The organism is Gordonia alkanivorans NBRC 16433, assembly GCF_000225505.1.
GTDB classification, from domain to species: Bacteria; Actinomycetota; Actinomycetes; order Mycobacteriales; family Mycobacteriaceae; genus Gordonia; species Gordonia alkanivorans.
On record NZ_BACI01000046.1, the window covers coordinates 1 to 55,655 of the forward strand.

Annotated in this window: 59 protein-coding genes and 3 tRNA genes (1 of these 62 running past the window's edge); 40 read left to right on the plus strand and 22 right to left on the minus strand. The window is 67.7% G+C overall.

Annotation, left to right across the window (positions count from 1 at the left end; translation table 11 throughout):
• Positions 1–314 (plus strand): transcriptional regulator (locus GOALK_RS06755; protein ID WP_040004051.1); only part of this gene is annotated, 314 nt, incomplete at its 5' end.
• A gap of 23 nt (positions 315–337) precedes the next feature.
• Here GOALK_RS06755 and paaK read toward each other — a convergent pair.
• From paaK to GOALK_RS06800, 9 genes are all read right to left on the minus strand, one after another.
• The gene (gene paaK / locus GOALK_RS06760) at positions 338–1,654 is read right to left on the minus strand and encodes a phenylacetate--CoA ligase PaaK (RefSeq protein WP_006358059.1); all 1,317 of its coding nucleotides are present in this window, start codon (positions 1,652–1,654) and stop codon (positions 338–340) included.
• Positions 1,655–1,674: 20 nt separating this feature from the next.
• Positions 1,675–2,769, minus strand: a complete 1,095-nt coding sequence (gene paaE, locus GOALK_RS06765; protein ID WP_006358060.1) for a 1,2-phenylacetyl-CoA epoxidase subunit PaaE — start codon at positions 2,767–2,769, stop codon at positions 1,675–1,677.
• A 1-nt stretch (position 2,770) separates the two neighbouring features.
• Positions 2,771–3,292, minus strand: a complete 522-nt coding sequence (paaD, locus tag GOALK_RS06770) for a 1,2-phenylacetyl-CoA epoxidase subunit PaaD (protein ID WP_006358061.1) — start codon at positions 3,290–3,292, stop codon at positions 2,771–2,773.
• Positions 3,293–3,294: 2 nt separating this feature from the next.
• Positions 3,295–4,212 carry a 1,2-phenylacetyl-CoA epoxidase subunit PaaC gene (paaC, locus tag GOALK_RS06775; protein WP_006358062.1) on the minus strand — a complete coding sequence of 306 codons (918 nt, stop codon included), beginning with the start codon at positions 4,210–4,212 and terminating at the stop codon, positions 3,295–3,297.
• Between the two features lie 13 nt (positions 4,213–4,225).
• Positions 4,226–4,513, minus strand: a complete 288-nt coding sequence (gene paaB / locus GOALK_RS06780) for a 1,2-phenylacetyl-CoA epoxidase subunit PaaB (protein ID WP_035754913.1) — start codon at positions 4,511–4,513, stop codon at positions 4,226–4,228.
• Between the two features lie 38 nt (positions 4,514–4,551).
• On the minus strand, positions 4,552–5,511 hold the full coding sequence (gene paaA / locus GOALK_RS06785) for a 1,2-phenylacetyl-CoA epoxidase subunit PaaA (protein ID WP_006358064.1): 960 nt from the start codon (positions 5,509–5,511) through the stop codon (positions 4,552–4,554).
• A gap of 76 nt (positions 5,512–5,587) precedes the next feature.
• Positions 5,588–6,367, minus strand: a complete 780-nt coding sequence (locus tag GOALK_RS06790) for an enoyl-CoA hydratase-related protein (protein WP_006358065.1) — start codon at positions 6,365–6,367, stop codon at positions 5,588–5,590.
• Complete coding sequence (locus tag GOALK_RS06795) at positions 6,364–7,227, minus strand: 3-hydroxyacyl-CoA dehydrogenase family protein (protein ID WP_006358066.1); 864 nt, start codon at positions 7,225–7,227, stop codon at positions 6,364–6,366. Before GOALK_RS06795 ends, GOALK_RS06790 begins: the two co-directional genes overlap by 4 nt.
• The gene (locus tag GOALK_RS06800) at positions 7,224–7,955 is read right to left on the minus strand and encodes an enoyl-CoA hydratase/isomerase family protein (protein ID WP_006358067.1); all 732 of its coding nucleotides are present in this window, start codon (positions 7,953–7,955) and stop codon (positions 7,224–7,226) included. Before GOALK_RS06800 ends, GOALK_RS06795 begins: the two co-directional genes overlap by 4 nt.
• 113 nt (positions 7,956–8,068) lie before the next feature.
• Between GOALK_RS06800 and GOALK_RS06805 the strand changes: the two genes are divergently transcribed.
• The 8 genes from GOALK_RS06805 to GOALK_RS06840 all read left to right on the plus strand — a co-directional run bounded on the left by GOALK_RS06805 (position 8,069) and on the right by GOALK_RS06840 (position 16,133).
• Positions 8,069–8,680 (plus strand): TetR/AcrR family transcriptional regulator, encoded by a 612-nt coding sequence (locus GOALK_RS06805; RefSeq protein WP_035754951.1) that lies wholly within the window; start codon positions 8,069–8,071, stop codon positions 8,678–8,680.
• 80 nt (positions 8,681–8,760) lie between these two features.
• Positions 8,761–10,800 carry a phenylacetic acid degradation bifunctional protein PaaZ gene (paaZ, locus tag GOALK_RS06810; protein ID WP_040004052.1) on the plus strand — a complete coding sequence of 680 codons (2,040 nt, stop codon included), beginning with the start codon at positions 8,761–8,763 and terminating at the stop codon, positions 10,798–10,800.
• 174 nt (positions 10,801–10,974) lie between these two features.
• Positions 10,975–11,610, plus strand: coding sequence for a DUF4178 domain-containing protein (locus GOALK_RS06815; protein ID WP_006358070.1), 636 nt, complete (start codon positions 10,975–10,977; stop codon positions 11,608–11,610).
• 22 nt (positions 11,611–11,632) lie between these two features.
• Positions 11,633–12,178, plus strand: coding sequence for a DUF2617 family protein (locus GOALK_RS06820; RefSeq protein WP_006358071.1), 546 nt, complete (start codon positions 11,633–11,635; stop codon positions 12,176–12,178).
• The gene (locus GOALK_RS06825) at positions 12,175–12,735 is read left to right on the plus strand and encodes a DUF4247 domain-containing protein (RefSeq protein ID WP_006358072.1); all 561 of its coding nucleotides are present in this window, start codon (positions 12,175–12,177) and stop codon (positions 12,733–12,735) included. Before GOALK_RS06820 ends, GOALK_RS06825 begins: the two co-directional genes overlap by 4 nt.
• Positions 12,736–12,804: 69 nt before the next feature.
• Positions 12,805–13,230 carry a DUF350 domain-containing protein gene (locus tag GOALK_RS06830; protein ID WP_006358073.1) on the plus strand — a complete coding sequence of 142 codons (426 nt, stop codon included), beginning with the start codon at positions 12,805–12,807 and terminating at the stop codon, positions 13,228–13,230.
• Between the two features lie 13 nt (positions 13,231–13,243).
• Positions 13,244–14,809 (plus strand): polyamine aminopropyltransferase, encoded by a 1,566-nt coding sequence (locus GOALK_RS06835; protein ID WP_006358074.1) that lies wholly within the window; start codon positions 13,244–13,246, stop codon positions 14,807–14,809.
• 133 nt (positions 14,810–14,942) lie between these two features.
• A complete protein-coding gene (locus GOALK_RS06840; protein ID WP_006358075.1) occupies positions 14,943–16,133 on the plus strand; it encodes a sensor histidine kinase in 1,191 nt (396 codons plus the stop codon).
• A gap of 3 nt (positions 16,134–16,136) precedes the next feature.
• On the opposite strand, the gene GOALK_RS06845 is transcribed toward GOALK_RS06840, so the two are convergent.
• Both GOALK_RS06845 and GOALK_RS06850 read right to left on the minus strand, forming a co-directional pair.
• Positions 16,137–17,123, minus strand: a complete 987-nt coding sequence (locus tag GOALK_RS06845; RefSeq protein WP_006358076.1) for an inorganic phosphate transporter — start codon at positions 17,121–17,123, stop codon at positions 16,137–16,139.
• Between the two features lie 7 nt (positions 17,124–17,130).
• Entirely contained in the window at positions 17,131–17,748 is a 618-nt protein-coding gene (locus GOALK_RS06850; protein ID WP_006358077.1) for a DUF47 domain-containing protein, read from the minus strand.
• A 260-nt stretch (positions 17,749–18,008) separates the two neighbouring features.
• Here GOALK_RS06850 and GOALK_RS06855 point away from each other — a divergent pair, with 260 nt between their 5' ends.
• The 5 genes from GOALK_RS06855 to GOALK_RS06875 all read left to right on the plus strand — a co-directional run bounded on the left by GOALK_RS06855 (position 18,009) and on the right by GOALK_RS06875 (position 23,115).
• On the plus strand, positions 18,009–18,827 hold the full coding sequence (locus tag GOALK_RS06855) for a LytR/AlgR family response regulator transcription factor (protein ID WP_006358078.1): 819 nt from the start codon (positions 18,009–18,011) through the stop codon (positions 18,825–18,827).
• Positions 18,820–19,209 (plus strand): hypothetical protein, encoded by a 390-nt coding sequence (locus tag GOALK_RS06860; protein WP_006358079.1) that lies wholly within the window; start codon positions 18,820–18,822, stop codon positions 19,207–19,209. The genes GOALK_RS06855 and GOALK_RS06860 overlap by 8 nt, the downstream gene beginning before the upstream one ends.
• Complete coding sequence (locus tag GOALK_RS06865) at positions 19,206–20,945, plus strand: sodium/solute symporter (protein ID WP_006358080.1); 1,740 nt, start codon at positions 19,206–19,208, stop codon at positions 20,943–20,945. Before GOALK_RS06860 ends, GOALK_RS06865 begins: the two co-directional genes overlap by 4 nt.
• A 170-nt stretch (positions 20,946–21,115) precedes the next feature.
• Positions 21,116–21,475 carry a DUF485 domain-containing protein gene (locus GOALK_RS06870; protein WP_035754919.1) on the plus strand — a complete coding sequence of 120 codons (360 nt, stop codon included), beginning with the start codon at positions 21,116–21,118 and terminating at the stop codon, positions 21,473–21,475.
• A complete protein-coding gene (locus GOALK_RS06875; protein WP_006358082.1) occupies positions 21,472–23,115 on the plus strand; it encodes a monocarboxylic acid transporter in 1,644 nt (547 codons plus the stop codon). Before GOALK_RS06870 ends, GOALK_RS06875 begins: the two co-directional genes overlap by 4 nt.
• 97 nt (positions 23,116–23,212) lie before the next feature.
• On the opposite strand, the gene GOALK_RS06880 is transcribed toward GOALK_RS06875, so the two are convergent.
• Complete coding sequence (locus tag GOALK_RS06880) at positions 23,213–24,625, minus strand: amidase (protein ID WP_006358083.1); 1,413 nt, start codon at positions 24,623–24,625, stop codon at positions 23,213–23,215.
• Between the two features lie 9 nt (positions 24,626–24,634).
• Positions 24,635–25,258 carry a TetR/AcrR family transcriptional regulator gene (locus tag GOALK_RS06885; protein ID WP_035754924.1) on the minus strand — a complete coding sequence of 208 codons (624 nt, stop codon included), beginning with the start codon at positions 25,256–25,258 and terminating at the stop codon, positions 24,635–24,637.
• A 90-nt stretch (positions 25,259–25,348) separates the two neighbouring features.
• Between GOALK_RS06885 and GOALK_RS06890 the strand changes: the two genes are divergently transcribed.
• Positions 25,349–26,605 (plus strand): MFS transporter, encoded by a 1,257-nt coding sequence (locus tag GOALK_RS06890; protein ID WP_006358085.1) that lies wholly within the window; start codon positions 25,349–25,351, stop codon positions 26,603–26,605.
• Between the two features lie 13 nt (positions 26,606–26,618).
• Here the strand turns inward: GOALK_RS06890 and GOALK_RS06895 are convergent, their stop codons facing one another.
• Entirely contained in the window at positions 26,619–27,305 is a 687-nt protein-coding gene (locus tag GOALK_RS06895; RefSeq protein WP_006358086.1) for a TetR/AcrR family transcriptional regulator, read from the minus strand.
• Between the two features lie 124 nt (positions 27,306–27,429).
• On the opposite strand from GOALK_RS06895, the gene GOALK_RS06900 reads away from it, so the two are divergent.
• From GOALK_RS06900 to GOALK_RS06915, 4 genes are all read left to right on the plus strand, one after another.
• Complete coding sequence (locus GOALK_RS06900) at positions 27,430–28,623, plus strand: acyl-CoA dehydrogenase family protein (protein WP_006358087.1); 1,194 nt, start codon at positions 27,430–27,432, stop codon at positions 28,621–28,623.
• Between the two features lie 48 nt (positions 28,624–28,671).
• Positions 28,672–29,784: an acyl-CoA dehydrogenase family protein gene (locus GOALK_RS06905; protein WP_006358088.1), complete on the plus strand. Its 1,113-nt coding sequence runs from the start codon at positions 28,672–28,674 to the stop codon at positions 29,782–29,784.
• 147 nt (positions 29,785–29,931) lie between these two features.
• Positions 29,932–30,360, plus strand: a complete 429-nt coding sequence (locus GOALK_RS06910) for a DUF350 domain-containing protein (RefSeq protein WP_006358089.1) — start codon at positions 29,932–29,934, stop codon at positions 30,358–30,360.
• Positions 30,361–30,447: 87 nt separating this feature from the next.
• On the plus strand, positions 30,448–30,918 hold the full coding sequence (locus GOALK_RS06915; protein ID WP_005199097.1) for an SRPBCC family protein: 471 nt from the start codon (positions 30,448–30,450) through the stop codon (positions 30,916–30,918).
• Positions 30,919–30,934: 16 nt separating this feature from the next.
• On the opposite strand, the gene GOALK_RS06920 is transcribed toward GOALK_RS06915, so the two are convergent.
• Positions 30,935–31,735, minus strand: coding sequence for an HAD-IIA family hydrolase (locus tag GOALK_RS06920; RefSeq protein WP_005199098.1), 801 nt, complete (start codon positions 31,733–31,735; stop codon positions 30,935–30,937).
• A 101-nt stretch (positions 31,736–31,836) separates the two neighbouring features.
• Here GOALK_RS06920 and moeA point away from each other — a divergent pair, with 101 nt between their 5' ends.
• The 5 genes from moeA to GOALK_RS06945 all read left to right on the plus strand — a co-directional run bounded on the left by moeA (position 31,837) and on the right by GOALK_RS06945 (position 38,010).
• Positions 31,837–33,096: a molybdopterin molybdotransferase MoeA gene (moeA, locus tag GOALK_RS06925; protein WP_006358090.1), complete on the plus strand. Its 1,260-nt coding sequence runs from the start codon at positions 31,837–31,839 to the stop codon at positions 33,094–33,096.
• 87 nt (positions 33,097–33,183) lie between these two features.
• Entirely contained in the window at positions 33,184–33,927 is a 744-nt protein-coding gene (locus GOALK_RS06930) for a phosphatidylserine decarboxylase (protein WP_006358091.1), read from the plus strand.
• 8 nt (positions 33,928–33,935) lie between these two features.
• Positions 33,936–35,036: a CDP-alcohol phosphatidyltransferase family protein gene (locus GOALK_RS06935; RefSeq protein ID WP_006358092.1), complete on the plus strand. Its 1,101-nt coding sequence runs from the start codon at positions 33,936–33,938 to the stop codon at positions 35,034–35,036.
• Positions 35,033–37,303: an AAA family ATPase gene (locus GOALK_RS06940; RefSeq protein WP_035754930.1), complete on the plus strand. Its 2,271-nt coding sequence runs from the start codon at positions 35,033–35,035 to the stop codon at positions 37,301–37,303. The genes GOALK_RS06935 and GOALK_RS06940 overlap by 4 nt, the downstream gene beginning before the upstream one ends.
• A gap of 59 nt (positions 37,304–37,362) precedes the next feature.
• Positions 37,363–38,010: a TetR family transcriptional regulator gene (locus GOALK_RS06945; RefSeq protein ID WP_035754935.1), complete on the plus strand. Its 648-nt coding sequence runs from the start codon at positions 37,363–37,365 to the stop codon at positions 38,008–38,010.
• Here the strand turns inward: GOALK_RS06945 and GOALK_RS06950 are convergent.
• Positions 37,997–38,425 (minus strand): hypothetical protein, encoded by a 429-nt coding sequence (locus tag GOALK_RS06950; RefSeq protein WP_035754937.1) that lies wholly within the window; start codon positions 38,423–38,425, stop codon positions 37,997–37,999. The genes GOALK_RS06945 and GOALK_RS06950 overlap by 14 nt on opposite strands.
• Positions 38,426–38,498: 73 nt before the next feature.
• On the opposite strand from GOALK_RS06950, the gene GOALK_RS06955 reads away from it, so the two are divergent.
• From GOALK_RS06955 to GOALK_RS07000, 11 genes are all read left to right on the plus strand, one after another.
• Positions 38,499–41,474 (plus strand): Na+/H+ antiporter subunit A, encoded by a 2,976-nt coding sequence (locus GOALK_RS06955; protein WP_035754938.1) that lies wholly within the window; start codon positions 38,499–38,501, stop codon positions 41,472–41,474.
• Entirely contained in the window at positions 41,471–42,160 is a 690-nt protein-coding gene (locus tag GOALK_RS06960) for a Na(+)/H(+) antiporter subunit C (protein WP_006358097.1), read from the plus strand. Before GOALK_RS06955 ends, GOALK_RS06960 begins: the two co-directional genes overlap by 4 nt.
• On the plus strand, positions 42,157–43,770 hold the full coding sequence (locus GOALK_RS06965; RefSeq protein ID WP_006358098.1) for a Na+/H+ antiporter subunit D: 1,614 nt from the start codon (positions 42,157–42,159) through the stop codon (positions 43,768–43,770). Before GOALK_RS06960 ends, GOALK_RS06965 begins: the two co-directional genes overlap by 4 nt.
• Complete coding sequence (locus GOALK_RS06970) at positions 43,767–44,618, plus strand: Na+/H+ antiporter subunit E (RefSeq protein WP_006358099.1); 852 nt, start codon at positions 43,767–43,769, stop codon at positions 44,616–44,618. The genes GOALK_RS06965 and GOALK_RS06970 overlap by 4 nt, the downstream gene beginning before the upstream one ends.
• Entirely contained in the window at positions 44,615–44,878 is a 264-nt protein-coding gene (locus tag GOALK_RS06975) for a monovalent cation/H+ antiporter complex subunit F (protein WP_006358100.1), read from the plus strand. The genes GOALK_RS06970 and GOALK_RS06975 overlap by 4 nt, the downstream gene beginning before the upstream one ends.
• On the plus strand, positions 44,875–45,207 hold the full coding sequence (gene mnhG / locus GOALK_RS06980; RefSeq protein ID WP_006358101.1) for a monovalent cation/H(+) antiporter subunit G: 333 nt from the start codon (positions 44,875–44,877) through the stop codon (positions 45,205–45,207). The genes GOALK_RS06975 and mnhG overlap by 4 nt, the downstream gene beginning before the upstream one ends.
• Positions 45,208–45,460: 253 nt before the next feature.
• Complete coding sequence (locus GOALK_RS06985) at positions 45,461–46,228, plus strand: type II restriction endonuclease (RefSeq protein WP_006358102.1); 768 nt, start codon at positions 45,461–45,463, stop codon at positions 46,226–46,228.
• 61 nt (positions 46,229–46,289) lie between these two features.
• The gene (locus tag GOALK_RS23380; protein WP_075863630.1) at positions 46,290–47,357 is read left to right on the plus strand and encodes a DNA cytosine methyltransferase; all 1,068 of its coding nucleotides are present in this window, start codon (positions 46,290–46,292) and stop codon (positions 47,355–47,357) included.
• 150 nt (positions 47,358–47,507) lie between these two features.
• A tRNA-Glu gene (locus GOALK_RS06990) sits at positions 47,508–47,580 on the plus strand.
• A 28-nt stretch (positions 47,581–47,608) separates the two neighbouring features.
• Positions 47,609–47,682 (plus strand) — tRNA-Asp (locus GOALK_RS06995).
• 56 nt (positions 47,683–47,738) lie between these two features.
• Positions 47,739–47,812 (plus strand) — tRNA-Phe (locus GOALK_RS07000).
• A 210-nt stretch (positions 47,813–48,022) separates the two neighbouring features.
• Here GOALK_RS07000 and GOALK_RS07005 read toward each other — a convergent pair.
• The 4 genes from GOALK_RS07005 to napA form a co-directional block, all read right to left on the minus strand.
• Complete coding sequence (locus GOALK_RS07005; RefSeq protein ID WP_006358104.1) at positions 48,023–49,144, minus strand: glutamate--cysteine ligase; 1,122 nt, start codon at positions 49,142–49,144, stop codon at positions 48,023–48,025.
• A gap of 33 nt (positions 49,145–49,177) precedes the next feature.
• Positions 49,178–49,858: a superoxide dismutase family protein gene (locus tag GOALK_RS07010; protein WP_006358105.1), complete on the minus strand. Its 681-nt coding sequence runs from the start codon at positions 49,856–49,858 to the stop codon at positions 49,178–49,180.
• A 138-nt stretch (positions 49,859–49,996) separates the two neighbouring features.
• Positions 49,997–50,482, minus strand: a complete 486-nt coding sequence (locus GOALK_RS07015; protein ID WP_006358106.1) for a LytR C-terminal domain-containing protein — start codon at positions 50,480–50,482, stop codon at positions 49,997–49,999.
• 47 nt (positions 50,483–50,529) lie between these two features.
• A complete protein-coding gene (gene napA / locus GOALK_RS07020) occupies positions 50,530–50,874 on the minus strand; it encodes a nucleoid-associated protein NapA (protein ID WP_006358107.1) in 345 nt (114 codons plus the stop codon).
• A gap of 249 nt (positions 50,875–51,123) precedes the next feature.
• Between napA and GOALK_RS07025 the strand changes: the two genes are divergently transcribed.
• Genes GOALK_RS07025 through GOALK_RS07045 form a run of 5 tightly spaced genes read left to right on the plus strand, consistent with a single transcriptional unit; the run spans position 51,124 to position 54,700 of the window.
• Positions 51,124–51,738, plus strand: a complete 615-nt coding sequence (locus tag GOALK_RS07025; RefSeq protein ID WP_006358108.1) for a peptide deformylase — start codon at positions 51,124–51,126, stop codon at positions 51,736–51,738.
• Between the two features lie 30 nt (positions 51,739–51,768).
• A complete protein-coding gene (locus GOALK_RS07030) occupies positions 51,769–52,794 on the plus strand; it encodes an N-acetylglutamate synthase, CG3035 family (protein ID WP_006358109.1) in 1,026 nt (341 codons plus the stop codon).
• The gene (locus GOALK_RS07035) at positions 52,794–53,405 is read left to right on the plus strand and encodes a guanyl-specific ribonuclease (RefSeq protein ID WP_035755228.1); all 612 of its coding nucleotides are present in this window, start codon (positions 52,794–52,796) and stop codon (positions 53,403–53,405) included. Before GOALK_RS07030 ends, GOALK_RS07035 begins: the two co-directional genes overlap by 1 nt.
• Positions 53,402–53,914 carry a barstar family protein gene (locus GOALK_RS07040; RefSeq protein WP_006358111.1) on the plus strand — a complete coding sequence of 171 codons (513 nt, stop codon included), beginning with the start codon at positions 53,402–53,404 and terminating at the stop codon, positions 53,912–53,914. Before GOALK_RS07035 ends, GOALK_RS07040 begins: the two co-directional genes overlap by 4 nt.
• Positions 53,915–54,700, plus strand: coding sequence for an exodeoxyribonuclease III (locus GOALK_RS07045; protein ID WP_006358112.1), 786 nt, complete (start codon positions 53,915–53,917; stop codon positions 54,698–54,700).
• A gap of 40 nt (positions 54,701–54,740) precedes the next feature.
• Here the strand turns inward: GOALK_RS07045 and GOALK_RS07050 are convergent, their stop codons facing one another.
• Positions 54,741–55,496: a siderophore-interacting protein gene (locus GOALK_RS07050; protein ID WP_006358113.1), complete on the minus strand. Its 756-nt coding sequence runs from the start codon at positions 55,494–55,496 to the stop codon at positions 54,741–54,743.
• Positions 55,493–55,655, minus strand: partial view of a long-chain-fatty acid--ACP ligase MbtM gene (gene mbtM, locus GOALK_RS07055; protein WP_006358114.1) — the final stretch only. The gene runs 1,502 nt beyond the window's last position; the window shows 163 of its 1,665 coding nt (coding positions 1,503–1,665); its start codon lies off the right edge, out of view; it ends in the stop codon at positions 55,493–55,495. Before mbtM ends, GOALK_RS07050 begins: the two co-directional genes overlap by 4 nt.

The following is a 55,655-nucleotide window of genomic DNA, read 5'->3' on the forward strand; positions in this document are numbered from 1 at the left end:
TTTGGGTGCGCTGGTGGGCCTGCGATCCACGGCCGAGTGGCGCAGTCGTGCGATACGGGCCGTCGGTCCGCACCATGGACGAACTGCTGGAGGTGGTGGCGGCCGGCCAGGCCGTTTCCATCACCGGGCAGTTCGTGGCGCAGAGCTACCGGAACCCCGGCGTGGCCTTCGTCCCGGTCGACGACGTGCCCTCGTGCCCGTTGTCCCTCTGCACCCGGAACTCCGACACGTCGTCCGTCATCACCGAGTTGCGCAGAGCTGTCGCGGCATCGACCCGGACCGAGGAGTCACGCACGCCTGCACGGCATTCGTGACTCCTCGCCCGGGAGCTGGTTACTCAGCCCTGGGGACGGTTGTCCACGAGTCGCTTGGCCTTGCCCGTCGAGCGGAACAGGGCACCGGATTCGACGACGTCCACCGCCACTGTGACGCCGATCCGGTCCTTGATCAGCGACTGCAGCTCGACGGCTGCCGTTCCGCGGTGGTCGCCGGAAACGTCATGGCGGCACTCGACTTTCACCGTCAACTGATCCATGCGTCCGGGCCGTTCCAGCACGCACTGGAACTGTGGGGCCAGCATCGGGACATTCAGGATGAGTTCCTCGATCTGGGTGGGGAACAGATTCACCCCGCGCAGGATGATCATGTCGTCGGTCCGGCCGGTGACCTTCTGCATACGGCGCATGGAACGCGCGGTTCCGGGGAGCAACCTGGTCAGATCTCGGGTACGGTACCGGATGATCGGCATCGCCTCCTTGGTGAGAGAGGTGAACACCAGCTCGCCCTCCTCCCCGTCGGGAAGCACCTCACCGGTCATCGGATCGATGATCTCGGGATAGAAGTGATCTTCCCAGATATGCAGTCCGTCTTTGGTTTCCACACATTCCTGCGCAACCCCGGGCCCCATCACCTCCGAGAGACCGTAGATGTCGACCGCGTCCATCCCGAGCTGCTGCTCGAGTTCGCTACGCATCTGTTCGGTCCACGGCTCGGCACCGAAGACTCCGGTGCGCAGCGAGGTCGTGGCCGGGTCGATTCCCCTGGCGAGCATCGCGTCGACGATCGTCAGCATGTACGACGGCGTCACCATGATCGCGTCCGGCCGGAAGTCCTCGATCAATTGGATCTGTCGTTCGGTCATCCCTCCCGACATGGGGATCACCGTGCAACCCAGACGTTCTGCGCCGTAGTGGGCGCCGAGACCGCCGGTGAACAGTCCATACCCGTATGCGACATGCACCTTGTCCCCCGGCCGCACGCCGCCTGCACGCAGGCTGCGGGCCACCAGGTCCGCCCAGGTGTCCAGGTCGCCGGCGGTGTACCCGACCACCGTCGGCCGGCCGGTGGTACCCGATGACGCGTGGATCCGCGATACCTGCTCGTGCGGTACCGCCAGCATTCCGAACGGATAGTTCTCCCGCAGATCGTTTTTCGCAGTCAAGGGAAACAGTCGCAGGTCGGACAGTTCCTGCAGGTCGTCGGGGCGCACACCTCGTGAGTCGAACGCCGCGCGGTAATGCGGGACCTTGTCGTAGGCGTGCTGCAACGACCACTTGAGCCGTGCGAGCTGAGTTGCCGCGATCTCGTCACGAGAGGCGAACTCCAGGTTCGACTCGGGACGCTCCGCGGTGGGTCGAGAAAGGGTGCTGGTCATCGTCGTACTCCAGGATCGTGTCAGGCGTCGAAGTCGACAGTGACGCTGTCGCTGACAGGGAAAGTCTGGCAGGTGAGGACGAATCCGTCTGCCACCTCGGAATTTTCGAGAGCATAGTTGCGCCGCATGTCGACCTCGCCGAGGGTCACCATGGCCCGGCACGTTCCGCAAACTCCACCCTTGCACGCGAACGGCAGGTCCGAGCGCAACTGTTCGCCCGCGTCAAGGATCGATACCTCTCGCGACAGTCGTCCGCTGACCGATCGGCCGTCGAGGACGATGGTGACATCGCTGCTCGGTCCGGTGACACCGGGCTCGCGGTGCGTCTCCTGCGGCGGCGGAACGTCGTCGACGTAGAACAGCTCGAAGTGGACCTGATCTCCCGCGACGCCCCTGACACTCAACGCATCTCGGGCATCGGTCACCATTCCGTAGGGTCCGCACAGCCAGAAGTGGTCGATGTCGGGAATCGGGACCAGGGTGTCCAGGATCGTGCGCAGTCGATCCGCATCGAGCCTGCCGCTGAACAGTTCCACCTCACGCGGTTCGCGGGACAGCACGTGGATAACTTCGAACCGTGCGCCGAACCGGTCCTTCAGGTCGGCGATCTCCTCGGCGAACATGACCGACCTCGTGCGCCGGTTGCCGTAGAGCAGGATCACCTGTGCGTCCGGGTTGTCCAGGACCGACGCGGCGATCGACAGCATCGGCGTGATCCCCGAACCCGCGGCGATGAGCACATGCCGACCGCCTGCCGCAGCATCGGCGACGAACGACCCGGCCGGCGGCGCGACGTCGATGCGGTCGCCGGACCGCACGTCGCGCACCAGCCAGCTGGAGAAGAGTCCGTCGGCGACCTCGCGAACCCCGATCCGGGGCGCGGCACCGGTGGGCGCGCAGATCGAGTACGAGCGGCGATGCTCGACGCCGTCGACGAAGCGCCGCAGCGTGAGCGACTGTCCCGGACGGAAGTCATAGTCCGCGGCGAGGTCGGCGGGGACCTCGAAGCGGACAGCTACGGCATCGTCGCAGAGTTTCTCGACATCGGCCACGGTCAGGCTGTGGAACGACCTGGTGCGCGACGGTGAGACGACCGCCTCGGCGGTGCTGGTCATGTCAGATCTCCTTCACATGATCGAAGGGCTCCAGGCAACCGCGACAGCGGTACTGCGCCTTACACAGCGTCGCGCCGAACTCCGAGACGAGTTGGGTGTGAGGGGAACCACATCGGGGGCACGTCAGGGCCCGGGGGCGTGCGGTGAGGGTGAGCGGAATCGGTCCGCTCGGACGTGAGGTGACCGCGCCGGGAACCGAGTACCCGCTCTCGGCCAGCTTCTGCCGACCCTCCGGCGAGATCCAGTCGGTCGACCACGAGGGCTGCAGCTGTGTGCGCACCGCGACGCGTGAGAAACCCTCTTGCGCAAGGGTGTACTCGATGTCGTCGCGCATGGTCGCGATCGCGGGACAACCCGAGTAGGTCGGGGTGATCGTCACGACCACCGAACCGTCGTCGTCGATCTCCACGTCGCGCAGGACGCCGAGGTCCGCGAGAGTCAGCATCGGCATCTCCGGGTCGGTGACCGATGCGACGATCTCCCGCGCGGTCTCCGCGCCGGTCTCGCTCAGCGCTCCGGTCATGCTCACCACACACCTTCGGGGTGTGCGCGGGCGACGCTCTGCATTTCGGCCAGCACCAGGCCCATCGCCTCGGTGTGCAGGCCGCGCCGCCCTTCGCGGCCCCCCACTGTGCCGACGGAACCGCCCGCGGGACGATCGAGTTCGGCGGCGTGCAGGACCCGATCGACGACCGCGTCGAACTCGTCCCGGACGGTCCGCGGGTCGACGCCCACCCCGGCTGAGGCCAGGGTGATCTCTTCGCCGGTCGGCCGGAAGAGTTCCTCGACGTATGGCCACACCCGCACGAGCGCTTCGCGGACACGACGCCGTGACTCGGCGGTGCCGCACGCGAGTGTGACCGTCCAGCGCGCCGCGTAGTCGCGGTGGTACGTAAGTTCTTTGACGCCCTTCTGCGCCACGGCAGCGAGCACCGGGTCGCGGGACATGCGGAGCCGGTCGAAGATCGCCAACCGCCAGGTGGTGAACACCAGCAGGCGGACGATCGACACCGCGAAGTCCCCGTTGTCCAGTTCGACGAGCCGAACGTTGCGGAAGGCCGTTTCGTCACGGAAGAAGGCGAGCGCGTCCTCGACGGGCGCCGGGGAGGTCTCGGAGATGACCGGGACCACCTTCGGGTCGGCGGCCGCGGCCCGTGCGAGTAGCAACCGGGCCTGGCCGAGGAGGTCGAGACCGATGTTCGCCAGTGCGACCTCTTCCTCGAGTTCAGGTGCGCGAGTGGCCCATTGCGTCAGCCGCTGCGAACTGATCAGTGCGTCGTCACCGAGCATCAGACAGTACTCCGCAAGTGTGCTCGGGTAGATGTCTGCAGGGACCGTGGTGTCCACGCCGGCGAGCGGGTCGTCGAAGCTGGTGCCGAAAGCCCACTGCCCGTGCGAGTCCTCGTCGACGAGGCCGTCGTAGGCGCTCTCGTGATCTGTCATCTGTCCTGCAACCTCACATGTGGGGGACGTTGTCGGGGATCTCGTAGAACGTCGGATGCCGGTAGACCTTGTCACCGCTGGGGTCGAAGAACGGGTCCTTCTCCGACGGACTCGACGCCACCACCGCGGTCGAGGGCACCACCCAGATGCTCACTCCCTCATTGCGGCGTGTGTAGACATCGCGTGCATGCCGCAACGCCATCTCGCCGTCTGCGGCGTGCAGCGAGCCGACGTGCACGTGGTTCAGTCCGCGCTTGCCTCGCAGGAACACCTCGTACAGCGGCCAGTCCGCCCTCACCATGCGGTCCCTCGTCGTGTGGTCCCTCGTCGTGTGGTCTTTCACCGTGTGTCCTCCTGTCCACGTGCGGCGAAGGCCATGGCGGCCTCGCGCACCCATGCGCCGTTCTCGTGTGCGGCTCGGCGATTGGCGAGGCGCTCGGCGTTCGCCGCGCCGTTGCCCTTGATGACCTCGGTGAACTCACTCCAGTCCGGTTCACCGAAGTCGTAGGCTCCGCGGTCGGGATTCCAGATGAGGTCCGGGTCGGGAAAGGTCACGCCGAGCGCCTCGGCCTGCGGCACGCTCATGTCGACGAACCGCTGGCGCAGTTCATCGTTGGTGTGTCGCTTGATCCGCCACTTCATCGACTGCTCGGTGTTCGGCGATCGGTCGTCGGGCGGGCCGAACATCATCAGCGCGGGCCACCACCAGCGATCCACCGACTCCTGGACCATCGCGCGCTGCGCATCGGTCCCGCGCATCATGGTCGAGAGCAGTTCGTAACCCTGCCGCTGATGGAAGGACTCCTCCTTGCACACCCGGATCATGGCGCGCGCGTACGGGCCGAAGGAGCTGCGGCACAACGGAACCTGATTGCAGATGGCGGCTCCGTCGACCAGCCACCCGATGGTGCCGACGTCGGCAAAGGTGAGGGTTGGATAGTTGAAGATCGACGAGTACTTCTGCTTGCCCTCGATCAGCTTCTCGGTGAGGTCGGCCCGCTCGACACCCAGCGTCTCGGCGGCCGAGTACAGGTAGAGGCCGTGACCGGCTTCGTCCTGGACTTTCGCCATGAGGATCGCTTTGCGCCGCAGAGACGGCGCCCGGGTGAGCCAGTTGCCCTCGGGCTGCATGCCGATGATCTCCGAATGCGCGTGCTGGGCGATCTGGCGAACCAGGGTCTTGCGGTAGCCATCGGGCATCCAGTCCCGCGGCTCGATCCTCAGGTCGTCCGCCACCGTCCGGTCGAACTCGTCAAGGCGAGCGGAATCGTCGTAGGTTATGGCTTTTGACGTGGTCATTCACTCTGCTTTCAAAACCGACTGTTCAGTCGGGATTAGTGTGTATGGCAGTGAGCCGGGCACAACCGATCCGGTCTCAGGACCCGATGAAGACCGGCTTATCCTTGGCGACGAACGCCGACACGGCGGCTCGATGATCGGCGCCGGCGCCCAGCCTGACCTGCGCGTCGAGCTCACGATCGAGTGCGGCGTCGAGGCCGTCGGCCGATGCGGCCACGAGCGATTTGATCTCGCGGTAGGCCGCGGTCGGGCCCTCCGACAGGGCACGGGCGATCTCCCGAGCGACGTCGACGACGTCCTCGTCGTCGACGACCCGGTGGACCAGACCCCAGTCCAACGCCTGTTGCGCACCGATCTTCTCGCCGAGGAGCAGCAGAGCGCGGGCGCGGTCGGCACCGAGACGCTGCACCAGCGAGTAACTGAGGCCAGAATCGCTCGCGAGGGCGATGCCGCTGAACGCGGTCGCGAACGAGGTCTTGCCGCCAGCGATACGGATGTCGGTGGCCAGCGCCAGACCCCAGCCCGCGCCCACGCACGCACCGGGAATCGCTGACACCACCGGCACCCGCAGCGCCGCCAGGGCACGCACCAGCGGGTTGTAGTGCTCGGCCACCGTGTTCATCGCGGTCGCCGGGTCTGACTCGAGCGCGATGAGATGTTCAGCGAGATCCTGTCCGACACAGAAGTTCCTCCCCTCCGCGGTGAGGAGGACTGCCCGGACGGACGAGTCGTCAGCCGCCGCGGCCACCGCGTCCAGGAAGGCGACCTTGGTCGCGGCATCCAGTGCGTTGTTCGCCTGCGCGCGAGCCAGGGTCAGGGTCGCGAGCCCGTCGGCGATGTCGATGGTCACGGTCATGATGTCGAGCCTTCCCACTCGTGGAACCCGCGGCCGGACTTACGTCCGAGGTGGCCGCGGGCGACTTTGTCACGCAACAACTGTGGCGGCGAGAATCGACCACCCAAGGTGCCTTCGAGGTGTTCGGCGATGGCCAGACGCACGTCGAGACCGACGAGGTCGGTGGAACGCAACGGGCCCATCGGATGCCGATATCCCAGTTCCATCGCGCGGTCGATCGACTCGGCGTCCGCGATGCCGTCCTCCAGCATCCGAATTGCCTCGAGCCCCAGGCAAACCCCCAGCCGGCTCGTGGCGAAGCCTGGCGAATCATTCACCAGGACCTCTGATTTCCCGAGCATGGCCACCCATCGGCGGACCACGTCCACGGCAGACGTCGAGGTCGTCGGCGACCGTACGATCTCCACCAGGGACGAGGCCGGCACGGGGTTGAAGAAGTGCATACCGACGAATCGGCTTGGATCGGTGAGTGCGGCGCCCAGTTCGGCGATGGAGATGGAACTCGTGTTGGAGGCGATGACAGTCCGCGTCCCCACCGCAACCTCGACGGCCGTCAGGACGGCGACTTTGAGGGCCGGCACCTCGGGGACCGCCTCCACCACGAGGTCGGTGTCCCTGGCCAGGTCGTGAACCGCGGCGGCCGTGGACACCCGGCCCGCCACCTCGTCGACGTCTCGACCGTCGAGCTTGTCACGCTCGTCTGCACGACGCAGCCCGGCCACGACGCGGTCCAGTGCGGCCTGCCGGTCGGCGGTCTCGACGAGGGTCACTGCCGACCCGAGCGTCGCGAACACCTGCGCGATCCCCGCACCCATACGGCCACCGCCCACCACTCCGACGCGTGCGGGAATCTCGGTCATCGTTTCCTCTCCAGGAAGGCGGTCATCCGCTCCTGCTTGTCCTCGGTCTCGAAAAGAACCGCCTGCGCGATGTCGTCGGCCCATGAATGCGTCCCCGCCGCATCGAGAATGGTCTTGGTCAGCCTCAGCGCCAGCGACGACTGCCGAACGATCCGGTCGATGAGCCGGTGCGCGGCGGCAACGTGATCATCGGCGATCTCCGCAACGAGCCCGACCTCCCGCGCGGCCACCGCGTCGAGAGTGAGCCCGCCGAGGAGCACCTGCTTGGCCACCGACATGCCGACCAGGGCCGGCAGCCGGTAGCTCGCCCCCGCGGCCGCGAGGATGCCGAGCCCGGGCTCGGGGTTGCCGAACACCGCGGTCGACGTGGCGATCCGGATGTCACAGGCGTAGGACAGCTCCGCGCCCCCACCGAGGGCGCGGCCGCTCACCGCGGCGACCGTAGGCAGCGGCAGCGATGCGACGCGATCGAACAGCGACCGGTTGATACCGGCCAGGGCGTCCTCGCGGCGACGGTCGCGGAGTTCGGCGATGTCGGCGCCGCCGGCGAAGTCGTCACCGCGGCCCATCAGCACGAGCGGCTTGGGGTCACGCTCGATCCGGGCGCACGCGTCGTGCAGTTCGGCGACCATCGCGGCATTGATGGCGTTGCGTCGAGCGGGCCGGTCAAGCGTCACGACGAATCGGTCATCGCGCTCCTCGACCTCGACGGTGTGCGCATCGGGCATCTGGACTCCTTCCGTGGTGTCGCAACAGTAACCAACCTTTCGGTCGGTAATCAATACCCCGACGCTCGCCCGGCTGACCGATGCATGCGGGACGAGATGACAAGATGATCGACATGGCCAGCACTCGCGCCCCCCGCAAGACCGGTCGGCCGGGCCGACCCGGGTACGACCTCGACTCACTCCTCGCGGTGGCGGTCAAGGTGTTCAACGACAAGGGCTACGACGGCACCAGCATGGACGCCCTTGCGGAGCGCCTCGGCATCAGCAAGTCCTCGATCTACCACCACGTGGCAGGAAAGGAAGAACTCCTGGAGTTGGCGTTGAACCGCGCCCTCAACGCGTTGTTCGCTGTCACCGTCGAGGCCCGCGCGACCGAGGGTCGCTACATCGACCGGCTGGAATACCTGGTCAGACGCAGTGTCGACATTCTGGTGGCCGAGCTCCCGTACGTCACCCTGCTGTTGCGGGTTCGCGGCAACTCCGCGGTCGAACGCCGCGCGATGGCCCGCCGGCGCGAGTTCGACGCATTCGTCTCCGAGCTCGTCTCGGCGGCAGCCGACGAAGGCGACCTCAACCCCGAGATCGACCCCGCACTGGTCGCGCGCCTGCTCTTCGGCACCGTGAACTCACTCATCGAGTGGTACCGCCCCCGGTCCGGCGGCTCGGCCACCGAGCTCGGCGATGCCGTCGTCGCACTGACCTTCGACGGCCTCCGTCGTAGCTGACGCCCACACCCCCTCTTGACAACTCGTCATCCTCCCGGTGAAGGTAATAACCGACCGAACGTACGGTGGATGGAGTTGATGTGACCAGACTGCTCGAGAGCTACGCGCAAGGACGATGGTTCACCGCTGACGACGCGGGAACGGTGGTGACGAGCGCGGTGGACGGCAGCGACGTCGCGCGCATCTCGTCGTCGGGACTGGACGTGGCGGGGATGGTCGCCCACGCCCGGGCGGTCGGCGGCCCCGCATTGCGCAGCCTGACCTTCCACGAGCGTGCCGGGCTGCTCAAACAACTCGGACTCACCCTCATGGCGGGCAAAGAGGAGTTCTACGAGCTGTCCACCTCCACCGGCGCGACGACGCGGGATTCAGCGGTCGACATCGACGGCGGCATCGGCACGGTACTCAGCTACGCGAGCAAGGCCCGTCGCGAACTGCCCAACGACAGCGTCTATCTCGATGGCGACGTGGAACGACTCGGCAAAAACGGCACCTTCCTCGGACGACACATCTACACCCCGCGCCGCGGGGTGTCCGTACAGATCAACGCCTTCAACTTCCCGGTCTGGGGTTTCCTGGAGAAACTCGCACCCGCGTTCATCGCGGGTGTCCCGTCGATCATCAAGCCCGCCAGTCAAACCGCCTACCTGACCGAGCTCGTCGTCCGCCGGATCATCGAGAGCGGCATCATGCCCGAGGGATCGATCCAGCTGATCTGCGGCAGCACACATGATCTGCTCGATCATCTCGACGGACAGGACACGGTCGCGTTCACCGGTTCGGCCGCGACGGCCGCATTGTTGCGCTCACACCCGGGCATCGTCGCCGCCGGAACCCGCTTCACCGCCGAGGCCGACTCACTCAACGCATCGATTCTGGGACCCGATGTTGCCGTTGATGATCCCGAATTCGACCTGTTCGTAGAGCAACTCGTGACCGAGATGACCGTGAAGGCCGGCCAGAAGTGTACCGCGATCCGGCGCGCCCTCGTCCCGGCAAACCGCGTGGATGCCGTCATCGACGCCACCAGCGCGCTTCTGGCGAGGGTCGTGGTCGGCGACCCCCGTGCCGACGGGGTCACGATGGGCCCCCTCGCGAGTCTCGCGCAACGCGAAGAGGTCCGCACCTCCGTTCGGGGTCTCACCAAGTCCGCCGAGATCGTCTTCGGCGACCCCGAACACGTCGATGCCGTCGGCACCGGCACCGAGTCCGGCGCCTTCATCTCCCCTATCCTGCTGCGCGCCAACGGAAACAATGCGGACGAGCCCCACGACATCGAAGCGTTCGGTCCGGTCTCGACCGTCATCGGCTACGCCGACACCGCCGACGCCATCGCACTCGCGGCCCGCGGACAGGGCAGCCTCGTGGCCTCGCTGGTCACCAAAGACTCCGGTGTGGCACAGGAGATCGTTCTGGGCCTCGCGCCCTACCACGGACGCATACTGGTGCTGAACAGCGAGGACGCCCGGGAGTCGACCGGACACGGGTCTCCTCTGCCGGTCCTGGTGCACGGCGGACCCGGTCGCGCCGGTGGCGGTGAGGAACTCGGCGGCATCCGCGGCGTGCTGCATCATATGCAGCGCACCGCCGTCCAGGGCACACCCGATGTACTCGCCGCGGTCGGCAACAGCTGGGTCACCGGGTCGCAGCGCCACCTCGGTGATGTCCATCCGTTCCGGAAAAATCTGGCGGAGTTGCGAATCGGGGATACCGTCGTCGGTGGTCCACGACAGGTGACGCTCGCCGACATCAGCCACTTCGCCGAGTTCACCGGCGACACGTTCTATGCGCACACAGACGCCCGGGCGGCCGCGGCCAATCCCCTTTTCGGCGGCATCGTCGCCCACGGCTATCTTGTGGTGTCCCTGGCCGCGGGGTTGTTCGTCGAACCGAATCCCGGTCCGGTGCTGGCCAACTTCGGCGTCGACACTCTCCGATTCCTCACCCCGGTCAAGGCAGGCGACAGCCTCACCGTCACTCTCACCGCCAAGGAGCTGACCCCACGTCCGAGCGCCGACTACGGCGAGGTGCGCTGGGATGCGTTGGTGACCAACCAGAACGACGACATCGTCGCCACCTACGACGTCCTGACCCTTGTTGCCAAGGGGGCACGGCAATGAGCGTGCGCATCGCCGTCTGTTACGGACAGCCCCCCGACACCGAGGAGGCTGTCGCACAGATCGGACGGCCCTGACGGACACCTCCGCACCAACCGATGTCATCCACAGCCCCTCGTCATCCGTATCACCGACGAGTGACCTCAGGAGACCCATCGGTCGACTAGGGTCGGCGGAGTGGAGTTCCTGCTGATCATCGTCGTGGCACTCCTCGCGATCATCGCGGTGGTCGTCATCTTCAGCTACCTGGGCAACCGCAAGGCCCGGCAGGCCGAGGCGGACGCCCTGCGCAACCGCACGTACCGGCCCGGAGATCCGTTCTCCTCGGCCGACGACGACTCCGTCTACGGCGACCCGCGCCAACTGAAACCGGGCGACCTCGTGGAGTTACGAGGCGAGACCTATGCGGTACGCGGCACGGTGCGGCTGACCCAGGACGGATACGTCTGGACCGAGAACTTCCTCGACACCGGACTCGGCACCAAGGCCTGGATTTCGGTCGAGGACGATCCCGACCTCGAGGTCGTGCTGTGGCATGAACTGTCCGGCGTCGTCGTCGAGCCCGGACCCGACACGGTCGAGGTCGACGGCCGCCGCTACCACTCCGAGGAGGCCGGCAGCGCCCGGTTCACCTCGGCGGGCACCACCGGCGTCGCGGCGTCGGGCCGGATGGCGTACCACGACTACCAGGCCGGCGACGAACGCTTGTCCTTCGAGGACTACGGCAGCGGCTGGGAATGCGCGCGCGGCGAACTTCTCACCCGTGCCGACTACCGCATCTTCCCCAGCAACCCCTCTGATCAGAACATCTGAGCGACGAAGGACTGCGAGACACATGTCAGAACAGCCCGACGAACCCGGTGCGTCCGTCGCCCGACTCTCCGTCGCATACGCCGACACGAGCGCTGGCCAGCTCGGCTTCTCACTCGACGCCCCGCTCCAGGAGCCGCTCGCCCAGGAGGACGGTGAGATCGACGGCATCACGGTGTCGGTCCGTCTGCTGGGGGCGAGCCATCAGGTCGTCGTCGACGACGGCGCCCAGCGCATCTGCGAGACCGTCGCGTGCCTGCCCGACGTGACCTCGGCGCTGCCCGAGACATTCCAGGAGAGCGGCTATCTCTTCAGCTCCCGCGTCGAGCGGGCCACCGACGACCAGTTGGCCGCGCTGATCGAACAACTCGGCGTCCGCGTCACCGAACAGATGACGTCGGGGAAACCGAGCGTGATGGGAGTGTTCCCCGGCGATCCCCACGCGGTGACCGCGATCATCTCCGACTCGTCGTCCGAGGAGATCTCGTGGCACACCTGGCACACGTACCCGCAGGCCGGTGAGGTCGTCATCACGACCAGCGTGATCCACCGCGGAGCGACGCGCACATGACCGATCCGCCCCCTCCCGGCGACTACCCACCCCCGTCCCCCGGCCAGTCGCAGCCCGACCCGCGCCGCCGGCTCGACCGCATCCGCAACATCATCATCGGCGTCATCGTGGTGATCACGATCTTCGCGCTGCTCGGTGCATGCGGTGCGCGTGCCCTGCGTGGCGGCGGGCTGGGCGGCTCGGCGCGCGACTACATCTCGCAGAACTACGAACGCGATATCGCCCTCGACGAGGGCGATGTGGACGCCTACGTGGCGCAGGGAACGCCCACCGAGGTGGCCGAGGAGATCCGCGACGCCGAGCGCCCGACCGATCAGCGCGCCGGCGCGTCGGGAACGGGCAATGTCGCGGACACCCAGTTCCTCCAGTACCCCGACTACCTGGTCGCCCTGTTCCCGTACGCCGCCAACCAGACCCGCGTGATGCTGAGCCGTGACTACCGGTCGGGCTACAACCGGTACCACAACTACGTCGGCGCCTTCTGGGTTCCGACGCCGGGTTATTCCGGCAGCGGGAGCAGCAACCGCGGCGGCGGCAGCGGAGGTGGCGGCAAATGACTGCCCTCCAGAGTTCTCGCGATCGATCCCCCCAGACCGAAACCACGGCCCGAACCCACGGAGATGACCATGCTCGCTGACATGACCGAGAACGCCTACGCCGCAGGTGCCTACGCGGGTGTCGGAGTGATCCTGATGATCCTGTCGTTCGCCATCGTCGATCTGCTGACCCCCGGCAAGCTGCGTCACCAGCTCTGGGCCGAACGCAACCGCAACGCCGGAATCCTGGTCGGCTCCAACCTCTTCGCGGTGGCGATCATCGTGACCGCCGCCATCGTCGCCAGTGAGGGCCGGCTGCTCGAGGGCCTCACCTACACGGTGGTCTACTCGGCGATCGGCCTGATCGTGATGAGCGTGACGTTCCTGGTCATCGACGCGCTCACCCCCGGCAAGCTCGGCGAGATCCTCGTGAACCCGGAAAGCCATCCGGCGGTGTGGGTGCAGGGCGTCGCCCACATCGGGGTCGCCGTCATCATCGCCGCCTCCATCCTGTGACCACTTTCCATCTGTGACACTCACGGACACCTCCACCGAACCGCTCTCCGCGCGGCCACGTTTCGCGCGGTCCGCTCTGCTGGCCGTGGTGTTCGTCTGCGCCGCATGCGGTCTGGTGTACGAGCTGGCGCTGGTGTCCCTGGGGTCCTTCCTGATCGGCAACACCGCGACGCAGGCGTCGATCGTCCTCGCGGTGATGGTGTTCGCCATGGGGGTCGGCTCCCTCGCCGCGAAACCGCTCCAACCCCACTCGGTTGCCGCGTTCGCGGTCATCGAGCTACTGCTCGCACTCCTCGGCGGCCTGTCGGTGATGGCTCTCTACGCCGCCTTCGCCTACCTGGAGCTCTACACGCCGGCGCTCATCGTGGTGGCCTTCGTCCTCGGCGTCCTCATCGGGGCCGAGATCCCGTTGCTGATGGTGCTGCTGCAACGGATTCGACGCCAGGAGCCGGGTGCGGCGGTCGCGGACATGTTCGCCGTCGACTACATCGGCGCGTTGCTCGGCGGTCTCTGCTTCCCGTTCCTGTTGTTGCCGCTGTTCGGTCAGCTGCGCGGGGCACTCGTGGTCGGACTCGTCAACGCCGCGGCGGGCTGCTTCCTCGTATTCGTCATCTTCCGGAAGTCGTTGAGCCGCGGCCAACTCGCCCTGCTGTCCGCCGGAGCGCTGGCGGTGGTCGCGGCGCTCGTGGCCGGATTGATGCTGTCCGCCCGTTTCGAGGTGACCGCCCGGCAGGCGCTCTACCGCGACCCGATCGTGGCCGCCGCCCGGAGCGCCTACCAGGACATCGTGATCACCGAGCGATCCACCGGCGCAGGCCCCGACACCCGGCTGTACCTGAACGGCGACCTGCAGTTCTCGTCGATCGACGAGCACCGCTATCACGAGGCACTCGTCCATCCCGCGATGTCGGGTGAGCGCTCGTCGGTGCTCGTGCTCGGCGGCGGCGACGGCCTCGCGCTGCGTGAGGTCCTCCGATACCCCGACGCGCACGACGTCACCCTCGTCGAACTCGACCCGGAGATGATCCGGCTGGCACGCACCGACTCCCGCCTGACCTCGCTCAACCGGGGGTCGATGACCGATCGGCGTGCCGAGGTTGTGACCGCCGACGCCTTCAGCTGGTTGCGTCAGACGGACCGACGTTTCGACGTGATCATCGTCGACATGCCCGATCCCGACGACTCCGCCACCGCCAAGCTGTACTCCACCGAGTTCTACGCACTCGTCCGCGCCCACCTCGCCGAGCACGGTCGCGTCGTCGTGCAGGCGGGTTCGCCGTACTTCGCGCCGAAGTCGTTCTGGTGCATCGCCTCCACCATGAGGGAGGCCGGACTGCCGGCCACGCCGTACCACGTCGACGTCCCGGCATTCGGCGACTGGGGTTTTCACCTCGCAGGTGCCGACGGGCCGATCAGCCCGACGGTCGACGCTCCCGGGCCGTTGCGATTCCTGAGTCCGGAGCAGCTGACCGCGGCGACCGTCTTCTCGCTCGATCGGCAACCGCTCGACCTGCCACCGTCGACCCTGATGGACCCGCGCATCCTGCGATACGCACAGGGCGAGTGGGCGATCTACTGAACGGTTCACGTCGTAGATGTCGCGTATCGTCGCGCGCGGCAACACGATTCGCGACATCTCACGCACCCGGTTCCAGCGGCGGCGTCAACCGAAGACACCGCTTGTGACCGATGGTGTCAACTAGGGTGACACCATGTCGAGCGACGTGGCCATCATCGGGTCGATCCTGCTGCTGGTCATGGTGCTCGGCCTCGTCGCGTTGGTCCGGACGCGGCGTCAGGTCACCACCCCCACCGAACGCACGGTGCACATGGCGCTGCACACCGCGTCATTGGCGGCGCGATCGCTGCGCACCGGACTCACCGAGGAGTCGGCGGCCGAAGCCCTCCCCCATCTGCGCACGCTGACCTCCGCCGAGGCCGTCGCCCTGTTCGACGACGAGCCGCGGCGGCTCGCCCACGACCCGGACGACGACGAGATCTGGGACCCCGACATGCTGCGCGAGGCCGCCAGGGCAGCGGCTTCGGCGACCGGCGACCAGCGTCGGGTCCTGGTCTCCGACCCGTGCGGCGCGGAGTCGCCGGTGCGGGCCCTCATCGCCCAGCCTCTCGTCGCCGGCGACGCCAGTGTCGGCGTCCTCGTCGTCGCCACGACCCGCCGGCCTGGCCCGGGCATGCTCGGTGCCGTCGCCGAGGTGGCCCGCTACGTCTCGAGCCAGATCGAACTGGCCGAACTCGACGCCTCCCGCGCCCGCCTCGACCGGGCGGAGGTGCTCGCGCTCCGCGCGCAGATCAGCCCGCACTTCATCTACAACGCCCTCAACACGATCGCCTCGTTCGTCCGCACCGACCCCGACCGAGCCCGCGAACTCGTGCTCGACTTCGCCGATTTCACGCGCTACTCGTTCCGCGCGAGCGGCGAGTACACCGTGCTGGCCGACGAACTGCGCAACATTGACCGCTACCTCACCCTCGAACGCGCCCGCTTCGGCAACTCACTCGACGTGAGGCTGCACGTCGCGCCGGAGGTCCTGAACGTCGTCGTACCGTTCCTCGCGCTTCAGCCGCTCGTGGAGAACGCGGTCCGTCACGGACTCGCGTCGAAGGGTGGCGGCACCATCACCATCACCGCGGCCGACGAGGGCACCGACTGCGTCATCACCGTCGAGGACGACGGCGTCGGCATGGATCCCGAACTCCTGCGCAGCGGCGCGCTCGACGCGTTGGACCACAGCGAGGGCGCGCACGTCGGGCTCACCAACGTCGACCATCGCCTCCGCGCCGCGTTCGGCAACGACTACGGACTGGTGGTCGAGACGGCCGTGGGTGCCGGCACCAAGGTGGGCATGCGGGTACCGAAGTTCCGGGCGGGCATCCGACCCTGAGAGCTAGAAGACCATCTTCGCGAGCAGGAACGTGGCGGCGGCGAAAGCGGCGGCCGCAGGGAAGGTGGTCACCCAGGCGGCGGCCATGTTGCCCGCGGTGCCCCACCGCACGGCGCTGGTGCGCTTGGTCGACCCCACGCCCATGATCGCCGAGGAGATCACGTGGGTGGTCGAGATGGGTGCACCCAGGCCGGCCGAGGCGACGTAGAGCACCGAGGCGGCGGTGGCCTCGGCGGCGAAGCCCTGCGGCGGGTCGAGTTCGATGATCTTGCGGCCGAGGGTGCGCATGATCCGCATGCCGCCGGTGGCGGTACCGATGGCCAGGACCACGGCGGTGAGCAGGAAACACCACAGCGGAATCGAGTAGTCGTCCTGGTATCCGGCGACGACGAGTGCGAGAACCACGATGCCCATCGTCTTGGCCGCGTCCTGCATGCCGTGGCCGAACGCCATCATCGCGGCCGACACGGTCTGTGCGTGCCGGAATCGCCGGCCGGTGATCGCCGGCGAGGCGTTGCGGAAAAGCCACATGATCGCGAGCATCGCCGCGGCGCCCAGCGCGAAGCCGGCAAGCGGCGACAGCACCATCGGCAGCAGGATCTTCTCCACGACGCCGGCCCAGAGCACGGTGACCCCCGCGACCATGGCCGCGCCCACCATGCCGCCGATCAGCGCGTGCGAGGACGACGACGGCAGGCCGAACCACCAGGTGATGAGGTTCCAGGTGATGGCACCGATGAGGGCGCAGCCGACGAGCATCAGCGCGTCGGGTCCCGCTTTGAGGTCGATGATCCCCGAGCCGACGGTGCTGGCCACCTTGGCACCGAAGAAGGAGCCGATCAGGTTGCCGACGGCGGCCATCGCCAGCGCCGCGCGCAGCGTCAGGGCGCGGGTCGACACCGAGGTCGCGATCGCGTTGGCAGAGTCGTGGAAACCGTTGGTGAACGTGAAGGCCATGGCAAGACCGATCACCACGAGAAGTGCGAACACGGGTGTGTCACGACTCCTTGAGGACGATGGTCTCGACGATGTTGGCGACCTTCTCGAAGGAATCGGCGGCGTCCTCGAGCTCGTCGGCCACGTCCTTGAGCTTCATCACGGTCAGCGCGTCGAGGTGTCCGTCGAACAGGTAGGCCAGGAAGGTCCGGTAGGTGTGGTCGGCGCGGTTCTCGAGCGCGTTGATCTCGATCCAGTACCGCTCGAGGTCCTTCATTCCGGCGAGTCGCGGCATCGCGTCGGCGGTCACGCTCGCCGAGGTGTCGAGGATCTCGATCATCTCGCGCAGGTGTTGCGGGAGCTCGGTGACTCCGTAGAGGGCCATGAGGTGGGTCGCGGCCTCGATGTGGTCCATGACGTCGTCCAGGCTCGAACCGAGGACGTAGATGTCGGAGCGGTCGAACGGCGTGATGAAGCTCGAGTTGACCGTGCGGAACATCTCGTGGGTGATGCGGTCGCAGTCGTGTTCGAGGTCGACCATCCGGCGCGCGATCCCCTCGAAGTCCGGTTCGGGCTCCAGCAGGCCGGTGAGGGTCTTGGTCCCATCCGCCAGGCACTGGGCCGAGGACGTGAACAACCCGTAGAAGAGATCGTTCTTGGGTTTGAACCGGGAGAACACAGTGACTTTCTTCCTATCTTGCGTCCAACGCATCGAGGCGACGCTGTGCAGCGACTTCCTCGGTGAGTCCGTCTGACGTCGGGATGGCCGTGGACAGGGTATCGAGGCAGCCGACGGGCACACCCACCTGACCGGACTTTTTCCGGAATCAGAGAATCAGCAGGCGGACGGGGCGGCCGGATCTGCTGTGTGACGCGGCCCACGCGGTACGATCCTCGTGTCCGCCGTCGCGCATCAGCGCAGCAGTCGGGAGGAGATGGATGTCCGGGCTGGTGGTGCTCGCCGTCGACGACGAACCCCCTGCTCTCGACGAACTCCGCTACCTCCTGGACCGGCAGGACGAGGTCGCCGAGGTACATGACGCGACGGATGCGACCGGCGCACTCCGTGAACTCAACTCCCGCCGGGTCGACGCGATCTTCCTCGACATCAACATGCCGGGCCTGTCCGGACTCGAGTTGGCCGGCGTCCTCGCCAGGTACGCACAGCCTCCCGCGATCGTGTTCGTCACCGCGCACGAGGACAAGGCGGTCGACGCCTTCGAGGTCGGCGCCGTGGACTATCTGCTCAAGCCACTCCGCGAGGTGCGCCTCGCCCAGGCGCTCGGACGGGTCCGCGCCAGCCTCGACGCCCGCGCCAAACCCGCCGCGAGCACTCCTCCCCCGGCGCCATCGGGTGCGCCACGAGCCGCCTCCGACGACGTGATCCCGGTCGAGATGAGCGGTGTGACCTCGTTGGTCCGGCGTGACTCGATCTCGTGGGTCGAGGCCGTGGGCGACTACGCCCGACTCCACGCCGAGTCCGGCGCGCACCTCGTCCGCATCCCATTGTCGACCCTCGAATCACGTTGGCAGGACAAGGGTTTCGCCCGAGTTCACCGTTCCTACCTGGTGGCCCTGCCCATGGTGACCGGCCTGCGGACCACCGGGAGCGGGACCGTTGTCAGTGTGCGCGCGAACGGGGCGTCGGAAGCGGTGGAGCTGCCGGTCAGCCGGCGTCAGGTCCGCGACCTGAAGGACCGGCTCATCCGGGACCCGTTGCGCCAGTATCGTTCCCCCGCCGGTCGCGGCGATGTCTGAGAATCCGCCGCAGCGCGAACGGGTCGTCCTCGCCTCACGGCGTGGCGCCCGGATGGTGCGCACGCGCGTAGAGGTCCAGGAACAGACCGAGGTCGGTGACGCGCTGGTGCGCGGTCTGATGCGGGCTCAGCTCGGGTTGGCGTTGCGCCTCGGCGGGAGCCTGCTCGTCGTCGTGGTGGCGATACCTCTGCTCGCCGTGCTGGTCCCGAGCGTGGCCGAGACGACCCTCTTCGGCATCCGGATCACCTGGCTCGTCCTCGGACTCCTCGCCTATCCGGTGCTGTATCTGACGGGACTGCTGTACGTGCGGCTGGCCGAGCACGCCGAGCGCGACTTCATGAGTCTCGTCGACGACGATCCCGGCGATCCGGGCCGGACGTGAGCGGCGTCGACATGCTGACCGCCGTGGCGTTGTTCGCCGCCGCGGTCGCCACGATCGCGGTCGGGGCCTGGGGCGGCCGATTCTCCCGAACGACGTCGGATTTCCTGGTGGCCTCGCGTGCCGTCGGGTCGCGGTGGAATGCCGCCGCCGTGTCGGGTGAATACCTGTCCGCGGCGTCGTTTCTCGGTGTCGCCGGGCTTGTCGCGAAGTACGGCGCCGACGCCCTCTGGTACCCGGTCGGTTTCACGGCCGGCTACCTCGGTCTGCTGTTGTTCGTCGCTGCACCGCTGCGTCGTTCGGGCGCCTACACCGTGCCCGACTTCGCCGAGTTCCGGCTCTCCTCGACCGCCGTGCGCAAGACCGCGATGGTGGTCGTGGTCGTCGTCTGCGTGCTGTACCTCATCCCCCAGTTCCAGGGTGCGGGACTCACTCTCAACATCCTGCTCGGCGCACCCGTCTGGACCGGGGCGGTCGGCGTCGGCCTCATCGTGATCGTGAACGTCGTCGGCGGCGGGATGCGGTCGATCACGTTCGTGCAGGCATTCCAGTACTGGCTCAAGCTGACCGCCATCGCGATCCCCACCCTCGTGCTGATCGGGGTGTTCGCGAACGACCCGGCGAACGTCGGCGAGCCCGCACCGCCGCGGGTCACGACCGCCACCACCGTCGACGTCACCACCGACGTCTCGGTCACCGTCGCCGAGACCAAGGGGGTGCGCGTCACCGGCACGCTCGACGGCTCGCCGGTGGTCGATGCTCCGATCCCATCCCCCGGCGGTCATGTCATCTCAGCCGATTCCGTCATCTTCCTCGACGCCGGCGCGGCCACCCCGGTCGTGGCGGGAGCCCCGGTCGACGGGTCGGACTGGGTGGCGCCCGGCGGCGGTCTCGGCGGTCGCCACCCGCTGTTCCAGGTGCTCTCCCTGATCCTCGCCACGTTCCTCGGCGTGATGGGCCTGCCGCACGTCCTCGTGCGCTTCTACACCAACCCGGACGGCCGCACGGCCCGTCGAACGGCGCTCGCCGCGATCGCGCTGCTGTCGCTGTTCTATCTGTTCCCCGTCCTGCTCGGGGTGTTCGCTCGTCTCTACGTGCCCGAACTGCTGATCACCGGGACGTCCGACGCAGCTGTCCTCCTCCTCCCGAGCGCCGCCATCGGTGGCCTGGCCGGGCAGATCCTCGCCGCGCTGGTCGCGGCCGGTGCGATCGCGGCCTTCCTCGCCACGTCGTCGGGCCTGCTTGTGTCGGTGGCCGGCGCGCTGGCGACGGACGTCTTCCGCGGGCGCGTCCGCGACTTCCGCATCGCCGCGATCATCGGCGGCGCCATCCCGATCGCGCTCTCGCTCGCGGCGGGCTCACTGGAACTGTCGCGCACCGTCGGGCTGGTGTTCGCTGTCGCCGCGTCGACGCTGTGTCCGCTGCTCGTCCTCGGCATCTGGTGGCGTGGCCTGACGTCGACCGGTGCGATCGCCGGGCTGATCGTCGGCGGGGTGTCGTCGGGTTCAGCCACCTCGCTCGCGATCGCCGGGGTGATCGACGACGACGCCCTGGGCGGCTGGCCGGCCGCGCTGGTCGGCTATCCGGGCGCGGTCACCGTGCCACTCGCCTTCGGCACGATGGTGCTGGTCAGCCTCGCGACCCGACGACGCTTGCCCGGCGATCTCGCCCGCACTTTCGCGCGGATGCACGTCCCCGAACGCGTCGGGATGGGCGTCGACCGGCTTCCCGGCGGCTGACCGTTCACCGTTCGTCGGATCTGATCGACCGTCCGTCGCACAGTGCACAACCTTCGGCGTGTGACCCACGACACCAGTTGCGGTGTGATCTGCGCCTCAATCAGGCTGTTCTCCGAAGTGCCATCACAGCGGCCTCCACCGCCGTGGCCCCCATCGACTTGGAGGACAGCGTGTCGAACATCGACCAACCAGCAGCGGCACCACCGCATACGCCGGCGGGTGAGCAGTTCATCGAGATGCAGAACAGCCCTCAGTTCCAGGAACTGAAGGCGCGCCTGCGCAAGTTCATCTTCCCGATGACCGCGTTCTTCCTGATCTGGTACGCGATCTACGTGCTGCTCGGCGCCTTCGCGCATGACTTCATGGCGATCCAGGTGTGGGGCAACATCAACCTCGGTCTGATCCTCGGACTGCTGCAGTTCGTGACCACATTCGTCATCACCGGCCTGTACGTACGCTTCGCGAACCGCGAACTCGACCCGCGTGCCGAGGCCCTCCGCAACGAGATGGAAGGCGGCCCGTCACTGTGAACACCTCCGTCCACACCACCACGCTCGCCGCCACCGTCGGCAGCCCGGTCGCCAACATCGCGATCTTCGCCGCGTTCGTGGCGGTCACGATGTACATCGTCATCCGGGCCAGCAAGAACAACAACTCGGCCGCGGACTTCTTCACCGGCGGCCGCGGCTTCTCCGGCCCGCAGAACGGCATCGCCATCGCCGGTGACTACCTGTCGGCGGCCAGCTTCCTCGGCATCGCCGGCGCCATCGCGGTCTACGGCTATGACGGCTTCCTCTACTCCATCGGCTTCCTCGTCGCCTGGCTCGTCGCGCTGCTGCTCGTCGCCGAATTGCTGCGCAACACCGGCAAGTTCACGATGGCCGACGTCCTCAGCTTCCGCCTGAAGCAGCGACCGGTCCGTCTCGCGGCGGCCATCTCGACCCTCGCGGTCTCGCTGTTCTACCTCCTGGCCCAGATGGCCGGTGCCGGTGGCCTCGTCGCCCTGCTCCTCGACATCGAGGGTCGTGTCGGCCAGTCGATCGTGATCGCCGTCGTCGGCGCGCTGATGATCGTCTACGTGCTCATCGGCGGCATGAAGGGCACCACCTGGGTGCAGATCATCAAGGCGGTGCTGCTCATCAGCGGCGCGGCGATCATGACCTTCATCGTGCTCGCCAAGTTCGGCATGAACCTGTCGTCGATCCTCGGTGCCGCCCAGGACGCCATCAGCAGCTCGGGCAGCGAAAAGGTTGCCTCGCGTGACGTTCTCGCACCCGGCGCCCAGTACGGCGGTTCGCTCGAGTCCAAGATCAACTTCCTCTCGCTGGCCATCGCCCTGGTCCTCGGCACCGCGGGCCTGCCGCACGTGCTGATGCGCTTCTACACCGTGCCGACCGCGAAAGAGGCTCGTAAGTCGGTGGTCTGGGCGATTGCGCTCATCGGCGCCTTCTACCTGTTCACCCTGATCCTGGGTTACGGCGCGGCCGCGCTGGTCGGACCGGACAAGATCCTCGCCGCAGCAGGCGGACAGAATGCGGCGGCACCGCTGCTGGCGTTCGAGATCGGCGGTGTGGTGCTGCTCGGCATCATCTCGGCGGTGGCCTTCGCCACGATCCTCGCCGTCGTCGCCGGCCTGGCGATCACCGCGTCGGCATCGTTCGCCCACGACATCTACGCGTCGGTCATCAAGCGCAACAAGGTGAGTGAGGACGACCAGGTCCGCGTTTCGCGCTACACCGTCGTCGTGCTCGGCGTGCTCGGCATCGTGCTCGGCATCCTGGCCAACGGTCAGAACATCGCCTTCCTGGTGGCCCTGGCCTTCGCCATCGCCGCGGCGGCGAACCTGCCGACGATCGTGTACTCGCTCTACTGGAAGCGCTTCAACACCCGCGGCGCCCTGTGGAGCATGTACGGCGGCCTGATCTCCACGATCCTGCTGATCGTCTTCTCGCCGGCCGTGTCCGGCTCGTCGACCGCGATGATCCCCGGCGCCGACTTCGCCTGGTTCCCGCTGGCCAATCCGGGCATCGTGTCGATCCCGCTGGCCTTCGTCCTCGGCATCGTCGGCACCCTGACCTCGCCGAGCGACGTCGGGACCCCGGAACGCAACGCGGAGATGGAGGTTCGCTCCCTCACCGGAATCGGCGCGGAGAAGGCCGTGCAGCACTAGCCTTTTCGCACACCCACCCCTTTTCGGCAAACCCGTCACCCTGCGAGGTGGCGGGTTTGCCGATCAGTGGTGGGTTTGTCAGCGCGGGAATCGCCGGTCAGGCGTCCTGAATCCGCGCGAACGGCCGGGCGGCTTCGAGTTCGAACGCGAGCTCCAGCAGGGTGCGCTCGTCGCCGAGGTCGGCGGAGAGCTGGATGCCGACGGGCAGCCCCGACTTCGACTGTCCCAGCGGCAGACTGATCGCCGGGGTACCCGACGTGTTGTTCGCGGGCGTGAACGCGACATAGCGCGTCAGACGGTCCATAGCCTCACCGAAATCGATACCCGGGTCGAGGTAGCCGATCTCCGGCGGGAGGTGCGCGAGGGTCGGCGACAAGATCACGTCGAATTGCTCGTGCAGCGATCGGAACGCTGCGGTGGAGCGTCGGAGACCGCGGATCGACGACGGCATGCGATAGAAGTGTCGCAAGGCGTTGCGCGACAGCCCACGGGTGAACGAGTCCAACTGCTTGCGATCGAAACCCTTGTCGTGCAGTCGCTTACCGGTGCGGTCCAGCGCGAAGGCCAGCAACGACCAGTAGTCGATGAACTGCCGGATGTAGACGCGGTCGACCGGCAGCGGCACCATCTCTGTTCGGTGGCCGAGCGACTCGACGAGCTCGGCGACATCGGTGACGCACCGTTGGGTGTCGCTGTCGAGCAGCTGCCCGGTGATCGGTTCGGTGATCAGCGCGATCCGCAGCCGCTTCTCCCCCGGCCCCTCCACCAGACCGACCGGCGGCAGGCCGGGGCCGGGCCGGAAACCCTGCGAGTCGTCGAGGAACCGTGCCGTGTCCCGCACCGATCGGCTCACGATCCCGTTGCACACCAGGTCGATCGGCGCATCCTCGGTCTGCTTCGCCGGCGCGGTACGGCCCCGGCTCGGCTTCAGCCCCACCAGACCACATGCGGCAGCGGGGATTCGGATCGATCCGCCACCGTCGTTGGCATGGGCGATCGGCAGTGCACCCGCCGCCACGAGCGCGGCGGAACCACCCGAGGAGCCGCCGGCGGAGAAGTCGGTGTCCCACGGATTGCGGGTCGGCTCCCGGTCGACGTATTCGGTCGTCGCGGTCAGCCCGAAGGCCGGCATGTTCGACGCCCCGACGAGGTTGACCCCGGTCGCCAGGAACTGGTTGGTGAACGCCTCGTTCGCCGACGCCGGGTTCGGCGCGACCGCAGCGGACCCGTGGCACGTGGGCAGCCCTGCGAAATCGGTGTTGTTCTTGATGATCGACGGCACCCCGACGAACGACCCGGCCGGAAAGTCGCTGTCGACGGCGCGCTTGCGAGCTCGCTCGCGGTCGTCGAAGGCGATCGCGTTCAGCTGCGGATTGACCGCGTCGATCCGGGCGAGAGCCGCTTCGACCGCCTCGGCGGCCGAGATCTCCCGGGCGGCGATGGCGTCGGCGATGCCGACGGCGTCGAGATCACCGAGTGCGTCGTCTGTGAACGCGTGAACCTTCTTCATGCCCGGACCCTATCGCCCTCCGGCGGACCCCGGGGCCGCTCCGAGCATCGCGACAACATCGTCGACCAGCTCGGCGACGTAGGCGTCGTCGACGGCGAGACCGAAGACCGCATGGTGGTAGAGCGGTGCGATCACGTGGTCGAGGAGCTGGCGCACCGACGGCGTCGCCTCGCCGCGCTCGGAGGCCCGCGCGATCATCTCCTCCGCCTGCTCGCGGCGGACCTCCCAGCACGGACACGCCTCGACGACGTCGTCGCGCGCTGCGACCATCGCACGCAGGTACGCCCGACGCTTCGGCCGGCCGACGTCGGCGGCGATCACGCTCGCCCACTCCGCGATGTCGTCGCGGAGCACACCCGTATCGGGCAACGGTTCGCCCTGCGTCAGTGCGGCGACCGCCACCTCCCCCAGGAGCGCGTCGATCGAGCCCCACCTGCGGTAGATGCTGGTCGGATTGACGCCGGCGAGGTCGGCGACCTCCGGGATGGTCATCGTGTCGCGCTGGCCCGCGCCGACCAGCTGCCCGACCGCGGCATAGACCGCCGACTGCACGCGCGCGCTCCTACCGCCTGGCCGCGTCGCGCGAGGTGCCATCGCTGCGTCCGCCCGCGACGCTGCATTTCCCATAGCCATGCGGCCATTATTGCAAATCCAATTGCTTTTGGAAGGCATCCGCGCCTATCGTCGTTTTAAATGCAAACGCATTTGCGTTAAGGAGACGACATGGCGCCACTACATCCCCACCGTGCGTTCTGGCTGATCGCGGCCACGTACGTGATGGTGCTCTTCGCCTCCGCCGCCCCGTCGCCGCTGTATCCGATCTACCAGGAGCTCTGGGGTTTCTCGTCGCTCACCCTGACCCTGGTCTTCGCCGTCTACGTGGTCACGATGTTGGTGAGCCTGCTGACGGTGGGGTCGCTGTCCGACCACATCGGCCGACGTCCCGTGCTCGCGGTCGCGCTCGTCCTGCTGATCGCCAGCATGGTGCTCTTCGTCGTGGCCCAGGACGTGGGTACGTTGCTCGCCGCCCGCGCGCTGCAGGGCCTCGCCACCGGCGCCGCCATGGGCACCCTCACCGCGACCACCGTCGACCTCCAGCCCACCGCACGACTCGGCTCGACGATCATCGGCGCCGCCCCGGCCTTCGGCCTCGCCACCGGCGTCGGCGTCGCCGGATTGCTCGTCGAGTACGCACCCGCGCCCCGAATCCTGGTCTACGAGGTCATCCTCGGCCTGTTCGCGGCGCTGCTCATCGCACTCCTCGTGGTCCCCGAGACCCGCGAGCGCGTGGCCTTCACCTCACGCCGGCACCTGGCCACGACCCTCGCACCCCAGGTTCGGGTGCCCCGCGAGGTCCGCCCCGTGTTCTTCGCGTCGGCCCCCACCCTGGTGGCCACCTGGTCCCTCGGCGGGCTGTACCTGTCGCTCGGTTCCTCCGTCGTCGCACGCGTCTTCGGGGTCACCAATCACGGCGAGGCCGGGCTCATCCTCTTCACCTTCTTCGCCAGCGCGACGGTCACCTCCTTGTTCATCACGGGACGGCCGGCGACGGTGAAACAGGCCTACGGCTACCCGACCCTCGCGATCGGCGTGCTGATCTCGCTGTCCGGCGTCATGACCGAGGTCCTGCCGCTCTACATCCTCGGCTCGCTCGTGGCCGGCTCCGGATGGGCGGCGACCTTCCTCAGCGCCATGGACAACATCACCGCCGCGACGCCTCCCGCCCAACGCGGACAGGTCTTCTCCTCGGTGTTCGTCGCCAGCTACCTCGCGTTCAGCGTGCCGGCGGTGATAGCCGGAATAGTCGTGTCCCACATCGGACTTCGCGCGACGGTCATCGGGTACGTCGGCTACGTCCTCGCCGTCGCACTGTTCGGCGCGGCACTCGCGGTCGTCATGCGGCGTACCGCGACCAGGGCCGAGGTGGCCGCCACTGCAACGGAAGACGCGCCGGAACCGATTGCGGTCGGCGAATCCTGAACGGACGCCGGGGTCAGCCCCGGTCCCGCAGCCCCACCATCCGGGTGGCCAGCTCCGCGTAGAACTTCCCCATCTCCTCGGGCGGGAGAGAGTTCTCGGCGCGGTACCAGCGCGCGACGTCGATGCCCATCGACAGCATCGCGTTGGTGGTGGCCTGGGAATCGGCGACGTCGAAGTCGCCGTTCTCGATTCCCGCATCGACGATCGCCCGCACCCGGCGGGTGATCTCCCGCCGCAACTCCATGACCGTCTCGAGGTGATCGGGCGCCAGCGACCCCAACTCGTAGTTCACGACGCGGGCGCGTACGTGCTCGCGCGCGTGGTGCTCGGTGAACGCGCCGACGACCGTTGCCAGGCGTTCGGCGGGCGCCACCGCCGGGTCGTCGACCTCGTCGATCATGCCCAGGATGATCCGGTGCCCCGCCTCGGAGAGCTCGAAGAGGAGCTCCTCCTTGGACCGGAAGTGCACGTAGACCGCCGCCGAACTCATCTGCGCGCCGTTGGCGATGTCCCGGGTCGTCGTGGCGTTGAAGCCCTTCGCCGCGAACGCCTCGGCAGCGGCCAGCAGCAACCGCTCTCGGGCCGCGACCGGTTGTATCCGGGTCGTCGGTTCGGTCGACGAGACCACGTTCACCCCCTCGTTCGCTCGGCGACCTCGCGCCTTCTCCAGCCGATTGACACCGCCCTTGATGCGCGGCATAGTGCAACTTATCACTAAGCAAGCGCTTAGTCAGCGGTCGGTCTTCCAGGTCTTCCCAGGCAGACGGTCCGTGATTGGTGTCGCCGAACACCCGGCAACCCCCGACAGGAGTAGAGAAGAACCCATGCACCTGAAGTTCAGTCCGGAGGAAGAGGCGTTCCGCGAGGAACTGCGCGGCATCTTCGCGAAGGTCCCCGAGGACCTCCGCAAGCGGAACGAAGAGGGCAGCCTCAACTACCCCGACGACATCGTCACGGCATCCCGCGTCCTCAACGAGCACGGCATCCTGACGCCGAGCTGGCCGATCGAGTGGGGCGGCAAGGACTGGACGCCGATCCAGCACCACATCTACCGCGAGGAGATGAGCCTGGCGTTCGTCCCCGACCCGCTGCCGTTCAACGTCAGCATGATCGGTCCGGTCATCGCCCAGTTCGGGTCGCAGGAGATGAAGGAGAAGTTCCTGCCCAAGACCGCCAACCTCGACATCTGGTGGTGCCAGGGCTTCTCCGAGCCCGAGGCCGGCTCCGACCTCGCCTCGCTCAAGACCCGCGCGGTCCTCGACGGTGACCACTACGTCATCAACGGCCAGAAGACCTGGACCACGCTGGGCCAGTACGCCGACTGGATCTTCCTGCTCGCCCGCACCAACCCGGACGTCAAGAAGCAGGCCGGCATCAGCATGTTCCTGATCCCGATGGACACCCCGGGCATCGAGCTGCGCCCGATCCAGCTCATCGACGGCAGCTACGAGGTCAACGAGGTCTTCTTCAACGACGTCCGCGTGCCCGTCGAGAACATGGTCGGCGAGGAGAACAGCGGCTGGACGCAGGCCAAGTTCCTGCTCGGCAACGAGCGCAACGGCATCGCCCGCGTCGGCTACACCAAGTCGAAGCTGGCGCGCGCCAAGGAGCTCGCCAAGGAGACCCGGACCGCCAACGGCACCCTGCTCGACGATCCGCTGTTCGCCACCCGCCTGGCCGAACTGGAGAACGAGCTGCTCGCCCTGGAGATCACCCAGCTGCGCGTCGCCGCGTCGTCGGCCGACGGCAAGCCCAACCCGGCGTCGTCGTTGCTGAAGCTCAAGGGAAGCCAGCTGCAGCAGGCCGCGATGGAACTCATCGCCGACATCGCCGGACCGGACTCGCTCCCGGTCGCCGAGGTCGACGTCGACGCCGCGAACGGCAGCGCAGCGGTCACCGCTCCCGAGTGGGCCCAGCTCGCCGCCCCGACCTACCTGAACTACCGCAAGGTCTCGATCTACGGCGGTTCCTCCGAGGTCCAGCGCCAGATCATCGACAAGGCGGTCCTCGGTCTCTGACCGCCGACCCCTCTGACCTCACTTCGACTTCACAGACCAAGGACAACAATGGATTTCGAGCTTTCCGAAGAACAGGGGATGTTGCGCGACACCGTGCGCGAGGTCCTCACCAAGACCTACGACGTGGAGACCCTCCGCAAGGTGACCGACACCGATCTCGGTTGGAGCGAGAAGGTGTGGAAGTCGCTCGCGGAGATCGGCATCCTCGGCCTGACCTTCCCCGAGTCCGAGGGCGGCATGGACGCCGGACCGGTCGAGTTCACCAGCGTGATGACCGAACTCGGTCGCGCCCTGGCCCCCGAGCCGTACCTGGACTCGGTGCTCGTCCCCGGCTCGCTGCTCGACGCCGCCGACGACGCGACCCGCGCCGAGCTGCGCGGCGGCCTCGCCTCCGGTGAGCTGCTGATGGCCTTCGCCCACAACGAGCCCGGCGACCGCTGGCCGGTGGCCGCGGTGTCCACCACCGCCACTGCCGAGGGCGTGCTCAACGGCACCAAGACCCTTGTCGGACACGGCGATTCCGCACACAAGCTGATCGTCTCGGCACGTGTCGGCGACGAGGTGGGCCTGTTCCTCATCGACGCCGACGCCGAGGGCGTCACCCGCACCGCGTACCGCACGCACGATCGTCGACGCGGCGCCGAGTTCACGTTCAACGACGCCCAGGCCACCCGCCTCGGCAGCGGTGACGCGTCGGAGCTCATCGCCAACGCGGAGATCGGCATCCAGACCGCACTGTGCGCCGAAGCCCTCGGCGCCATGGAGCGCAGCCTCGAGCTGACCGTCGAATACCTCAAGTCGCGCAAGCAGTTCGGTGTTCCGCTGGCCACCTTCCAGGCGCTCACCCACCGCGCCGCGGACATGTACGTCCAGCTCGAGCTCGCCCGGAGCCTGGTGCTGTACGCGACGACCGCCCTCGCCGACGGTATCGCCGACGCGGCCATCGCGTCGCGGGTGAAGCTGCAGACCGTTCGCTCGGCACGCCTCATCGGCCAGGAGGCCATCCAGATGCACGGCGGCATCGGCATGACCGCCGAGTACCCGATCGCGCACTACGTGAGTCGCCTGACCGCGATCAGCCACACCCTCGGCGACGCGGACGCCCACGTCACCAAGCTGTCGAAGGACCTGGCGTCCTACGACATGCTCAGCGTCGGCTGACACTTCTTCTCCCTCCCTGAGGTGCGCTTCGGCTCGCACCTCAGGGAGCAAAGAGGTACCGCCACGGATCCCGGCACCTCCCACCCCGCACGCCGGCCCACCGATACTGTTTCCTCAGCACAGCTCGGTGAGGAGAGAGGGACTCGGATGGATTTGCTGCGTGACAATCTGGCCGCTGGGGCGTCGTTCAGCCTCGTCGGGATCACCCTGCTCGTCGTCGGGTTCGTGGCGCTCGACGTGGTGACCCCCGGCCGGCTTCGGCAGCTGGTGTGGGTCGACCACAACCGCAACGCCGTCATCCTCGCCACCTCGATGGTCATCGGACTGTCGATCGTGCTGGTCTGCTCGGTCATCGACACCGAACTCCTCGAACTGTGGCGCGCGCTGCTCTACACCGTCGCCTACGTGGTCCTGACGATCGCGGTGATGATGTGGTCGTTCGTGCTCATCGACTGGCTGACCCCGGGCAAGCTGGGGACGCTGCTGCTGGAGAACGACGAGCACCCCGCCGGCTGGATCACCGCCGCGGTCTTCGTCGGCATCGGTGCCGTCATCGGCATGACCCTGCTGGTCTGAGCGGTTTCCGGCGCGACCACCAGGCTTATTGACGGTCCGCCAGCAACCTATTGACGGTGCGCCAACAAGCCCATACTGTTGGCGACCATGACCGCATCACTCATCGAAGAGTCCATCGACATCGACGCATCTGCCGAGCAGGTGTGGTCGGTGATCTCCGATCTCCAGCGCATGGGCGAGTGGAGCCCGCAGTGCAAGAAGATGATCATCCGCGGCGGCACCGTCGGGTTGGGGACCAAGACCATCAACATCAACCGCCGCGGCCCGTTGGTGTGGCCGACCACCTCCAAGGTCGTGCGTTTCACACCCAACCAGGAGATCGCCTTCCGCGTGGCCGAGAACCACACCGTGTGGAGCTACGCCATCACCCCGAACGGTTCGGGCGTGACCGTGACCGAGCGCCGCGAGGTGAACGGCTCCACCACCAAGGTGTCGTCGTTGCTCGTCGACAAGCTGTTCGGCGGCGCCGATTCCTTCGAGGCCGAACTCCAGCTGGGCATGGCCGAGACCCTCGGCAAGATCAAGCGCGCGGCCGAGAGCCAGCTCGACCGCGTCTGAAACCCCGTGATACCCGTCAGGTTCCGCTGATCTTGTCGATCAGTTCGGGGAGGTCGGCCACCGAGTCGATGACGTGGTCCGGGAAGGGCCCGAACTCGTCACGCGCGAGGGCATCGAGCGCCTCCTCGCGGAACTTGCCGGTGCGCACCAGCACACCGATCAGCGCCGACGCCTGTGCACCCAGGACGTCGTTGTGCATGTCGTCGCCGACCATCACCACCTGGTTGGGCTCGAGCCCCAACATGTCGGTGGCGGCGCGGAATCCGAGCGGCGAGGGTTTGCCGATCGCCTTGATCTTCTTGCCCGACGCCTTCTCGAGGCCCTCGAGATAGACGCCCGTGTCGATCGACAGCCCGTCGGCCGTCGACCACGTCATCGACCGGTGCATGGCGATCACCGGCACTCCGTCGAGCAGCATCTCGAGGACCTTCGACAGCGCGTCGTGGGTGAACACGGGACCTGCCCCACCCAGAACCACGACCTCGGCATCCGCCGGGTCGTCGGTCAGTTCGACCCCGGTCATGTCCTCGGCGATCGGGCCCTGGTTGAGAACCCAGACCCGTTTGCCCGGGAAGGTCGACCCCACGTATTCGGCGGTCAGCTTCGCGGCCGTCAGGATCTCGTCGGCATCGACGAAGAAGCCGCAGTCGTTCAACAGCTCCGCGATCTCGTTGCGCGAGCGCGAGGTGGTGTTGGTGAGGAACATCCGCGGGATCTTGCGGTCGGCGAGGCGGGAGACGGCCTCCACCGCGCCGGGCAGAGCCTTCCACGAGGTGACCATCACCCCGTCGATGTCGAGAAGCAGACCCAATGCCATGGGCACGAATGTAGTCCGCGGTCCCCGGCGACGCAGTGCAGGCATCCCTCGAACCGGGTACCCCGACGAGACGCGTCCGCTCACCTGGCATCCTGAGGCGCATGCGTACCGTCGCAGAGCATCAGGCCGTCGTCTCCGCATTGTTCGGCCCACCCGTTCCCGTCCGGCTGTCCCTGCCGGAGGCGTTGGGCAGGGCCACGTTCGCCGACGTCGACGCGCCGCTCTCGTTGCCCGGCTTCGACAACTCGGCGATGGACGGATTCGCCGTCCTCGCCGACGATCTCGCGGACGCCTCCCCCGACTCCCCCGTCACGCTGCCCGTCGCCGCGGACATCCCGGCGGGACGCACCGACGCTCTCGCACTGACCCCCGGCACCGCGCATCGCATCATGACCGGTGCCCCGCTGCCGGCCGGCGCCGACGCCGTCGTCCCGGTGGAGCTGACCGACGCGGCGGTCGGCCCGGTCGCGGCCGCGGAGACGGTCACGTTCACGGCACCGGTCGAGTCCGGAAAACACATCCGGCGTGCGGGTTCCGACATCGGGCAGGGCGTCCGTGCCCTGCCCGCCGGGACCGTCATCGGGGCGCCGCAGATCGGTCTGCTGGCCGCGCTCGGGATCGCCGAGGTCACCGTCGCCCGGCCGTTGCGCGTCGTGGTCCTGTCCACCGGCTCCGAGCTCGTCGAACCCGGAAAACCGTTGCAGCACGGCCAGATCTACGAGTCGAACGGAGCGATGCTCACCGCCGCCGCCATCGAGGCCGGCGCGATCGGCCGGCATGTGCACTTCGTCCCGGACGACACCGGCGACTTCCTCGACCGGCTCGACCAGGTCGCCGGCGAGGCCGACCTGATCATCACGTCCGGGGGTGTCAGCGCGGGCGCCTTCGAGGTCGTGAAGGACGCGCTGTCGGCCACCGGGTCCGTCGAGTTCGTGAAGGTCGCGATGCAACCCGGTATGCCGCAGGGCTGCGGTCACCACACCGCGTCCGACCGGCCCGACGGAACGCCCGGGCCCACCGTGCCGATCATCACACTCCCGGGCAACCCGGTCAGTGCCCTGGTGTCCTTCGAAGTCTTCATCCGGCCCGCACTCCGCGCCGCGATGGGGTTGCCACCGCAACGACGTCGGGTGACCGCCCGGCTGGGCGCCGACATCCGCTCACCGCAGGGCAAGCGGCAGTTCCTCCGCGGAGTCCTCCGGACCGACGAGGACGGATCGGGCGTCGTCGTCGACCCGATCGGCCCGCCCGGCTCCCATCACCTCCGCTTTCTCGCCGAGGCGGACGCACTGATCGACGTGCCCACCGAGACCGACGGTCTGGCCGTGGGAACTCCGGTCGACGTGCTCGTTCTGCGCTGAGCTCTAAGCTGGACCGAAGTCGTACCCGACCCGTGGTGCGCAAGGTTTCATCGAACGGCCCGCATCGGGCACAACAGGAGGTAGATCGTGGCCAGACGTCCGCGTCCGGACGAGGGCAACACCGGCCGTGTCGCCCATTTCCTAGACCTGGCCCGTGAGACCATCCCGCCGATCCATCCGGCCGGTATCCCGTTCGTCGCCGCCCCCGCGGCGGTCGCGTTCCTCGGACGCCGCCACCGCTGGATCGCGCGGCCCGCAGCACTGACCGCCGGCGCCTGTGCCGCGTTCTTCCGGCACCCGAGCCGTGTCCCACCGACCGAGCCGGGCGTGGTCGTCGCACCCGCCGACGGCACGATCGCACTCGTCGACGAGGCCGTCCCACCGGCGGAGGCGGGTCTGGGCAGCGATCCGCTGCCCCGTGTCTCGACCTTCCTGTCGATCTTCGACGTGCACGTCCAGCGTGTGCCCATCGCCGGTACGGTCACCGCGGTGACGCACACCCCGGGCGCGTTCTTGTCCGCGGACCTCCCCGAGGCCAGCCGTGACAACGAACGCACCACCATGACCATCCGTACGACGAGAAGAAGCGGAGGGGCGACCGGCGGCGGCGCCGGACCCGACCTCGCGGTCGTGCAGATCGCCGGGCTCATCGCGCGCCGGATCGTCTGCGACCCGAAGGTCGGCGACACCCTGCGGCTCGGCGACACCTACGGACTGATCCGCTTCGGTTCCCGGGTCGACGTCTACTTCCCCAAGGGCACCACACCCCGCGTCTCGGTGGGTCAGCGCGCCGTCGGCGGCGAGACCCCCTTCGCCTACCTCGACCTCTGATCCGGCCCGTGAACCCCCAGGCTGCGAATTCATCCGACGGTCCCGCCGGACGCCGGGCCGGTGACCCCGGTCTCCGCCGGCCGTCCCGCTCCTCCAAGACCCGCGTCCCCACCGCGCGGTCAGCACGACGCCAGGCGCAGGCCCATGGCCCCGCACCGTCCAAGCCACGTGAACCCGAACGTCGCCGGCTCAGCAAGCAGGCGCAGGCGGGACGCATCATCATCCCGTCGTCGCTCACGATCCTCGCGATCTGCGCGGGACTGACGGCGATGCGCGCGGCCACCACCGGCGACATCGACGTCGCCATGGGTCTCCTCGTCGCCGCCGCGTTCCTCGACGGCATCGACGGACGGGTGGCCCGGCTGATGGGCGCGACGAGCCGTATCGGCGCCGAGATCGACTCCCTGGCCGACGCGATCAACTTCGGCGTGGTGCCGGCGATGATCGTCTACTTCTTCCTGCTCGACGGCCAGGATCTCGGCTGGGCGCTGGCGCTGATCTACTGCTGCGCGATCGTGTTGCGCCTCGCCCGGTTCAACACCCTGCTCGACGACGACGAGGCACCCGGGTACACGAGGGACTTCTTCGTCGGCGTCCCGGCACCGGCGGCCGCCATCTGCGCGCTGCTGCCGATCGGTCTGGCCCAGCAGTTCGGCGAGGGCTGGTGGACATCGGTGCCCGCCGTGGGCGGATGGCTGGTCCTGGTCGCGTTCCTGGCCGTCAGCCGCGTTCCCACGGCGTCCCTGAAGACCGCGTCGATCCCGCCGCGCGCGGTCGCCGGTCTGCTCGTCCTCGTCGCGGTCGGTGCCGCTCTCCTGCTGACCTACCCCTACCTGCTGATGATGATCGGCATCGCCGCCTACGCGATCCACATCCCGTTCGCGTGGCGTTCGCGTCGGTGGGTCGCCTCGCGGCCGGAGCACTGGGACGACAAGCCCGCCGAGCGCCGTGCGCAGCGGAAGGCGTCGAAGACCGCGCCGGGTGGCCGTCGACGACGCCCCGTCCTGAAGTCGCAGCGCAGGCTGGGCCTCAACCGTCCCACCGGTGCGCCGGTCGCCGTGCAGAGCTCCGAACCGGTTGCCGATCAGAACGGAAGCGAGACCGAATGAGCTCACGGGTGTCCCTGACCCTGACCGCCCGACTCAACACCTCCGCGGCCGAGGCACGCCGCGGCATCATCCGGGTGCACCCCGAGGTGCTGACCGCGTTGTCGCTGCGGGAGTGGGATGCCGTGTCGATCACCGGCGCCCGCGTGACCGCCGCGGTGGTCGCGGCGACCGATGCGTCGGCGCCGACCGGGACCGTCCTGCTCGACGAGATCCTCTTCTCCAACGCCGGGGTCAAGGAGAACGCCCCGGTCGTGCTGGCCCCGGTGGTCGTGCACGGCGCGAGCCGGGTCGTCGTGAACGGCTCGGTGCTGGCCACCCAGTCGATCACCGAGTCCACGCTCCGGCGCGCGCTGCTCGGCAAGGTGCTCTCGGTCGGTGACGCGGTGTCGCTGCTGCCCCGCGACCTCGGGCCCGAACTCGCCGCGACCGAGGCGACGCGCGCCCTGGCCCGGTCCGTCGGCATCACCTGGACCACCGAACTGCTCACCGTCACGGGTACCGATCCGGGCTCCCCCGTCAGCGTGCAGACCAACACCGCGGTGCTGTGGTCGACGACCGCAGGCGAGGTGCCCCCGCTCGGCGACCGCGCCGGTCTCGGTTCGCCGCGGATTCCGGGTGCGCTCGGCATCGTGCCCGACACCCCGGTCAACGCACCGCCGACGATCCCGGCTCCCGTCGGCAGCGTCCCGGTCGAGGAGCCCGACGTCCCGGTCCGGCCGGTGTCCGAGCTGGTCGGCGTCGACTCGCAGATCACCAAGCTCACCGAATGGCTGGCGATCACGCTCGACGAGCCCGACGTCCTGCGCACCCTGGGCGCCGCGCCTCGTCTCGGCGTCCTGGTGACCGGGCCGGCCGGTGGCGGCAAGGCGACGCTGGTCCGATCGGTCTGCGCGAAGCGCACCCTCGTCACCGTCGACGGCCCGACGACCGGCGCCACCGAACCCAACACCCGCCTGCGCACGGTCACCGACGCGGTGGCCCGCGCCCGCGCCACCGGCGGGGTCCTGCTCATCACCGACATCGACGCCCTCCTGCCATCCGAGCCGGAGCCGGTCGCCACCCTTGTCCTCGACGAGCTGCGCTCGGGCATCTCCGATGGCCGTATCGCGCTCGTCGCGACCACCGCCGAACCCGTTCGCCTCGACTCGCGCCTACGCGACCCGTCGCTGTGCGACCGCGAACTGATCATCGGACTGCCCGACGCCGCCACCCGCGGACGGCTGTTGGCGGCGATCCTGTCGACGGTTCCCACCGAGGGCGACCTCGACCTCGAGTCGGTGGCCGCACGCACCCCGGGTTTCGTCGCCGGCGACCTCGCCGCGCTCACCCGCGAGGCCGCGCTGCGCGCCGCGACCCGCGCCAGCAGCAGCAAATCCGAACCCGCACTCCGCACCGAGGATCTCGTGGGCGCGCTCGACGTGATCCGGCCGGTGTCCCGGTCGGATTCCCCCGAGGTGGCACTCGGTTCGATCACGCTCGCCGATGTCGGCGACATGGTCGAGACCAAACAGGCGCTGACCGAGGCGGTCCTGTGGCCGCTGCAGCATCCCGACACCTTCGCCCGGCTCGGCGTCGACCCGCCCCGCGGTGTGCTGCTCTTCGGCCCGCCAGGATGCGGCAAGACCTTCGTCGTCCGCGCGCTCGCCGCATCCGGCCAGTTGTCGGTGCACACCGTCAAAGGTGCTGAGCTGATGGACAAATGGGTCGGCTCGTCGGAGAAGGCGGTCCGTGACCTGTTCGCCCGCGCCCGCGAGTCGGCGCCGTCGCTGATCTTCCTCGACGAGGTCGACGCGCTCGCACCTCGTCGAGGGCAATCCACCGATTCCGGGGTCGCCGACCGTGTGGTCGCGTCGCTTCTCACCGAACTCGACGGCGTCGAACCGCTGCAGGACGTGGTCGTACTCGGCGCGACCAACCGCCCCGACCTCATCGACCCGGCGCTGCTGCGACCCGGCCGCCTAGAACGCCTGGTCTTCGTGCCGCCGCCGGATGCCGCAGCCCGCGGGGACATCTTGCGCACCAGCGGCCGCGACGTCCCGCTCGACGACATCGACCTCGACGAACTCGCCGCCGACCTCGAGGGCTACTCCGCCGCCGACTGCTCGGCGCTGCTCCGCGAGGCCGCACTGTCGGCGATGCGACGCGACATCAACGCCGCGGTGGTCACCGCCGACGACGTGACCGAGGCCAGGAGCCGGGTCCGTCCGTCGCTCGACCCCGACCAGGTGGAGAACCTGCGGGCGTATGCCGAGCGCCGGTTGGAGTGAGGGTTCGCACGGCCGTTCTCGTCCTGTCCGCGAAGGCGAGACAACCAAAGGGGTGACTGATGCCACGGCCGTCCAAACCGTTGATCAACCGTGACGCGGCAGTGCAGGCATCGCTCGAGATCATCGACACCGAAGGACTCGATGCGTTCAGCCTTCCGCGACTGGCAGAGCAGCTGGGAGTCCGCGCCCCGTCGCTCTATCACCACTTCAGGGACAAGCACGAGCTGCTCGCCGAAGTCGCTCTCCGCGTCGCCGGACCGAGTCGGAGACCTCGGGTGAAGCCGGGACCGGACTGGCCTGACTACCTGATCGGGATCTCCCTGAACTTCCGGCAGTCGGTCCTCCGACATCGGAACGCGGCACCGCTCCTGGTTACGCATCTTCCGCGCGTGCGGTTCGTCTCCGTTCAGGAGGACTGTGCGTCGTTTCTCTCCGCGTCAGGTGTCCCCACCGAGCTCCAGGTCCGAATCCTGGAAGGCGTGCAGAGCCTCGTCGTCGGCGCCGTGTTGATGGAGGCGTCGCAGCCTCCGCACAGCCGGTCGTCCGCCGCGGGGCATGTCTCGCCCGACACACAGCCGCACCTGTCCCGAGCGCTGTCGGCCAACCACCTCACCCCGCGCCGGCTCTTCGAGACGCGGCTGCGGGATTTCCTGTACGGCGCTGTCCGGGACCACGCAGGTGCCGCGGACGAACCTACTCGACGTTGACCAGGTAGAACACCGACGATCCGCCACCGGCGGCCTGCGGGGAGGCGCCGACCTGAACCCAGTAGGTCGACCCACCCTTGGCCGCGGACAGCACGGCAACGGACTGTCCGCCTTCGGTGGAACGATGCGACTCGACGTAACCGGCGTCGGTCAGCTTCTTCGTCGCCGCCTCGAGCTGGTTGCCGCCGTTCGCCGGACCCTGGACGGTGACCTCCCAGCCGTCGGCGCGCGTACCGCTCGCCGACAGCACGTGCCCGTCGATCAGCGGCACCTGCGTGACGGGAAAATCAGACGGCAGCGGAACCCCATCGGGGCCCGCCTGCTCCTCCTCGCTGCACCCGGCCAGCGCGCCACCGACCACCGCGATCGAAGCCAGTACCACAACGAGACGCCAGAGCCAGTCGAACCGGAACATACGGGCAACGGTAAAGTAGTTCCCGCGGGTGTTCGCCCGTGACACCCCGCCGGGAGAAAGACGGAGTGCCCTTTTGATTTCTGTGTTGGCTGCGTTGGCAGTGTGCGCACTGATCGCGCCCGCAGTCATCCACTGGATCGGCACCCGGGGTTTCTACATCCTCGCGCTCGCGCCGCTCGGCGCCCTGATCTGGGTGATCACCCACTGGCCCGCCCCCGAGGCCGACCGCGCCGTCGTGGAGACGGTGAGCTGGGTTCCGTCGTTGCAGATGGACATCGTCACCCGCTTCGACACCCTCACGGCGATCCTGTCGGTCCTGATCCTGGGCGTCGGCGCCCTCGTGCTCTGCTACTGCGCCCACTACTTCGACGACGCCCGCCCGCGCGTCGCGCTGTTCGGTGGCGAGATGGTGGCCTTCGCGGCGGCCATGTTCGGTCTGGTCATCTCTGACAACATGCTCGTGCTCTACGTGTTCTGGGAGCTCACGACCGTCCTGTCGTTCATGCTCGTCGGCTTCTACGGCGTCCGTGCGACGGCCCGGCGATCGGCCACCCAGGCTCTCCTGGTCACCACCTTCGGTGGCCTGGCCATGCTCGTCGGCATCATCATGCTGGGCGAACGCTCCGGGACCTACCTGCTCTCGGAGATCATCGCGGCACCGCCGACCGGCGTCTACGTCGACATCGCGATCGTCCTGCTGCTCATCGGCGCGCTCAGCAAGTCGGCCATCGTCCCGTTCCACTTCTGGCTCCCGGGCGCGATGGCCGCCCCCACGCCGGTCAGCGCCTACCTGCATGCTGCCGCGATGGTGAAAGCCGGCATCTACCTGATCGCGCGTCTGGCCCCGGGCTTCTCGGCCACCGCCAGCTGGCAGATCGCCGTCGTCGGCCTCGGTGCGCTGACGATGGTCCTCGGGGGCTGGCGTTCACTCCGTGAACTCGACCTGAAACTCATCCTCGCCTTCGGCACCGTGTCCCAGCTGGGATTCATGGCCGTCCTCGTCGGCATCGGCGATGCGAACGTGGCCATGGCAGGCCTCGCCATGCTCGTCGCGCACGCCATGTTCAAGGCGTCGCTGTTCATGGTCGTCGGCATCATCGACCACGCGACCGGTACCCGCGACATCCGCAAGCTCGCACGTCTCGGGCACCGCCTGCCGGTGCTCGCCGTCACCGCGGCGCTCGCCGGTGCGAGCATGGCCGGCATCCCGTTCACCTTCGGGTTCATCGGCAAGGAGACCGCCTTCGCGTCGGTCTGGGACACCGGGGCCCTCAGTTCCTGGCAGGCCCACACCGTCGACATCGTCCTGCTGGTCGGATCGATCATCACCTGCGCGTACACGCTGCGCTTCCTGTGGGGCGCGTTCGGACGCAAGGTCCGCAACACACCCAGCCCGGCCGTGGCGAAGATGCACGCCCCCGCCTGGGCCTTCTACATCTCCCCGGTCGTCCTCGCCGTCGCCGGTGTGGTCGCCGGCTTCGTCAGCGGGCCGATCGGCGCCCTCTTCGAGCCCTACGCCGAGACCCTGAACAGCTACGGACACGAGCTCGAACACCTCGCGCTGTGGCACGGTTTCGGACTCCCGGTGATCTTCTCGATCATCGTGATCGTCGGCGGTGTCATCGCCTTCCTCGGCATCCGCAAGATCCGCGACCGTGTCTTCGGTTTCCGGCCGATGCTCAACGCCGACCGGATCTACGACGCCGCGCTGCGTTCGGCCGACACCGTCTCACTGCTGCTCACACGCAACACCCAGCGCGGATCGCTGCCCGTCACCCAGGGCGTCATCCTCTGCACGGCGATCCTGTTGCCGACGATCGTGCTGTTCCTCGGCGCCCGTGACCAGCTGCAGATCGACTACGACGCCACCGCTCCCCAGTTCGTCATCGGCGGCATCATGATCGCTGCTTCGATCGCAGCGGTCGTCCTGCGCAATCGTCTCGCCGCGACGCTGCTCGTCGGCGTAACCGGTTACGGCTGCGGCATGTTGTTCGCCCTCTACGGCGCCCCCGACCTCGCGCTCACCCAGTTCCTGGTGGAGACGCTGACGCTGGTCATCTTCGTGCTCGTCCTGCGTAAGCTGCCGGCCGAGCCGGAGAAGCGGCACGCCACCGGCTTCAAGCCCCTGCGCGCGCTGATCGGCCTCGCCTTCGGCGCCATGCTCGTGGTGATCGGCCTGTACGCGGCCTCCGCACGCTCGACCGAGCCACTGCACGTCGACCTTCCCGAGGCCGCCTACAAGTTCGGTCAGGGCGCGAACGCGGTGAACGTCATCCTCGTCGACATCCGCGCGTGGGACACACTCGGCGAGGTGTCCGTGCTGATCGCCGCGGCGACGGGTGTCGCCTCGATGGTGTTCCGCAACCGGCGCTTCGGCGCGGTACCACGCGTCGCCGACGCCGCTCGCCTGCAGGCCGGGATCAGCGACAACGACACCGATGACGACGACGATCCGATCCCACCGGACCGCACGACCTGGCTGCTCGGGTCTGGTCTGCGCGACCCCCGGCATCGATCGATGGTCCTCGAGGCCACCACCCGACTGCTGTTCCCGACGATGGTCGTGCTGTCGGTCTACTTCTTCTACGCCGGACACAACTCGCCGGGCGGCGGATTCGCCGGTGGCCTCACCATGGGTCTCGCGCTGGTCCTGCGGTACCTGGCGGGTGGCCGCTACGAGCTCGGGGAGGCCCTGCCGATCGAACCGGGCCGCATCCTGGGCGCAGGTCTGGCGATCTCCGCCGCCACCGCGATCACGTCGTTGTTCCTCGGGGCGCCCGCGCTCTCGTCCGCCGTCTTCGAGATCACCGTCCCGGTCCTCGGCGACATCAAGCTGGTCACCGCGCTGTTCTTCGACCTCGGGATCTACCTCATCGTGATCGGACTGGTACTCGACGTGCTGCGCAGCCTCGGGGCCCGCCTCGACGTCGAGACGACGATGGCGCGCACTCCCGTCCGCACCCAGACCGATCCGGCGGCGATCCCGGCCGAATCCGACGAGCCGACGGCCGAGAACGTCCCCGCGGGAGAGGGACAGGTGGTCCGATGAGCACCAATCTCCCACTCCTCCTCGTCGTCGGGGTCATGGCCGCGTGCGGCGTGTACCTGCTGATGGAACGCAGCCTGGTCCGGATGTTGTTCGGCCTGCTCCTCGCCGGCAACTCGCTCAACCTGATGATCATCGTGGTGTCCGGCGGGATGGGTAATCCGCCGATCCTGGGCCGGTCGTCGGAGAACCGAGCCACGGATGCCGACCCGCTCGCCCAGGGAATGATCCTGACCGCGATCGTCATCACCATGGGCGTCGCGGCGTTCGTGCTCGCGCTCGTCTACCGGCTGTTCGTGATCAACCGCGACGACGACGATCTCGAGGACGACGTCGAGGACGTCAAGATCAAGACGGGCACACTCGACACGGCCCCCGATCGCGACCGCAGCGACGACCCGGTCACGCTGTCCGATACCGCCAGCGGCGACTACTTCGACGACTCGGGTAACCCCCTCTCCCCCGAGGAGGTCGCCGAACGTCACGCGGCGCTGCACGAGACCGACATCATGCCGACCGACTCCGACGTCATCGACGAGATCGGGTCCGACAGTTCCGAGGACGACCCGGACCTCGTGGGAGACAAGATCCCCGAGGACGACTCCGACCACCCGAAGGTCATCGGGAGCTCCGGGGAGAAGGTCGCCACCGACGACGCCGAACACGATTCCGAAGGGGGTGACCGATGACTCCGCAGCCGTCCTGGATTCCCGTCCTGATCACGCTGCCGACGCTGGTCCCCCTCGGCGCCGCCGCGCTGTCGCTGCTACTCGGCCGCAGCCCGCGGTTCCAGCGCGTGGTCGCCATCGCGGCGATCTCGGTGGCGTTCATCGCGTCGTGTCTGCTGCTCTACCTGACCGACCGGCACGGTACCTTCGCGGTCGCGATCGGCGGCTGGGGTGACAAGGGCTTCCCCAACGGCCCACTCGGGATCACGCTGGTCGTCGACCAGCTCGCGGCGCTGATGCTGGTCGTCTCGACGATCGTGCTGCTGTGCGTCGTCGTGTACGCGATCGGTCAGGGTATCCGTGACGGCACGGCCCAGCAGCCGACGTCGATCTTCCTGCCGACCTACCTGATCCTGACCGCGGGTGTCTGCAACGCCTTCCTGGCCGGCGACCTGTTCAACCTCTACGTCTCCTTCGAGGTGCTGCTCACCGCGAGCTTCGTGCTGCTCACGCTCGGCGCCAGCGAGGAACGCGTCCGCGCCGGCGCGTCGTACGTGATGGTGTCGATGTTGTCGTCGCTGATCTTCCTGGCCGGCATCGCCTTCGCCTACGCCACCACGGGGACGCTCAACCTCGCGGAGATGGCGGTCCGCCTCGACGACGTGCCCGACGGCACCCGCAACGCCCTCTATGCGGTACTGCTCGTGGCGTTCGGCATCAAGGCCGCGGTCTTCCCCCTGTCGACGTGGCTGCCCGACTCCTACCCGACCGCGCCCGCCCCGGTCACCGCGGTGTTCGCGGGCCTCCTCACCAAGGTCGGTGTGTACGCGATCGTCCGCGCCCACACCCTGTTGTTCCCCGGCGGGTCGATGGACACGGTGCTCATGGTCGCGGGTCTGCTGACGATGATCGTGGGCATCTTCGGTGCGATCGCCCAGTCCGACATCAAACGTCTGCTGTCGTTCACCCTCGTCAGCCACATCGGCTACATGGTCTTCGGCGTCGCGCTGTCGTCGGAACTCGGGATGTCGGCGGCAATCTACTACGTCGCCCACCACATCCTCGTCCAGACCACGTTGTTCCTGGTGGTGGGCCTGATCGAGCGTCAGGCGGGATCGGCCTCACTGCGTCGGCTCGGCGGCCTGATCGCCAGCCCCGTCCTCGCCGTCCTCTTCCTCGTCCCGGCCCTCAACCTGGGGGGTATCCCGCCGTTCTCCGGGTTCATCGGCAAGGTCGCACTCCTCGAGGCCGGCGTCCAGAACGGATCGGTGCTGGCCTGGATTCTGGTGGCCGGCTCGGTCGTCACCAGCCTCCTCACGCTGTACGTGGTGGCCCGAATCTGGACCAAGGGCTTCTGGCGGCCCCGCGCCGACGCCCCCGAGGGCGAACTCGCCGACCAAGGACCGTCCGCACTCATCGACGAACGCGACGACGGCGCCTTCTCCGAACGTGAGGACGTCGGCCGCATGCCGGCGATGATGGTCCTCCCCACGTTCGCGATGGTCGTCGCCGGTCTGGTGCTCACACTGTGGGCCGGCCCGATCTTCGACTTCACCGACAGCGCCGCAACCGACGTCGTCCACCGCGGCGTGTACGTCGAGGCCGTACTGGGCGGAGGTGAATCACGATGACGACCGGAGAACAGCCCAGCGGGAAGCAGCCCGACGGTGGCGAACGGACCATGAAGCGACGCGCCCCGGTGGTGTCCACCAAGGGCCCCGTACTCTCGCTGGTGATCAACACCTGGCGGGTGTCACTGCTGTTCATCTTCTGGCACTTCGTCAGTGCTCTGGTGTGGCTGCGCAATCACACGCGCCTGCCCAAGTGGCTCGGCAGCGACAGCCGCGAGGTCGGGGTCCGGCTGTGGACCATCGCCTGGCTGACCTTCGTCTGGGTGTTGTTGTGGGGCACCGTTTCGTGGGCCAACATCATCGGCGGCGTGGTCCTCGCGGTTGCGGTGCTCACCGTGCTGCCCCTACCGCGCGTACCCGTCGAGGGCCGAATCCACCCGCTGTCGCTGGCCCGGCTCGTCGTCCGGCTCGTCGTCGACTTCTTCGTCTCGAGCCTGCAGATCGGCTGGATGGCCATCCGACCCGGCCGACCGCCACTCGGTGCCGTCGTGCGCGTCCGGGTTGCGATCAAGTCCGACATGGTCCTCACCCTTGCCGTCGACTACCTGAACCTCGTGCCCGGCACGATGGTGCTCGAGATCGACCACCGTCGTCGCATGCTGTACGTCCACGTCTTCGACGTCCGGTCGGAGAAGAAGGTGCGCGCGTTCTACGACCAGGTCGCCTACGTCGAGCGCATGTTCATCAAGGCCTTCGAGCGGGACAGCGAATGGCATCCCAGCCCGTACCACGGCATCGACGAGGACTTCCATCACGTGCGGCCCATCCAACCGGTCGCCGGTGCGCAGTCGGCGGACATCCCGACCGCGGCGGCGGAGACCTCCCGCTCGGATCGAGGTGAGTCATGAGCGTCGTGTGGACGATCGCGGCGACGATGCTCCTGATCGCCGCGATCCTGACGATGATCGCCATCCTGCGCGGACCGTCGACGCTGGACCGTCTGGTCTCGCTCGACGTCCTCATCGCGCTGTGCATGTGCGGTCTCGGTGTGTGGGCGGCCTACAGCCTCGACTCGACGGTCGTGCCGGCCATCGTCGCGCTGTCGCTGCTGAGCTTCGTCGGATCGGTGGCGATCGCACGATTCCGAGTCCGGGATGACCAGACATGATCGTGGATATCGTCAGCGGAACGCTGATCCTCATCGGCTGCCTCATGGCGGTCACCGCGGCCATCGGTCTGGTGCGGTTCCCGGACACGCTGAGCCGGATGCACGCCGCCACCAAACCGCAGACCTTCGGGCTGCTGCTGATCCTGCTCGGCGCGGTGGTCCGCCTCGGCGACAACGTCGACAGCGGGATGCTCATCCTGGCCGGGCTCTTCGCGCTGATCACGGCACCGGTGGTCGCCCACCGGATCGGACGCCTCGCCTATCAGGAACAGCGCGCCCGCGACGGCCTCATGGAGGAGCGCGACATGGAGTCACCCGACCGGGATTAGCGGAGAGTTCGGGGCCGCAGTGGTCAAGTTGCATCCCGTACGAAAAGGCTCGTTTGAGATCTATTGGACAACTTGCCGACATCTCCGCGTATCGGTCGGTGTCGAGATCATAAGCCATCGATAAGTCGTCGGACGGGATCAACGACTGTTTCTGCCTGTTCTTCGTTCTGCCACTAAAGCCACGAACACCTCCGTCCTAGTTCGCGACGTTACGCTCTGTCGCTGCTGAAATCCTTCATGAGATGCTGCGTCTGTGACGGAATCGCTCGACTTGGAGAACTGGCTACGAGCCCAGTGTTCGGAATACACCTTCGGCCTCGGAGGCGCATATCGTATAGAAGGCGACCACGCGTGGCCGCTGACCGCGAAGGATGAAGTCGATCTACTGAAGCAGCTAGCAGCTGGTGGGCACATCCTCCCCTTACCGAAGGAGCCGGCCGCGCTCGCGAACGTTCTTGAGGTCGGCATCGTCGGGTTCCTTATCGACCGCATATCGAGCCTAACCAGCGCCTTCGCGGAGCGAGGGACCGAGCGCGGTTACCCAGACCTCGAAATCAGCGGCGACGCTTTCGGGGGCGGGTATCACGCCATCGACATCAAAGTCGCTCGACGCGCTGTCCGCAAGAGCGGCACTCCAGCGAACAAGACCCAGAGCGCGATAACCCTCTACACAGGTAACACTTACTTTAAGCACCCTGACCTGCAGTTTCCTGGTACGTTTCGTCCCTTCGCCGACTACACTTCGCACCTCGACGTTCTCGGTATTTACACTCTCGATGACAAAGCTTCCGGGAGGGTTCGGGACCTGGAACTGATCGTTCAGCAACCATGGAAGATCGCCAGCGAGCAACGTTCCTCCACTACACGCGAGTACATCGGAGCAGTTAAGGACATCGATGCGCTTCGGGACGGCAGAGGTGCGTTCGCGACACCCGAAGAGTTCTACACCTACTGGCGCAAGTACAAGTTCAAGACAGCACCTGTAGTTGTTCAGCTGCTAGACAAGATGCGTCGCCAGTAGATCGCATCCTGTGGGTGAGTCCCATACGTGGGTGTCGGACAGCCGTGAGAAGCTTTCTAGCATGGCGACCACCCGCGGCGTAGCAATCTCACTGTTCTCAGGGGCCGGAGGCCTCGACCTGGGTGCCGAACTCGCGGGATTTGACGTCCGGGCTGCTGTTGAACGCCACGCAGATGCTGCGATGACAATGGAGAAGAACTTCCCCAAGCTGGGCGCTCCGGTGATCCACAAGGACATCCTAGAAACTTCCACGACTGAGATCCTTAAGGCAGCTGGTCTTCGCAAAGGGCAGAGACCAGACCTGCTCGTGGGAGGGCCCCCATGCACACCGTTCTCGAAGAGCGGGTTCTGGCTCGAATGGAAGCGTTCAGGACTCGACCCTGACGCCTCCCTTCTGCAGGAGTACACCCGCGTTCTCCGAGAGTCTCGGCCGCGAGCGTTTGTGCTCGAGAATGTATATGCACTGACCTACAACAACCAAGCCAGCAGACCTGCGCTTACGCGTCTACTTCGGGAGATCGACGAAGCGGGTTATGACTGCAATATGGCGGTTCTCAATGCTGCGGACTACGGTGTGCCACAGGCCCGCCCACGACTATTCATTGTCGGAACCCCTAAAGGCACGCCAACACCAACGCTGCCGAAGGCTACGCACGGCGGCAAGTGGGAGCGGAGGGCGACAGGAACCGCCGACAGACCGCACGTCACGGCAGGCGAGGCTCTGGCAGGCCTGGTCACAGAGCCAGAGCGGGAAGAGACCCTCGGCGGACAATACGGCAAGTTACTGAAGGACATTCCGCCAGGCGGCAACTACCTCCATTACACCGAGGAAAGGGGCCATCCCCAGCCGCTCTTCAAGTGGCGGAGCCGCTACTGGTCATTCTTGTTGAAGCTTGACCCCGGCAAGCCATCGCCTACGATCCAGGCGCAACCAGGCCCCAATGTCGGACCATTCCACTGGGACAACCGAAGACTGCGCGTTCCCGAGGTAAAGCGCCTGTTTACGTTTCCCGACGAATTCGAGTTCGTAGGAGGGCGTGCGAGCGTTCAGTATCAGTTGGGTAACTCCGTGCCACCTCTCCTGGCGCAGCGCGTGCTGGAACAGGTTCAGTCCGCAATTCGGAGGTGAAGTGCGCCGTGACCGGCAGCTCTCCAACGCGCCTCCACAAACAGACTGGAGTTGTGGTTCCTGCTGTGCGATTTGGCTCCGGCGGGGACCTACCCTAAGCTGATGTAACGTGTTCGGCTTGCGCTGCAACCATGGGGCGAGTCGCACCGAGCCCCCTTCGTCTAGCGGCCTAGGACGCCGCCCTTTCAAGGCGGTAGCGCGGGTTCGAATCCCGTAGGGGGTACAGTCTTCGGACTGACGTAGTACAGCAAGGCCCTGTGGCGCAGTTGGTTAGCGCGCCGCCCTGTCACGGCGGAGGTCGCGGGTTCGAGTCCCGTCAGGGTCGCAGTTGACGCCGGAGAATCCGGCGATTTGCGCAAGGCATCCGAAACGGGTGCCCGCGGCCAGGTAGCTCAGTTGGTACGAGCGTTCGCCTGAAAAGCGAAAGGTCGCCGGTTCGATCCCGGCCCTGGCCACCTAGTCGCGCTAGTATCGCGCCCTGTCGTCATAGGGAACAAGGACGAGAGTCGAGAGTTCGCCGGTTCACGGCTTAGGACCGTCGCACACCGTGCCTACCTTGAGCCGAGTTCAACCAAGCCGCCACTTGCCGCTGCTTCTCGCCGCGAATCCGCCGATGGAGCCCCGGTCCACGGTCCTCAGGCGGTGCGGAGGGGCGTACCGAGGGGTCAATCCAGCTCGGCCACAACCGATGCGACGACATCGCGCATCGAGTGGGTGTCGCGGTACACCGCGCGTTGCCGCTGATAGCTGGCACCCTGCGTGATGATGCGCTCCACGCCGGCGAGTTCGTCGACGCAGCCGAGGTCGCGTGCGATCGGCTGGAGGCGTTCGAGCAGCCGATGCAGATCGTCGGTGACGAGTTCCTCCCGGCACTGCCCGTCGAGGATGACGATGGCGTCGAGGCCGTATCGCGCTGCGCGCCACTTGTTCTCCTGGACCAGCCAGGGTGCCATCGTCGGCAGGGTCTCCCCCGCCGAGAACCGGCGGTCGAGGTCGACGACGAGACAGTGGATCAGTGCGACGATCGCGGAGAGCTCGTCGAGGTTGGTCATGCCGTCGCAGACGCGGACCTCGATGGTGCCGAGATGCGGTGACGGGCGGATGTCCCAGCGGATCTCGTTGAGGTGGTCGATGATGCCGGTCGTCTTCTGGTCGGCGACGAAGGCCTCGAACTGGTCCCACGTCTCGAACTGGAACGGCAGTCCCGCGGTGGGGAGCTGTTGGAACATCATCGCGCGGTTGCTGGCGTAACCGGTGTCCTGACCGGCCCACATCGGCGACGACGAGGACAGCGCCAGCAGGTGCGGATAGAAGTTCAGCAGGGAGTCGAGGATCGGGAGCACCTTGTCGCGGTGGCTGATCCCGACGTGGACGTGGACGCCCCAGATGAGCATCTGCCGACCCCACCACTGGGTGCGTTCGATGAGCTCGGCGTAGCGGTGACCTTCGGTCAGCAACTGCGTCGAGTACTCGGCGAAGGGATGCGTGCCGGCGCCGTAGAGGTCGACGCCGAGTTCCTCGGTCAGGACCCGTACGACGCCGAGGGTGTCGGTCAGATCCGCGATCGCCTCACCGGTGGTGCGGCAGATTCCCGTCACGAGTTCGACGGTGTTGCGGAGCAGTTCCTTGTGGATCTTCCCCTCACGGTCGGGGTGATGCTCACCGACCGCGGCGAAGAGCGCCGCCGCCGAGTTCGACAGATCGCCGGTGACCTTGTCGGTCAGAGCGAATTCCCACTCGACCCCCAGCGTGGGGGTCGGCGACCCGTCGAACTCGATCGGTGACATGGGCGGCCGCGCCCGGTGCCGGATCGCGGGTGCCTAGCTGCGCTCTTCGATGACGCCGCACGCGATGCGCGAGCCGGCGTCACCGGTCTTCAGGGTTTCTTCCTTCGGTCCACCCGGGTACTTGTCGGCCGGGATGTTGCCGAAGTTGTCGGGCTTCTCGTGGATCATGATGGCCTTGCCGAAGACCTGATCCAGCTTCACCGCGTCGGTGGTCGTCACGGTACGACCGGTGTGGTCTTCGAGGATGTTGATCGAGACCAGGTCACCGCTTGCGGGGTGGCTGGTGCTGCCGTCGACCTGCAGGTGCCCACCGGCCGAGGTGAAGGCCTGTGCCCCACCGGAACCGGCGTCGCAGGTGCCGTTCTCGTGGATGTGCATGCCGTGGAAGCCTGCGGGTAGGTCACCGTCGGTGACACGCACGCTGACCGTGACCGGGCCGTCGCCCTGGGACTCGGCCGAGAAGGTGGCCTCGCCGACGACCTTGCCGGAGGTGTCCTTGATCTCGGCGGTCGCGACCTGACCGCTGGGCTCGTCGTCGACGTTGTCCGCGGCACCCGGGGGCAGCGGCTTGTCGGAGATCACCGGCGGTGTCGTGCCGGGGACATCCGTGGGGTTCTGGTCGGGGCTGCACCCGGCCAGGGCGACCCCGATCAGTCCCGCGGAAGCCAGCGCGGCGAGGGCGCGCGACGCGGTGAGTTTCGAACGTCCGGACATGTCACTCCTTGATCACTGTCACCGGGGCTTCGCCCGGCTGTGGGCGGTTCACTGGGCGTCGGCCCAACGGTGCGCGACGACTGCACTGCGCGCTGTTGAAGTTGTGCGAATGATTCGACGATAGTCCGGCCGCGTGCGTCACGATCCACTGACCGCGGTCACCACGATCACCGGGACCCCGCCCTTGCATCGGGTGAACGAGCTGGGACGCTCCTCGACCGAGACCGTGCCGCCCAGTGCCTTCGCAAGCTCGTCGGCCTGGGCCTTGTCGGAGTCCGAGTCGTAGAAGATCGTGTTCTCGCTGAAACCGCCGGCGGTGTAGTTGCCGGGCTGGGCCATCGTGTAGCCCTTCTCCTTCAGCAGGTCACTCACATCCGAGGCGAGTCCGGACACCTGACCGGCGTTGATCACGCACACCCGCTTCGTCGTCGACGACGCGGAGGTCGACGACGTGGTGGAGGCGGGTGTCGGGGTGGCGGTCGCGGTGGTCTCGGTGGCCTGGGGTTCGCTTCCCGAGGTCGCCGCGGAATGCCAGCCGAGCCCGATGAAGACGACGGCCACTGCGAAGAGCATCATCGCCCCCGCGCGCAGCGGCAGGCGATTGGGCTCACGGTCTGCATTCATCACCGACGACCTTAACGCACCTCGGGTGGCTGACCGGGGTCAGCGTCTCAGGTGATCTCGAAGCCCAGACGGCGCGCGGCGCGGGCCTTCTGGCGCGACGCACGGAGGCGGCGGAGTCGCTTGACGAGCATGGGATCCGCGGCCAGTGCCTCCGGCCGGTCGACCAGCGCGTTGAGCACCTGGTAGTACCGGGTCGCCGACAGGCCGAACAGTTCCTTGATGGCTTCTTCCTTGGCGCCGGCGTACTTCCACCACTGACGTTCGAAGGCCAGGATGTCGTGTTCTCGGCGCGACAGACCGTCCGCACCGACCTCGTGCGGGTCGGGCTGGGCTCCGTTGTCGGGGGTGGGTTGCTCGCCGTCGTTCTGGCTACGCGCGGTTGCGCCGTCCATCTCACTCCCTCACCGATAAACCTGATGACCCTCACACCGTCGCTGACGTGCACGGAACCGGCGGGCCGATCCAGACGGAACGAATCGGACATCGGCGGCACGGCGACGAATCACAACAGTGTGGTTCGCAGACAATCTAACCACGGTCAGGGCGTCCGATCGTGCTGTGACTCGCCACGACGCACGGCCGGTCCGCGACGCCGTACCCGGCGTCGTTGCGGCGCTCTGAGCAGCGTTAGGGTGATCGACATGGCGATTCTCCCGATCTGCATCGTGGGCGAGCCGGTGCTGCACCAGCCCACCTCCCCGGTCCCACTCGACGCGGACGGCCGTCCGTCGCCGGAGGTCATCACCCTCCTCGACGACATGTTCGAGACCATGGATGCCGCCCACGGCGTCGGACTGGCCGCCAACCAGGTCGGGGTCGGGTCACGCATGTTCGTCTACGACTGCCCCGACGGCGACCGCATGGCGACCCGACGCCGCGGCGAGGTGATCAACCCGGTCCTGGAGACCTCCGAGATCCCCGAGACCATGCCCGATCCCGACGACAACGACGAGGGTTGCTTGTCGGTGCCGGGCGAGCAGTTCCCCACCGGCCGCGCCGACTGGGCACGCGTCACCGGCGTCGACCGGACCGGCGCCGAGATCGTCATCGAGGGCAACGGCTTCTTCGCCCGGATGCTGCAGCACGAGGTCGGCCACCTCGACGGCTTCCTCTATGTCGACGTGCTCGTCGGCCGCAATGCGCGCGCCGCGAAGAAGGCCATCAAGCGCAACAAGTGGGGTGTCCCCGGACTGACCTGGCTGCCGGGCGCCGTCGCCGACCCGTTCGGGCACGACGACGATGACGACGACGACTGACCGCCACTGATCAGGCCACACCGGGCGACAGTGTCCCAGCTGCACACGACGAAGTCGGGCGCCGTGATCGGCGACCGGGTCGTCGTGCGCTATCTGCTGGGTGACTCGACGCCCGCAGACTGGCGCGGCAATCCCGATGCGGCGCAATCGGATGTCACCGGCGTCCTGCTCGACGACACCGATCCGCTTCGCCTCGAACGCGACGGCGAGGTGGTGTCGATCCCCGCTGCCACCGTCACCTCGGTGCGGCTCCTCTCGGCGACGCCGGTGCGTAACAAGGAGATCCGCGCCCTGGAGGGTGTCGCGGCACGATCCTGGCCGGGAGTGGAGACCGCGTGGATCGCCGGGTGGTTCGTCCGCGCCGGACACGGGTTCAGCCGCCGCGCGAACTCCGCGATCCCACTGGACATGTCGGCCCACCCGGACGCGACGACGCTCGCCCGGATCGCGCGGTGGTACGCCGAACGGGACCTGCCGCCCCTTCTCGCACTTCCCGAGCGCCTGGTGAAGGCCGCCACCGTCGGCGGCGTCCAGGACATCGAGGTGCAGATGCTCACCTGCGACGCGGCGCCGCTGACGGCACGGCTGGCCGGGTCCCGTTCCGACGCAGTTCGTCTATCCGACGAGCCGCATGCCGAATGGCTCGCCGCCTACACCGGGCACCGTGCCGGCGAAGACACCGACGTCGAGGACGCCACCGACGCCGTACGGCAGGTGGTGACCGCCGGCGACGGGCCGCCGGTCTTCGCCGCGATCCGCGACGAGTCATCGGCGGTCATCGCGATCGGCCGCGGCGTGGTCACCGAATCCCCGGACGGCCGACGGTGGTTGGGACTGTCGGCACTGTGGACCGACCCGGAACGACGCCGGAGGGGGTTGTCCTCGCAGATCCTCGCCGAGCTGGTGGCATGGGGCGCTCAGCAGGGCGCCGCTCGTGCGTACCTGCAGGTCGAGACGACAAACCGCCTCGCCGGCGCCTGGTACCGCCGACTCGGCTTCGGCCTGCACCACAGCTACCGGTACGTCACCCCCGACCCCGCACCCCAGGAACTCTGATGCCAAGCCGTTCACGCTCGACGCCGGCCGTTGCCCAACGCCGCCGGCAGGCGGTGATCACCGCGGCCGCCTTCGTCGTCATCGCGCTGGTGTTCGCGATCACCTGGTTCATCAACAGCGGCAGCGATTCCGGCGCCGACGAGTCGGTCACCGCGGGTTCGGCCTCGTCGAAGAGTTCGACCGTCCGGACGTCGGCCGGCAAGACCACTGCTGCCACGTCGACCACAGCCGAGTCGACGGCCCGCAACACAACTTCCGAGACCACGGCCCCGAAGTCGAGCAGGACGAGGACCTCCACGGCGAAGACGCCGGCACCCGCGGCGGCCCCCGCGCACGTCACGCGCACCCTCGCGCTCATCGACGCCGGCGAGTGGCCGGAGGCCGCCCGCGCACCGGGGACGAAGGGCGGGATCACCTTCCGTAACAACGAGCGTCGTCTGCCGGCCACGGATGCCGACGGCCGCCGTGTCGCATACCGGGAATGGGACGTCAACCCGAAGGAGCCCGGCCGCAGCCGGGACGCCGAGCGGATCGTCACCGGGAGCGACGGAACCGCCTGGTACACAGCCGATCACTACCGCTCGTTCATCCTGATTCGAGGACCGTCATGACCTCGCACGACGATTTCGGCAGTCGCCTCCGCCGTTTCCTCGACGGCGCGGGGAACGACGGCCCGGCGGTCGGACTCACGCTCTCCCCGGAGTTGCCCGACCTCGGTCCAGGCGTCCGCCTGCGCACCATCAGCGGCACCGCGGCGACCACCACCGGGGCCATGTACACCGCCTTCGCGCGCGTGTGGGACTTCCCCGATCACTTCGGCCGCAACCGAGATGCCTTCGACGACTGCATGCGCGATCTCGACGCCCCCGATGCCGACGGCCGCACTCCGGCTTCCATCGTCACCCACGTCACCCAGGCTCACCGCCTGCTCGACGAGGACGACGCGACCTTCACCTGGTTCGCCGACTCGATCGGCTTCTACCGCGATCACTATCGCGACCTGGGGCGGACTTTCGCACTGGTCCTGTCGACCTCCTCGTCACGCGCCTCGGCCGTACGCACGCGCTGGGACGGCGCCGGTGTGCCGGTCGCCGACCTCGACAGCATCGGGGAGTGCTGAATGCGGTTCGCCACGTGGAACGTCAACTCCATCCGCGCACGATCGGAATCGGTGGTCGAGTGGATGGAATCGGCCGATATCGACGTCCTCGCGATGCAGGAGACCAAGTGTCACGACGACGCTTTCCCGCTGATGAGCTTCCTTGCGTCCGGGTACGACGTCGCCCACGTCGGGCAGGGCGCCTACAACGGTGTGGCGATCGCATCGCGAATCGGACTCGACGCCGTCGAGATCGCCTTCGACGGGGTACCCACGTATCCGGTCGACAACCAGCCGATCCGTGAGGCCCGCGCGATCTCGGCGGTGTGCGCGGGAATCCGGGTGTGGAGCCTGTACGTGCCCAACGGGCGGACACCCGAGGACCCGCACTACGAGTACAAGCTCCGTTGGCTCGACGCCCTCGGTGACCACATCGCGTTGCGTCTGGCCCACGACCCCGCCGCCGAGATGATGCTGGCCGGCGACTGGAACGTCGCGCAGACCGACGACGACGTCTGGGATCGCACGTACTTCGAGGGACGCACCCACGTCACGCCACCGGAACGCGCTGCGGTGCAGCGGTTCCTGGACGGCGGCCTGGTCGACTCCGCCCTCCCCTATGCCCCGGGCTACACGTTCTGGGATTACACGCAGTTGCGGTTCCCCCGCAACGAGGGCATGCGCATCGACTACGCGTTCTGCTCACCTGCACTCGACACGCGTGTCATGGGCGCGCACATCGACCGCGAGGCGCGGAAACGCAAGGGCGCCAGCGATCACGCGCCGGTCGTCTTCGACCTCGGATAACCCGCTCCCTGAGGAGCGAGCTTGCGAGCGTCTCGAAGGGTCAGGCGAAGGACTTGCCCGGAATCCAGTAGGCCTGTGCCTTCACCGACTTCTTGGGGATGCCGTACTCGTCCTTCAGCGACGCCGCGACCGCACGGGTGCTCACCGAATCGAGTGCGACCCAACCGAAGTGGTCGCCCGCGGCGAATGCCGAGGACCGCACCGCGTCGACGAGGGCGACGCCGTCGTGTTCACGCGCGATCCAGTGGATGGTGTCATGTGCGCGGGCCCGCACCGGCAGGGCCTTGTCGCTCTCGTGCTGGTACTCCAACCACAACGTCGCGGGCGTCTCCGGTCTGCCGGAGGCACCGATCGCGTCGAGCAGCGAGTTGATCGCCGGGAGCGAGGCCGGGTCGCCGGCGATGATCCAGCCGCGGACCTCGTCGCCGGGCATCGTGAACTTGGAACCCATCACGGTGGCGGTGATCGTGTCCCCGACCCGCGCGTGCTGAGCCCAGCGGGCCGCGATGCCGTTGTGGAGGGCGAACTCGATGCCGAAGGTGTCGGCTGCGGGATCGGCGTCGACCAGGGTGTAGCCGCGCTGGTGGAGTTTGCCCGCGTCGTCGAACCACATCCGGATCCACATAGTGGGGTGCAGTGCCCGCTTCGCCAGAAGACCGCCGCCGGTGAACGTCAGGCGCACATAGTGATCGGTGACGACCTGGGTGCCGGTCACGGTCAGCTCGAAGTCGTCGCCGCCGAGGAGTTTGAGGACGGCGCCCTGCCAGCCGCGGCCCTTCGTCGCGACTTGACTCACTTCTGTCCGATGGTTTCGAACGCCCCGTCCTCGACCATCTGCCGGGTCTCGAGGCGACGGATCTTGCCCGACGTGGTGCGCGGAACCGCGTCGGGTGCCACGAAGATCACCTCGGCGGGCATGATCCCGCACGCCGACGCCACCTCCGAGTTGACCTCG

Bases quoted from the DNA above. Each gene is read 5' to 3' on its own strand.
- paaK (WP_006358059.1), bottom strand. From the start codon at position 1,654: ATGACCAGCACCCTTTCTCGACCCACCGCGGAGCGTCCCGAGTCGAAC.
- paaE (WP_006358060.1), bottom strand. From the start codon at position 2,769: ATGACCAGCACCGCCGAGGCGGTCGTCTCACCGTCGCGCACCAGGTCG.
- paaD (WP_006358061.1), bottom strand. From the start codon at position 3,292: ATGACCGGAGCGCTGAGCGAGACCGGCGCGGAGACCGCGCGGGAGATC.
- paaC (WP_006358062.1), bottom strand. From the start codon at position 4,212: ATGACAGATCACGAGAGCGCCTACGACGGCCTCGTCGACGAGGACTCG.
- paaB (WP_035754913.1), bottom strand. From the start codon at position 4,513: ATGGTGAGGGCGGACTGGCCGCTGTACGAGGTGTTCCTGCGAGGCAAG.
- paaA (WP_006358064.1), bottom strand. From the start codon at position 5,511: ATGACCACGTCAAAAGCCATAACCTACGACGATTCCGCTCGCCTTGAC.
- GOALK_RS06790 (WP_006358065.1), bottom strand. From the start codon at position 6,367: ATGACCGTGACCATCGACATCGCCGACGGGCTCGCGACCCTGACCCTG.
- GOALK_RS06795 (WP_006358066.1), bottom strand. From the start codon at position 7,227: ATGACCGAGATTCCCGCACGCGTCGGAGTGGTGGGCGGTGGCCGTATG.
- GOALK_RS06800 (WP_006358067.1), bottom strand. From the start codon at position 7,955: ATGCCCGATGCGCACACCGTCGAGGTCGAGGAGCGCGATGACCGATTC.
- GOALK_RS06805 (WP_035754951.1), top strand. From the start codon at position 8,069: ATGGCCAGCACTCGCGCCCCCCGCAAGACCGGTCGGCCGGGCCGACCC.
- GOALK_RS06820 (WP_006358071.1), top strand. From the start codon at position 11,633: ATGTCAGAACAGCCCGACGAACCCGGTGCGTCCGTCGCCCGACTCTCC.
- GOALK_RS06825 (WP_006358072.1), top strand. From the start codon at position 12,175: ATGACCGATCCGCCCCCTCCCGGCGACTACCCACCCCCGTCCCCCGGC.
- GOALK_RS06830 (WP_006358073.1), top strand. From the start codon at position 12,805: ATGCTCGCTGACATGACCGAGAACGCCTACGCCGCAGGTGCCTACGCG.
- GOALK_RS06840 (WP_006358075.1), top strand. From the start codon at position 14,943: ATGTCGAGCGACGTGGCCATCATCGGGTCGATCCTGCTGCTGGTCATG.
- GOALK_RS06855 (WP_006358078.1), top strand. From the start codon at position 18,009: ATGTCCGGGCTGGTGGTGCTCGCCGTCGACGACGAACCCCCTGCTCTC.
- GOALK_RS06860 (WP_006358079.1), top strand. From the start codon at position 18,820: ATGTCTGAGAATCCGCCGCAGCGCGAACGGGTCGTCCTCGCCTCACGG.
- GOALK_RS06880 (WP_006358083.1), bottom strand. From the start codon at position 24,625: ATGAAGAAGGTTCACGCGTTCACAGACGACGCACTCGGTGATCTCGAC.
- GOALK_RS06885 (WP_035754924.1), bottom strand. From the start codon at position 25,258: ATGGCTATGGGAAATGCAGCGTCGCGGGCGGACGCAGCGATGGCACCT.
- GOALK_RS06890 (WP_006358085.1), top strand. From the start codon at position 25,349: ATGGCGCCACTACATCCCCACCGTGCGTTCTGGCTGATCGCGGCCACG.
- GOALK_RS06895 (WP_006358086.1), bottom strand. From the start codon at position 27,305: ATGCCGCGCATCAAGGGCGGTGTCAATCGGCTGGAGAAGGCGCGAGGT.
- GOALK_RS06900 (WP_006358087.1), top strand. From the start codon at position 27,430: ATGCACCTGAAGTTCAGTCCGGAGGAAGAGGCGTTCCGCGAGGAACTG.
- GOALK_RS06905 (WP_006358088.1), top strand. From the start codon at position 28,672: ATGGATTTCGAGCTTTCCGAAGAACAGGGGATGTTGCGCGACACCGTG.
- GOALK_RS06910 (WP_006358089.1), top strand. From the start codon at position 29,932: ATGGATTTGCTGCGTGACAATCTGGCCGCTGGGGCGTCGTTCAGCCTC.
- GOALK_RS06915 (WP_005199097.1), top strand. From the start codon at position 30,448: ATGACCGCATCACTCATCGAAGAGTCCATCGACATCGACGCATCTGCC.
- GOALK_RS06920 (WP_005199098.1), bottom strand. From the start codon at position 31,735: ATGGCATTGGGTCTGCTTCTCGACATCGACGGGGTGATGGTCACCTCG.
- moeA (WP_006358090.1), top strand. From the start codon at position 31,837: ATGCGTACCGTCGCAGAGCATCAGGCCGTCGTCTCCGCATTGTTCGGC.
- GOALK_RS06940 (WP_035754930.1), top strand. From the start codon at position 35,033: ATGAGCTCACGGGTGTCCCTGACCCTGACCGCCCGACTCAACACCTCC.
- GOALK_RS06945 (WP_035754935.1), top strand. From the start codon at position 37,363: ATGCCACGGCCGTCCAAACCGTTGATCAACCGTGACGCGGCAGTGCAG.
- GOALK_RS06950 (WP_035754937.1), bottom strand. From the start codon at position 38,425: ATGTTCCGGTTCGACTGGCTCTGGCGTCTCGTTGTGGTACTGGCTTCG.
- GOALK_RS06960 (WP_006358097.1), top strand. From the start codon at position 41,471: ATGAGCACCAATCTCCCACTCCTCCTCGTCGTCGGGGTCATGGCCGCG.
- GOALK_RS06965 (WP_006358098.1), top strand. From the start codon at position 42,157: ATGACTCCGCAGCCGTCCTGGATTCCCGTCCTGATCACGCTGCCGACG.
- GOALK_RS06970 (WP_006358099.1), top strand. From the start codon at position 43,767: ATGACGACCGGAGAACAGCCCAGCGGGAAGCAGCCCGACGGTGGCGAA.
- GOALK_RS06975 (WP_006358100.1), top strand. From the start codon at position 44,615: ATGAGCGTCGTGTGGACGATCGCGGCGACGATGCTCCTGATCGCCGCG.
- mnhG (WP_006358101.1), top strand. From the start codon at position 44,875: ATGATCGTGGATATCGTCAGCGGAACGCTGATCCTCATCGGCTGCCTC.
- GOALK_RS23380 (WP_075863630.1), top strand. From the start codon at position 46,290: ATGGCGACCACCCGCGGCGTAGCAATCTCACTGTTCTCAGGGGCCGGA.
- GOALK_RS07005 (WP_006358104.1), bottom strand. From the start codon at position 49,144: ATGTCACCGATCGAGTTCGACGGGTCGCCGACCCCCACGCTGGGGGTC.
- GOALK_RS07010 (WP_006358105.1), bottom strand. From the start codon at position 49,858: ATGTCCGGACGTTCGAAACTCACCGCGTCGCGCGCCCTCGCCGCGCTG.
- GOALK_RS07015 (WP_006358106.1), bottom strand. From the start codon at position 50,482: ATGAATGCAGACCGTGAGCCCAATCGCCTGCCGCTGCGCGCGGGGGCG.
- napA (WP_006358107.1), bottom strand. From the start codon at position 50,874: ATGGACGGCGCAACCGCGCGTAGCCAGAACGACGGCGAGCAACCCACC.
- GOALK_RS07025 (WP_006358108.1), top strand. From the start codon at position 51,124: ATGGCGATTCTCCCGATCTGCATCGTGGGCGAGCCGGTGCTGCACCAG.
- GOALK_RS07035 (WP_035755228.1), top strand. From the start codon at position 52,794: ATGCCAAGCCGTTCACGCTCGACGCCGGCCGTTGCCCAACGCCGCCGG.
- GOALK_RS07040 (WP_006358111.1), top strand. From the start codon at position 53,402: ATGACCTCGCACGACGATTTCGGCAGTCGCCTCCGCCGTTTCCTCGAC.
- GOALK_RS07045 (WP_006358112.1), top strand. From the start codon at position 53,915: ATGCGGTTCGCCACGTGGAACGTCAACTCCATCCGCGCACGATCGGAA.